This window comes from Leptolyngbya sp. KIOST-1 (genome assembly GCF_000763385.1).
Taxonomy (GTDB): Bacteria; Cyanobacteriota; Cyanobacteriia; order Phormidesmidales; family Phormidesmidaceae; genus Nodosilinea.
This window is the reverse complement of sequence record NZ_JQFA01000005.1, coordinates 1-55,705: the sequence shown is the minus strand read 5'-3', so window position 1 is coordinate 55,705 and position 55,705 is coordinate 1. Positions and strand designations below refer to the sequence as shown.

The window sequence follows — 55,705 nt, the reverse complement described above, 5'->3', positions numbered from 1 at the left end:
GCGCGAGGTCGAGCGCGCCTTTTTTGAGGTCTACGAGGGGCTTTTGGGCCGTCCCATACCCACCCCGCGCGGGACCTCGGGAGAACTGGCGCGGGATGCGTTTTTCTACCTGCTGGCCTTTGTCACCCTGGGCATCTGGATTCAGGCCCTGGGGGAGATGGGATTTATCTTCATCAACCACCTGATCCCCGACAGTTTAAACACCTACTACGGCGACCCCTCCTGGCAGATGGCCTTTGCCCTGGCGCGGCTGATCGTGGCCTACCCGGTGTACCTGGGCCTGATGCGACAGATCAACCGGGACCTGGCGACCTACCGCGAGAAGCACTTTTCGGGGGTGCGCAAGTGGCTGACCTACCTGACGCTGCTGGTGGCAGCGCTGATCGCCATTGGCGGGGTAATTGCGTTTTTGACCTCGTTTCTGCGGGGCGAACTGACGCCGCGCTTTTTGCTCAAGGTGCTGGTGGTGCTGGTGCTGGATGGCGGGGTGCTGTGGTACTACTTCGACTGGATTCGCCGCAAGCCGGGGTCGAAGGGGTTGAGGGTGACGGTGGATGGGTGACTTGAGGCCAGAGAGACAGTATGGCTAGTGTTTCAGAGAGTCGGGCGTTTGATCAAGCCTTTGCCGGAGCGGCAACGGTGGCGGTGGCGGCGGCGATCGCAGCAGGCTTTTGGGTGCTGGGCACGCCGGGGCGGCAGCGCGACATTGCCGCCGATCGCCAGCGGGTGCGCGATGTGGCCACGATTGCCCAGCGGCTCCACGAGCGCTACACGGCGGCAGACGACTTTGAGCTGCCCGATACCCTGAGCGCGATCGATGCCCCCAGCGACCCGCTGACCCGCCAGCCCTACGAGTACGCGCGGATCGGCGATCGCACTTTTGAGCTGTGCGCCACCTTCGCCACCGACAGCAGCACCCACCGCCTCAGCGATCGGACCCGCAACCCCGAGGCAGCCCGATGGCAGCACCCCCAGGGGCGACACTGCTTTGAGTTTGATGTGGCGCAGTTTCCGATCACGGTGTACTGAGCAGCGGGCCAGCCAGCGAAGGGGGGCAATCAGGCTAAGGCAGAGACCCCTTGCAGCTCCGGCAGCTCCGCCATGACGGCCTTGGGATCGGGCAGCGTGTCTGGATCGCCCACGTATATGCCAAGGGACCGGGCCACTTTGACCATGGTGCTGTCGGTTTCCACCGGGCTGGGGCAGACGCCGCGCTGGTGGCAGTCGCGCACGGTGGCAATCACGTGGTGTAGGTCTTTGGAGCGCACCCGCCCCGCCTCCCATACCACCATGCGGTTGTAGCGCCCCTCAGCGATCAGGTCTACGGCTTTGCGGCCAAAGGCGGAGGCCAGCAGGCGATCGCTGGCGGTGGGAATGCCGCTGCGCTGGATGTGGCCCAGCACCATGGCGCGGGTTTCCACCTGGTCCATATCGCAGTAGGCGCTGTCGCCGGTTTGGCAGAGGGTGCGGCTGCGATCGGAGATGGCGGTGGCCAGGGATTCGCCGATCAGGTGCATGGGTTGACCGCCTTCGCCGTGGACGCCTTCGGCCACCACTACCAGGGCAAACTTGCGGCCCCGCTGACGCAGCTCAGCGATGTGTTGGCAAATTTGCGTCACCACCAGGGGGTTGAGGTCGGGCACCAGTTCGGGAATAAGAATGACATCGGCCCCACCCGCAATGCCGCCGTGGAGGGCCAGGTGGCCGGCATCGCGGCCCATGACTTCGACCACCATGACGCGATCGTGGCTGGCGGCGGTGAATGTCAGGTCGTAGAGGGCGCTGTTGACGGTCTGCACGGCGGTGTTAAAGCCGATGGACTTTTCGGTGAAGGGCACATCGTTGTCGATGGTTTTGGGAATGCCGATCAGGTTCCAGCCGCCGCGCTGGGCCAGGTCGTAGATGATGTCGAGGCTGCCGTCGCCACCGATCGCGATCAGCGCGTCGAGGTTGAGCTTTTCGTAGCCCTGCAGAATCTTGGCGACCTTTTCGGGCCCCTCGGGATGGCCTTTGTTGAGGGAGCCGAGGATGGTGCCGCTGAGAAATTGCAGCACGTCGAGCCCCTGCAATATGCCGGGAATATCGTAGCCGTGGTCGGTGAGGCGCAGGTGGTCGGGCTCATATTTGCCATCGACCACCTGCAGAAAGCCGTCGGTGCTGTAGGGAATGCCGATTACATCCCACCCGCGTCGGTTGGCGCATTTGACAACCGCGCGAATGACAGCGTTGAGGCCGGGGCAATCGCCGCCGCTGGTAAGAATGCCAATGCGTTGAATGGGGGTCATAGAACGGTTCACAAAGGCTGACACCCCTATCCTCAGGCCGATGGAGCCTGGGGGAACCCCGTGCTTCAACAGTCTTTAACAGTCTTAACGGAGAATAATCTTCGACCCGAGTTTGCTTAACTGCACAGGTCGGTCGACCACTCTTCGGAGCCGCGACCCGGCTGGCAGCGCACCTGCTGACCAGCCCAGTCGAGCCGCCACTGGTCGCCCTCGGGCACAAACTCCAGGCGGTAGCGCATGCCGTTGACGGAGTCGTCGGCAAGACCCGTTTGGGTCAGGACCACCAGCGCGGCATCGTCGGTTTGCTCCACCACCTCAACCTCTTCTTCAAAGTTGCCTTCGCCGGGATCGGGGCTGCCAAAGGCATCCAGGGCCACTGCCTCTGGGTCATCCCCCACAGCATTGTCGGGAACGTCTACCTCGTTGAATTCAGTGCGATCGCCTATGGCCCCAGTATCGGGGGGTGGGGCCGGGGCTTCGGTGGCGGGTGGGGTGGGTTCTGGTCCCGTAGCGGTAAACTCGCAGGCGGTCAGGGAGACCGCCATTGCGCCAGCGGTTAGGGCCGAAAGTAGGTACTTGCTAAACATGGGTTTTTCTAGATAAATGTCGATAAATGTATTCTGCACAACAAAATCCGGAGATGTTGGCAGAATACACGACGACCTCTCCCTTTAGCTACCGCCCGGTTTATCAATCGAAACCTTTGGCGAACGGAAAATGGTGGTTGGAGGGAACGGTGGGCCTGCCCCTAGTCGGGGTTGGGGCGGTTGGCGGTGGGCAAATCGCTGGCCTCGGGGCTGGATTCAGAGGGAACGTGATCCTCGGCGGTGCTGGGGGTTTCGCCGCCAGCGGCGTTGGGGCTTTCGCCAGCGGTGGCGTTGCGGGCCTCCTCCTGGCCAATGGCGGGGTTGGTTTTGGTGGCGGCTTTTCTGGCCCCAGGGTTTTGGGCCACAGAGTCGGGGAGATTGCTCTCTTGGCGATTGTCGCGGTTAGCCATGGTGTGTCCTGTCGGTGACGGTGGATTTTTAGTCTAGGCAGGGGCCGCGCTGGCCACCTCGCCAGCAGGGAGGACATTGACGCCGAAGTGCCCCGATCGCTCAGGCTGGATGGGCAGTCTCTACGGTGGTGGGGGTGAGCAGACCCCGATAGATGTCGCAGTGGCGATCGGCGATCGCATCCCAGCTAAAGGACTGCACAAAGCGGTGCCCTGCCGCAGCCAGCCGTTGCTGGGTGGCGGGGTTCTGCAGCAGGGCGGCGATCGCCTCCCCCAGGGCCGCACTATCGCGGGGGGGCACCGGGGCGATCACCCCTTGCTCGCTGAGCACGGCGTCGGTTTCGGCAGTGCAGGTGGCGATGGTGGGCAGGCGGTGGGCCAGCAGGGCCAGCAGGGAGCCGCTCTTGAGCGAAATGCCGGGGTTGAAGGGCAGCACCCCCAGGTCTGACCCCGAAAGGTAGCGGGAGGCGCGATCGGCGTCGATGTAGCCGGTGCAGTGGACATGGTCGGTGAGACTCAGGTCGCGGATTTGGGTCTGGATCTTTTGCCAGTACTGTTCGGCGTCTTTGCCGCGCAGGGCCAGGGTCTCGACCCCGCCCATCAGCAGCAGGCGGGCCTGGGGCTGCGCCTCAACCACCGATTGAAAGCCCTGCACCAGGGGTTCTATCCCTTTGACCGGGTGCAGAAAGCCAAAGAAGGTAACAATTTGAGCATCCTCGGGCCAGCCGCAGGCGTGGCGCAGCTGCTGGCGGGCAGAGGCGCGATCGATGGGGGTGACAGCCAGGTTGGCGGCGATGGGGATAGTGACCATACGATCGCGCCGACTGGGCAACCGCTCCTGCATAATCCGGGTGATGTTCTCGTTGGTGGTGAGGATGGCATCGCTGCCGGTGAGCAAGAAGCCGTCCTCGCGGTCCCACCAGGTGCGGGCCTGGCCCCAGGTTTTCAGCCGCTCCAGCCAGGGAGCCGGAAACCAGCGGGGCTGCCACTCCCACCAGCCGTACTCGTGGGCGGTGGTGACAATGGGCCGACGGTAGCCCGCCAACTTCAGCAGCAGCGGCAGCAGGAATACCGATCGCTCAAAACGGTAGCTGCCCGCCGCATGCTGAATGTGCAGCAGGTCGGTGGGGGTAACCAGAATGCGCTGCACCAGCGGCACCAGCTGGGGCACCTGCCACTGAGAAATCGCCCCCTGCACCGTGGGGTCGGCCATGGCGCGGGCCGAGTCGTGGGTAGTGAGCACGGTGGAGGTGATGTCGCGGCGGTGGAGGTGCGATCGCAGGTTTGCCAGGTAGTCGGCGACGCCGTCTTGATCGGGACGGTAGCTGCCGGTGAGGTAGGTGATGTGCATGGAGGGGAGTGGGAAGGTAGGCGGGTGGGCGGGTGGATGGGTAGGGGGTGGATGGGAAGGGGCAGACGGTGTCTGCCCATGGGAGGCGGGGGGTGTGAAAGTGGTGAGGACGGCAAGAAAAGTAAAGGTGTAGCGTGGGTTAGGCGGTCGGGGTTGGGGGCTATGGTCAGTTACTCAAGGGCCGCCGTAACCCACAGATGGGGAGATGGAATGGTCGGGCAGATCAAGGAGGGAGAGCGCCGCAGTGACGACTTCGGTGGGGGGGATGTCGAGGCATTCCATGTGGTAGGGGCAGGTGAAGGCGTAGCAGGGGCTGCAGGGGGTGGGGCGGCGCAGCAGGCGGGCGCGGGTTTGGCGGGGCTGCCACTGGCGCTCTAGCTCGGTACCGGCAAAGAGAATCACGCTGGGGGTTTGGGTGGCATCGGCAATGTGCATGGTCGAGGTGTTGGTGGAGAGCATCAGCTGGGCTTTGGCGACCAGGGCGACGAGGTCGGGGAGGGTGGTTTTGCCGACTAAATCCATGGCGTGGAGGCCGAGGATGTCCAGCAGGGGCGCGGCGGCGGCGCGGTGTTTGTCGGTGCCGGTGACGACGACGGGCCAGTTGGTGGTTTCAGCCAAGGTGCGGGCGGCGATCGCAAACCGCTCCAGGTCATACATGCGCGAGGGGCAGCTGGCCCAGGGGTTGAGCAGCAGGTAGGGCTGAGCGGGAAGGTGGGGCGAAGGGGGGATAGTGAGGGAGAGGTGGCGATCGCGCACTTGATACCCTGCCGCCTTCACCAGCCGCAGGTTGCGCTCCACCTGGTGCAGGTCGTCGGGCAGGTCGCTCACCCGGTGGGTGAGGCATTCCCCGGTTTCTTTGGAGGCCCCCAGCCGCAGGGGAATGCCCGCCAGTTGGCAAATCAGGGCGGCGGGGTGGGGGCTTTGTTTAAAGCTGGTGAGGGCGATCGCCCCGTCGAACTGGCGAGCCTTGAGGGTTTCAATCAGCTGCCACTCCTGCTCCGGGTCACCGGGGGGGCGATCGAGCGCCTGCCAGAGGGTACGGTGGGTGATCACCTCATCCACCCAGGGCAGCACCGCCGCTGCCAGGGAGCCCGCCGGGCTGGCCAGTAGGGTCAGTCGGGTGTCAGGCTGGGTTTCCTTAATGGCCCGCAGGGCCGGAGCCGTCATCAGCACGTCGCCGATATTGTCGGGGCGGAGGATGAGGAGATTGCGGCAGGGGGAGAAGGGTGGATGGGAGAAGGGTGGATGGGTGGATGGGTGGATGGGTGGGTGGGTAGGCGGGTAGGCGGGTGGGCGGGTAGGCGGGTGGGGGTAAAGTTCGTCTGTCTCGCGATCATCTACCCATCCACTCCCCCACCCATCCACTCTCCCACTCTCCCACCCTCCCACTGCCTCAGCCACCACCTCAGGACTCAGCAAATTGACGCAGGTATCCCAGGCAAAGGGGCAGGTGCCGCTGTACCAGCAGGCTTGCTCGGTGAAGTTGGCGATGTTGCGCTCGGGGCAGGGGGGGTAGCCCTGGAGGTTGCGGTGGGGGGCGGGCTGGCCGTAGCGACCAGCCCAGGAGGGGCCAAACAGGGTAATGGTGGGGGTGCCGACGGCGGCGGCAATGCGGGCGGGGCCGGTGTCGGCAGCAACGACGACATCGAGTTGGGCAAACAGGGCAGCCAGTTCGCGCAGGGGACCTCGGGGCCAGAGGGTGGCGGTTTCGAGCTGTTCGACAATGGTTTGGGCCTGCTGAGGGTCGGCCCCGGTGGGGACGATCAGGTGGGCACCGTGGCGCTGCTGAAGTAGCTTACCCAGGGCCACAAACCGATCGGGAGCCCACTGTTTGATCGCCATTCCGGCATCGGTGTATAGCCCAATGCGGGGGCGGGGTAGAGATTTGAGCCGGGTTTGCACACCGGTTTGCTCGGCCTGGCTCAGGTAGAGGCGGGGGTGGCGGTGAGTCTGCGCGGCCTCGGGGGTGATGAGAGATTCGGATTGGAGGATCTGCACCATGCGATCGCTCACCAGCTGATCCCCAGGGGGGCTGCGCCACAGATTGGTCACCGTGCGCCCGGCACCGGATTGCTCCACCAAATCGGCGATCCCATCGTAGGTCGTATCGGTAACGATCAGGTCAAAGGAGGTCTGGAGGGCAGGCTCTACCGCCCGTCGAGCCTGCCCTGGGGCTGCCCGCCAAACCTGTTGTACTAAGGGATGGTGGGCCAGTAATTCGTCGCCCGGTGCAAAGGTCAGTACGGTTGTGTGCGCAGGGGCGTGGGAGGCGGCCAGGGCCTGAATGGCGGGTAGGGCAATCAAAACATCCCCCAGGCCGCCGAGGAGTTCAATGAAGAGAATTCTGGTCACAACGGGAAAAGATGTCTAGGGCGTGTCATCAAAACCGGCCAAAAACCCTTTAGCTTCAGCGTTTCCACGCCCGACTCAAAAAATGAATGACCGCCCTGAGCTGAGAGCCAGCTGTAAGAAGAACGGTGCTTCAAGAAAGGTTTGAGTTTCAAACGGCGCTCATCCTCGCCGGTCCGCAACTTGAGCTAATTGCAAACCGCTCTGAGAAACTTTGACACCCGCCTGAAACTCAAAACCACGCTCTCGAACTTCTCTACTCAAGCTATCGAGCGAATGGTCAGACAGCCTCTTCCTGAGGGTAGGGGTTAAATGACCATCATGCAGAAGACGCATGCAGAAGACGGGTTAGCAGGGTCCGCGGTTTACGGTACAGGGTCTAGGGCAGGCCTTGAACTGTAAACCGTGGACCCTGTACCCCAGGCCGCAAACCTCGGCACGATCAGGTTGCCTGAGTCCTAAACCGGCAGCAGGTTGGGGGCGTTGACGGTGCGATCGCCAATGGTTGTCGGCAGTTCCTGGTGGTAAGCCCCCGAGGGCAGCACGCCGCAGCCGCCGTAGTGCTTCATCACCCGCTGCTGTACCAGCACGTCCTCGCCGCAGCTTTCGAGGGGCAGTTCGTGCCAGAAGTTAAACCCCCCAACAGCTAACAATTTGGCGCGATCGAACAGCACACAGCCGGCTACCCAGGCGACATGGTAGGTGCAGGGTTGCTCTGGCGTAAAGCCAAATTTCTCCTGCAGGTGCAGCGGGTTGGCCGCATTGTGAAGCCGCCACCGCTCCCACTCAGGAGTCCCCTTCGTAAGAATTTCCGGCTGCACACGGCCCTGCCAGGGGGTAAACGGCTGGTGCTCGTCGGGGCGCACATCGTCGCTGTAGCTCAACCCCATCAGCGGGTTGCCGACAAAGCCGCACCCTTCTCGCTGGATGGTCTCCAGCAGCAGCGCCAGCACCCAGGGCTCTAGCAGCACGTCGTCATCGAGAAACAGCACGTAGGGGGCCTTGGCCTGCTCCAGCAAAAACTGTCGCTGCTCAGCAATGCCGCGCCGAGGTAGATGCTTGAGAATCTGCGGCGCGGTGCCGTGGGCCTCCAGCACCCGCAGCACCGCCTGAATTGAGCTGACGTTCTCCAGGTCGAGATCATCGCTCTGGTCAGATACCGTGACACGAAAATCCTGGCAAGTCTGAGCACAGAGGCTGGTGAGGGTGACGGCGAGGGCCTGGGGGCGGTTATAGGTGGGGATGAGGAGGTCAATCGCGGGCATGGTTGGCTATGTAAGTGGATGGGTAGGTGGGCGGATGGGTGGGTGGATGGATGCTTTCGCGGCATTGAGGTCGTTGTGTTTGTTGCAAATCCACATGGTTTAGCCGCAATGCACCGCTAGCTGGCCCCTTCTTATGCGTAACGGCAGAGCACCTCTTCAGGATTCCGAGCAATGGCTGCAGCGACCTCTGCTACAAGTGAGAAGTTAGGAGATGGTTTTCTCTGGCCAAAGAAAATGCTGTCAGGCATTGCTAGCCACAGGTTATGAATCAAATTATGAATCAAATATTGAGGCCCCTCGTCGGGGCAAACGCCGTTTGCCTCTAACCAAATTTTCATGCCTCAACTCGGCAACGTCGCTATCCATACTCCTTTCCACTTATCCCACTATCCCCTCCCCAAGAGAGAGCCAAACGGCGATCGAAGTGGTTCTCCTGGCAGACGAATTGAGGTAGCAGGCTCGGTAAGCTCCTGGAAGACTGCGGCTTTACTTCAGGAGACGTTTCCATGGCACCTCCCATTGGCCAGACCTGCTGGGCGATCGCTGAGGGCTACATTCCCCCCGATGACACCGACCGACCGCCCGAGTTCGTCAGCCACGAAACAGTCTGTCTGCTGAATACCTCAGACCAGGACGCCCATGTGGAGATTGTGCTGTACTTCAGCGATCGCGACCCCGTCGGCCCCTACCAGGTCACCGTTCCGGCCCGCCGCACCCACCACGTGAAGTTCAACGACTTGGAAGATCCCGAGCCCGTACCCCGTGGCACCGACTACGCCAGCGTAATCACCGCCGACGTACCAATTGTGGTGCAGCACACCCGACTGGACTCTCGCCAAGCAGAGCTGGCCCTGCTCAGCACGATGGCCTACGCGGGGTAAAGGGTGGATGGGTAGGCGGGTAGATGGGTGGATGGGTGGATGGGTGGATGGGTAGATGGGTGAATGGGTATGAATTTTGAATAATGTTGTTCCTTCGTTTCGGTTGCTCATCTATCCTCCCACTCCCCCACCCTCCCACTCATCCACTCTCCCACTCATCCACTCTCCCACTCCCCCACCCTCCCACTCTCCCACTCATCCACCCTCCCACTCTCCCACTCCCCCACCCTCCCACTCATCCACTCCCCTGTTCCCCCACTACCCCACCTACGGCTATGGTTCATCTCGGCTACCACGCCTCCCACGAACAGTTCAAACCGAGCCAGCTGCTCGAATGGGTGCAGCGGGCCGAGCAGGCTGGTTTTACCCACGCCCTGTCGTCGGATCACTTTCTGCCCTGGAGCGAGGACCAGGGCCAGAGCGGCTTTGCCTGGTCGTGGCTGGGGGCGGCAATGCAGGCGACTAACCTGCACTTTCGAATTGTGAACGCGCCGGGGCAGCGGTACCACCCGGCCATCATTGCCCAGGCGGCGGGAACGCTGATGGAGATGTTTCCTCACCGCTTTTGGCTGACGGTGGGCAGCGGGCAGGCCGTCAACGAGCACATCACTGGGGCTCACTGGCCGAGCAAGGGCGATCGCAATTGCCGCCTGAAGGAATGCATCGATATCATGCGTGCTCTCTGGGCCGGAGAAACCGTCAACCACCACGGCCTGGTCACGGTGGAAGACGCCCAACTCTACACCCGGCCCGACTACCAGCCGAAGATTATTGGGGCCGCGATTACTCCCAAAACCGCTGAGTGGCTAGGAGGCTGGGCCGATGGGCTGATCACCACCTCGCGCCCGCCCGAGCAGCTAAAGCCCTTGGTCGAGGCCTTTCGGCGCGGCGGCGGTGAGGGCAAACCGATGATTCTCAAGGTGCAGCTCTCCTACGATCGCACCCAGGAGGCCGCCCTGGCCGGGGCGCACCAGCAGTGGCGCAACAATGTCTTCGAGAGCGTGATGCTGAGCGACACCCGCACCGTCGAGCAGTTCGACGTCGCTGGAGCCTTTGTCACCCCCGCCGATATGGAGGGGCAGGTGCGGATTTCCGCTGACCCCCAGCAGCACCTCGACTGGCTCAAGACCGACATTGAACTGGGCTTTGACGAGCTGATTTTGCACAATGTCAACACGGCCCAGGCCCAGTTTATCGACACCTTTGGCGAAACGGTGATTCCGGCCTTGACCAAGAAATAAGATTGTAGATTGTAGGTTGGGTGGCGCGCTAGCAAAACCCAACAAGGTTGACTGCTGTTGGGTTACGCTCCGCTTCACTCAACCTACGGAATTCTAATTTTTAGCTTTGACACTGCACTAGAGCGTCGGTACGGTATTTGTCTGTAGCGAGACTAGGGGCCTGTGAGCCACAACTGCGTCGGTAAGCCCAAGGTGCTACTGGGGCCATGTCGCTGGCCCCAGCCCCCCGTCGACCAGGGGCGTTCCGCCGCCCTGGACCCGACGGAAAGGAGCGATCGATCATCGGTTTAAACCTTTGTTCTGCCAAGAAATCGGTAGGGATCTGTAGACCCTGCAATGGCAGATTTGAGATCGCAGCCACACTGAACCGGTGCTCTAGGGACAGATCTTGCCTGTTGAGTGAGAAACTGGGTTTTTATCGATCGATTTTTTGGCGGCAATGTACTGATGCTCTAGCTTAAACTGCTCTAAAAACAACAGTTCCTGTACCGCCGCCACCACCCTCTGGGGCTCGACTCGGCGCAGGCAGGCGTGGTGCCCCTCGGGGCAAACGCTCTTGTAGCAGAGGCGGCAGGGCACGTCGTGGAACAGTACCTGGTGGGGCACCTGCCAGGGGGTGTGCTGCATGTTTGTAAGGGCGTAGAGATCGACGACGGGGGTGCCGACGGCGGCGGCGATGTGCACCGGGCCAGTGTTGTTGGAAAGCAGCAGCGGGGCGGCGGCCAGCAGGGCCGACAGGTCGGCCAGATCGAGCAGCCCCACCAGGGAATAGGAGGGCGCGTCCATCTCGGTGCGAATGTGTTCGACCAGGTCGCGCTCGGGTGGGGTGCCGGTGAAGAGGACGGTGAGGCCGGATTCGACCAGCGATCGCGCCACCTGGGCAAAGTGCTCAGGCGGGTAGCGGCGGGAGGGGGCGGAGGCGCCGGGGTGAATTGCGATCCAGGGTGGTCGGGGCGAGGCCAAGCTGGGCGTCCGTACGGAAAGATTGGGTTGGGGCGCACTGCTGTGCGCCCGTACGGGGGTGAGGCCGAGTTGGGTGAGGAGGGTGTTGATGCGTTGCTGGGCGGTCGGGGGGACGGTCAGTTGCAGGCGCTGATCGGAGGTGTGGTAGCCGACGCTGGCGACCAGGTCGAGCTGGCGCTGGGCTTCGTGGCGGGCCAGTTCGGGTTCCGGGTCGGGGATGTGGTCGGTGAGCAGCTGGTAGGGGTTTTCGCGGCAGTGGGCCAGGCGCAGGGGAATGTCGGCCAGATAGGCCATGGTGGCGGTGGGCAGGGGGTTTTGGCTGTAGACGGTGAAGATGATGGCGGCGTCGAAGCGCCGCCGCCGCAGTTCCTCCAACATGTCATGCTCGGGCTGGCTACTGGTGCGTGGGGCGGTGGCCTTGAGCCAGGGGGCGTCGTAGACCCAGACGTCATCGACCATGGGCAATTGGGGGGCGATCGCGGCCCCCGCCGCCGAGGTCATTAGGGTGAGGTGGCACCCCGGTCGGCTGGCCTTGATTGCCGCCAGGGCGGGGGTGGTCATCAGCACATCCCCCAGGCTGTCGAGGCGAACGCAGAGAATGCGCTCGGCGGTGCTCCAGTCCATTACGAGTCTCCGGCGCGAATTTGCTGAATCAGTTGGGTAGTGGAGCGATCGCCCACGTAGGGCACAATCACCACTTCGCCGCCCAGTTCTTCAATTAGCGGCGTTTCGGGTAGGGTCTGGCGGGTGTAGTCGCCCCCCTTGGCGTAGACATCGGGGCGAATCAGCCGAATCAGCTCGCGGGGGGCCAGGTCGCCGAAGGGCACTACGTAGTCCACACAGCCCAGGGCAGCCAACACCGTGAGGCGATCGGCTAAAGCATTTACCGGACGAGTCGGCCCCTTGAGCTGACGAATGCTGTCGTCGGTGTTGACCCCGACAATTAGCACGTCGCCCAGGGCTTTGGCCTGCTCCAGGCAAGTAATGTGTCCCGAGTGCAGAATGTCGAAGCAGCCGTTGGTAAACACAATCCGCTGACCGCGATGCCGCTGCTGCGCCACGATCGACACCAGCTCAGTCTGATCGGTAATGCGCTTGTTGCCTGCCATCAGCGATCGCCGCAGCGCTAGCGGGTGACAGCGGGTGGTGCCGGGTTCGGTCACCACCACTCCAGTCGCTGTCGCCGCCAGGGAAGCCGCCCCGTGGGGATCGGCCTCGGCGGCCAGGGCCAGGGCCAGGGTGGCGACGTAGGTATCGCCCGCCCCGGTGGCGTGGGTGTTGGGGGCCGGATTGGCCAGGGTGCGGGTGGGCTCAGCCACCGTGCCCTCACCATCTTCTAAAAAGATCAAAACGCCGTCGCGATCGAGGGTGATGGTGGCCATCCAGGCCCCGGTTTCGCTGAGCACCCGCTGGCCGTGGCGGGTCATCTGCTCTACCCTGGCCGCCCCCGACAGGCGCGGTAGCCCCAGCAGGGCAATGGCTTCGTCGTAGTTGGGCTTCACCGCTGTCACATCCAACCGTTTGTAAACCTCCAATCGCTTCGAGTCGGCCACCAGAATGCGGGGGTGCAGTGACTGTAGCCGCTGGAGCGTCAGCGTTATGCGGGAGGTCATAACGCCGTAGGCATAGTCTGAAATGATTACCGCATCGCAGAGGGGAAAGTAGCGCTCTAGCTGGGTGATTAGCTGGTCTTCATCGGCGGTCGAGAGGTCGGCGGTGCTGCCCTGGTCGAAGCGCAGCAGCAGCTGGTTTTCGGCCAGCAGCCGCTGTTTGACCAGGGTGGCGCGATCGCGCGATCGCACCACCCCCGCCAGGTTCACCCCGCCCTCTGCCAGCGCGGCCTCCAGCTGCTGCCCGGCCCCATCGTCGCCGATCACCGTCAGCAGGTAGGCCTCGGCTCCCAGTGTGGCCACGTTGGCGGCGGTATTTGCGGCCCCGCCCGGCACGTGGCTAGTTTCGCCCACATCGACAATGGGCACAGGTGCTTCTCGACACAGGCGCGTGGCCGCCCCCTGCAGATAGCTGTCGAGCATGGCGTCGCCAATCACCAGCACCCGCAGGTGAGGAAAGCTGGCGGTGATTTCCAGTAACCGTTTGGTTTGAGCGTCTAGGGTGTGCATGGTAGGGCTGAAGAGCAGTGCTGAAGAATAACGTCGGCGGCCTGGTCAAAGGTGGCTACGGTTTGGTGTGGCTCCCGGCTGGGGGCCAGGAGCCACTCGGTCTCGTTGCCGTTGTCGAGCAGGACGGTGCGGCACCCGGCCCGCCGCCCCGCCTCCACATCGTTGAGAATGTCACCCACCAGCCAGGAGCGCTCCAGATCCAGGTTCAGATCCGCCGCCGCCCGCCGCAGCATCCCCGGCTCGGGCTTGCGACAGCGACAGCGAAAGGCGTAGCGCGCCACGGTGCCCGCCGGGTGGTGGGGGCAGTAGTAGAAGCCCGCCAGGGGCACCCCCAGCAGGTGGCGAAGCCGTTGTTCTATCGGGGCGATCGCACTCTCAGCAAAATACCCCCGCGCCACCCCCGACTGGTTGGTCACCACCACCAGGGCAAACCCCGCCTCGTGCAGCCGCCGTACTCCGGTAGCCACCCCATCGCCCAGCCGAATCAGTGCGGGATCGACGTTGTAGGGGACGTCTTCGATCAGGGTGCCGTCTTTGTCGAGGAAAATGGCGGGGAGCATGGGAGGGGAGTGGGAGGGTGGATGAGTGGGAGGGTGGATGAGTGGGAGGGTGGATGAGTGGGAGAGTGGATGAGTGGGAGGGTGGATGAGTGGGAGAGTGGATGAGTGGGAGAGTGGATGAGTGGGAGGGTGGGAGAGTAGATAGATGAGCAACTGAAACGAGAGGACAACATTCAAAGTTCATACCCATCCACCCATCCACCCATCCACCCATCCACCCATCCACCCACCTACCCATCCACCCCCTACGGCCAAGACGTCTCCTTCATCGGCAGCACCATCATTTCGGAGATCACCGTGTCCCTGGGCTGCATCAGCAGGTAGCGGATGGTTTCGGCGACGTTGGCGGGGTCTTGCAGGGTGCTCTGGTCGATGTCGGGGAAGCGATCGAGCAGGAACGGGGTGCGCATGCCGCCAGCTATTAATGAGGTGACTTTGATGTTGTGGGGTCGGCCTTCTACGTGGAGGGCCTGGGAGAAGCCCAGCAGGCCCCACTTGCTGGCGTGGTAGGCGGAGGCGTTGGCCCAGGCGCGTTTGGCGGCGGTGGAGACGATGTTGATGATGTGGCCGCCGCCGTTTTGGCGCATTTCGGGAAAGACGGCCTTCGACATGAAGAAGGGGCCGCTGAGGTTGACGCCGATCACCTGCTGCCACTGGTCGGTGGTGAGGTCTTCGATCGATTCGGTGATGTCGATACCGGCGTTGTTGATCAGCACGTCGATGCGACCGTAGCGATCGCGCACCCGATCCAGTAAGGCCATGGCGCTGGTGGGGTTGGTGACGTCCAGGTCCAGGGCGATCGCCTGTCCGCTCTGGCCGGTGGCTGCATCAATTTCTTGAGCCAATTCGCTGGCCAGTTCGTGGCGCAGGTCGGCGACCACGACCTTGAGACCCGCTTCGGCCAGGCAGCGGCAGGTGGCGGCACCCAGGCCGCGCGCGCCGCCCGTGACGATAGCTACTTTGTTAGCGAGGGTGGGAATTTGGCTGGAGGGTTTGGAGAGAGTTTGCATGGGGTTTCCTTTAATGATTGGGTGGACAAAGGGAGGGGTGAATGATTTGCGGTTCACGGTTCACGGTTTACGGTTCACGGCTTGGGGTTTTACCTTGCACCTTGCACCTTGCACCTTGCATCCCTCCTACGAACTCTGGCTGGCAGGCAGCGAGGCAGCGGGGCTGAGGGGCCTGGGGTGGAGGGGCGTGGCTTCCTCCTGCGATCGCGGCGGGGTGGGCGAGTCCGAGCGCTCCAGGTCGGCCTCCACCCACTCGCAGATCAGGTGCAGGGCCAGCAGCTGCACTTCCTGAATCCGCTGGGGGTCGGGGCTGGGCACGCAGATCGCCTGATCCACCAGGGGCAGCAGGTCGCCGCCGCTGCCGCCCAGCAGACCAACGGTGCCCACGTTGCAGGCCTTGGCCGCCGCCACCGCCTGCACCAGGTTTTCGGACCTGCCGCTGGTGCTGATCACCAGCAGCAGGTCCTCGGGCTGGGCAAAGGTGTGCACCTGGCGGGCAAAGATATCGCTGTAGCCGACATCGTTGGCCCAGGCGGTGAGCAGGGCCACGTCGGCGGTGAGGGCCATCACCGGCAGCCCGGTGCGGTGGGGGGAGCAAAACCGCCCCACCAGTTCGGCGGCAAAGTGCTGCGATTCGGCGGCACTGCCCCCATTGCCGCAGACCAGCACCTTGCCGCCCCGGTTGAAGCACTCGCTAATCTGCCGCGACACCGCCAGAATGTCGGCGCTGACCAGGCGGCGGGCCTGCCGCATGGCCAGAATGGAGGCGTCGAACCGGGCCTCGATCTGGGCCAGGTCGTTGATGGTAGTTTCGGCGCTGGCGCTGAGGCTGGTGCTGAGCACCGACTCGTAGATGCCCGCCAGGGCGCTGGCCACCTTGGCCCAGGTGAACTGCCGCGCCACGTGGCGCTGGGCCTGGCGACCAAACAGGTTGAGCACCGACGGGTTCTGGTACAAGAAGGCAATGCGATCGCACACCTCCCGCGCATTCTTGGGCGCAACCAGGTAGCCCGTTTCGCCATCGCGCACCGTGAATTTAATGCCGCCCACGTTGGAGCCAATCACGGGGGTGCCGCAGGCCATTGCCTCCAGCGGGGTAATGCCAAAGGGCTCGTACCAGGGGGTGGTGACAAACACATCGGCGGCGCTGTAGAAATACTTCAGCACCTCGCGGCCCCGCTGGCCGACGAAGGAGACGCGATCGCCAATGCCCAGATCCCGGGCGATCGCCTGAAGCCGCCCGATCTCCGGTGTCACCTCCGGGTCGGGTGTGACGGATTCGCCGCCGACTACCACCAGCCGGGTCGGCAGCCGCTGCCGGTTCAGGAGCGCGATCGCCTCCAGCACCGTATCCACCCCCTTGCGCGGCACCATGCGGCCCAGCTGCAAGACCACCCGCTCGGCGGCAGGCAGCCCCAGGGTGGCCCTGGCCTGCCGCTTGGGAATAGGCCAAAACTCGCTCAGATCCACCCCGCAGGGCACGATGTGGATTTTGCTGGCGTCGGCCCCGTAGAGCTGAATCAGGTCGTCGCGATCCTGGGGGCACTCGGCGATAATGCCGTCTGCCGCCTGCACCACCTGCTCCTCAATCGCAAAGCGATCGTCCGGGAAGCCATCGGCCTCGCCCTGGTGCCGCCGCCGCACTTTGCCCAGGGCGTGAAACGTGACCACAAAGGGAAGGCCAACGTACTGCTTGATCTGGCAAGCCACCTGGGCCGACATCCAGAAATTGGCGTGCACCAGGTCATAGCCGCCCTCCTGCTGCTGCTCGCGGCGCTTCTGTTCGCGCCGAATGAAGCCCACCACAAAGTGGGTAAACGCTTTCATGTGGGGCAGCAGCTGCTCCTTGGGCACGGGCGCAGCAGGCCCCGCCGGCACATGGATAACTCGCACCCCCTGGTGCCACAGCACCGCCTCCGGCAGGTCGGGGGCATCGCGCCGGGTAAACACGTCAACGCTGTAGCCCAGGGCGGCAAGCTGCTTTGCCGTCTGGCCCACATAGACATTCTGGCCGCCGCTGTCGGTACCGCCAAAGCTGCCCAGGGGCGAGGCGTGTTCGCTGATGATGGCGATTCGTTTGGTCATGGCTGTGAGGGGGGGTGAAGGGTGAGGGGTAGGAGGGTGGATGGGTGGATGAGTAGACGGGTAGGTGGGTGGTGGAGAGGGGGAGGTAGGGTGCATAACGCTGAGGCGAGGCTCCGCCAACGCACAGTCGTAGCGTGGGTTAGGCGGTTGGGTGGGGTCAGGCGCAAAGGCCAACTCCTCATGGCCCGCCGTAACCCACGGCGGGGGAAACAGGGACAGGGTTGAGGGCGATCGCGTCGGCGAAGGCGGCGTTCCAGTCCTGCACAAAGCGGTAGAGGTTAAATCGGGCCTGGGCGACAGCCTGGGCACCCTGGCTGAGGTGGCGGGCCAAGTCAGGGTGATCGATTAGCTGCTGCATCTGCTTGACGAGCGCCACCGGGTCGGTGTGAATGAAGCCAGACACATCGTTTTCAACCACGGTGGGCAGTTCCGTGGTGGCCAGTCCGACGACGGGCAGGCCCAGGTACAGGGCTTCGCAGACGGCCAGCCCCAGGCTGGTATAGCGCACGGGGTGAAAGAAAAATCGGTAGCGGGCCATCAGGGCGGGTAGCTCGCTATGCGAGATGTTGCCCAATCCGCCCAGGCTTTCGGAATCCATGCCGACCAGGTCGAGGGGGATCTCCTGGCGCACCTGTTCAAACAGGTCGGCCCCCAGGCGGCGACCGCGCGATCGCAGCCCATTCACCACCACAATTCCCCTGGGAATCTCGCCCGTGTAGCGCACCTCCTTCGGCACCGTCACCCCGTGCTCAACCACCCGCGTGGGGGTGCGGCCACAGTCCCACATCAGCCGGTTAAAGGCGGTGACATGCACCAGCAGCACCTCAGGGTCGTCAACCCCGTGGCGGGTGTCGGTGGGGTGCTCGCGGGGCGGGTCGTGCTCCAGAAAGATCCTCGGCAGCCGCCGCTGCTCGGGGCTGAGAATTTCGTGCTGGTCGTGCTGGTAGTTGCGGCTCGACTGATACAAAATGCAGTCGAATTCTTGATGGCGCACCTCTTCAGCGGCAATGTCGTGGACATTGTGGCCCCAGTCGAACCCGGACAGCCGCCCGCCGTAGCCCTCGGGATGCCCCGGCTTGGTGGGCAGGTAAAAGTCGTGGGGGCACTGGGTCAGGTAGTAGAGGTAGCTGCCGTGGACGTGCCAGGTGAGGATGCGGAGACGTTGCATAGGGTAGTTGGGTAGGCGGGTAGGCGGGTGGATGGGTAGGGGGTAGGCGGGTAGGCGGGTGGATGGGTAGGGGGTAGGCGGGTAGGCGGGTGGATGGGTAGGGGGTGGATGGGTAGGGGGTGGATGGGTAGGGGGGTGGAGTGAGCAGTTGTGCGAAGGGGTGGGATCGATAGGAGTAGTTCAGAGAGCTTTTGGTTAAGACTCATCCACCCATCCACCCATCTACCCATCCACCCATCCACCCATCCACTCCCTCACTCCCCCACTCCCCCACTCCCCCACTCCCTCAACAGGTCGAGCAAATGCCCACAATCCCCATCCCCCGGCGGGGGTGAGCAGTGGCTGAGCACTTGGCCGCCGAATTCGTGGGATTGGCCGATGCGGATGGGGATACCGGCCAGGTAGCAGAGGTAGCCGAGGGTGTAGGGCGACTGGCCGGGGGCGGTGAGAATGACGGCGGCGTCGAACTGCTGGTGGCGCAGCCAGGCGATCGCCTGCTGCCAATCCACCGGGTCACCCGTTTGGGAGTGCAGCAGCCAGGCGGTCTGGGCGGGGTTGACGACGGTCAGATGGGCTTGGGGACAGAGACCCTGTAGCTCGGCCAGGGACTGGGACTGGGTGAAGACGAGAACTCGCTGGAGGTCAGCGCTGGTTTTAATGGCCATAGCAAGCCTCGACTAAGGAATCGGGGCGCGAGGGGGTAGAGCGGAGCGAGTAGAGCAAATCCTGGGCATGAACCAGCACCTGGGCTGGGGTTTCCGAGGCGGCCTGCCGACTGTCAACGCGGCGGTGACAGGTTTGGTCTTGAGGAGCCCAGCGCTGTATGTCAGAATCGCTAAACACCACCACGCTGGGGGTTTGCAGCGCCGCCCCCAGGTGGGAAATGCCGGTGTCGTTACAGACCAGCAGGGCGGCGTGGCGCAGCAGCACCGCCAGGGAACCCAGGCAGGTGCGGCCGGCCAGGTTAACGGGCAGGGGCGTGCCGGGCTGGTTGATGGCCGCCGCGATCGGGGTGGTGAGATAGCGTTCGGCGGCGGTGCCGGTGAGCACAATGCGATGCCCCTGGCTGGCCAACCGCTGGGCCACCTCAATGAACCCATCGATCGACCAGCGGCGTGACTCGATGCTGGCCCCCGGATGCAGGCAGACATACTGCCCAGGCACCAGGGAGTGCGCCTCCAGCAGCCGTAGCCCAGCCCGGTACTCCACTTCAGTGATGGGAAAATCAAGGGCTTGACTGACCTCGGGGAGCCCCAGAAACAGCATCAGATCTAGCAGGCGATCGACTTCCGAGCCCCGCTGGGGATAGGGCAAAAAGTAGTTCGGATCGGGGCAGTACTGCCCCGGCAGGTAAAACCCGGCCTGGTAGCGCCCTCCCAACAGCATAAGAAAGGGGTTGATGTAACTGCCGCTGCCGTGGATTTGCAGAGTCAGGTCGTAGCGCTGGGCCTGGACCCGCTGGCAAAATTCCACGGTGGCCTGGGGTCCCTGCCAGCCTTCGGGAATGCCGGGAGCCCCAGGAAAGGGCAACCAGTCGTCGATTAGCTCGGGAAACCGCTGCCCAAACCACTCGGTGCCCGGCAGTCCCAACCAGGTGATGGTGGCCTGGGGGTAGGCCTGCCGCAGCGATCGCAGGGCCGGAACGCTACACAGCAGGTCTCCCAGGCCCGGCAGTGCCCGCACCACTAAAATTCGCGCGATCGCGGGTATCGGAAGGCGGCTGGCCATAGCCGAATGCCCTACTAATAACTACAGAAGTCATGCTAGGTAGTTTTCCAGATAACTTCATTGGACATTTGACAAGATATTTTGCTGATTTGTTGATCCTGTTTGTACATTTTGCACAGTCAAATTTTTTGGTATTTTTTATCTTTTGAGGGATACTTCTTTTGGTCAAATAGAACTCCTTCTTTTGGTAGGTGTCAAAAATAATTGGAGCTACGACTCTAGATCGTTAAAGGCAGCTAAAAGTCTTTACATTTGTTGATAGCTTCGAAAAAAGCCTTGTCTGCAATACCTACAGTCTGCTTTCGCCGTGACCCAATCCTTCGATCAAATCGCTGAAGTCGTAGCCAAACAGATGTCTTCGTTGCTACAAACCGCCGTTCTGATCAGCAATGCAGATGAAACCATAGTGGCCAGTCAGAGGGGCGACAACGGTCTTGTCTCAACCGAAAGAGTCGCTAAAAATGAGAGCAATGGTAACGGTGCTGGCGGCTATTTAAAGCTTCCCTTTCACGTCTACGATCAGGTGGGAGTAGTTTGTATTGAGCAGTGGGTCGATGGCGAAAAGCTATCACCAAAACTGGCTCAGGCCTGTATTGACTTGATGATTAGTCAAATTGTCTATCCCACCCCTCCCACCCAGCAGATCTTCAAAAATCAGGTTATTTATAATCTTTTGCAGGGGCAATTCAAAGACGAGTCGGTTGCGCTACAGCAGGCTGCGCTGCTCGGCATAGACTTTGCGCCTCCCAGGGCGGTCATTTTGATTGACGCGACAGAGGCCATTTTTTCGAGTAGCTATGGTGGCGAAGGCTCAAGCTATGACCAGCAGCGCTGTGCTCAGGCCATCATTGCCAGCACGGTGACCTTTTTCAACCTGCCCGATGACACCATCTGTGCCGACCTCGGCGGCGGGCAGTTTGCGGTGCTGAAGGCCAGCGACACCAAAAACCTTCGACCCTGGGCCACCCACAGCACTACCCCAACTGATGAACTCAGCTCTTCCTGGACCAACCTGGAGGCCCTCAAGCGCGCCGCGAGGGCGCTGCTAGAGCAGTTGCGCGAAGCCACGGGGACGGCGGTGAGCATTGGCATTGGCCGTTATCATCCCGGTATTTTGGGGGTGTCGCGGTCGTATCAGGATGCGCGAGTGGCGCTGCGGCTGGGCCGACAGTTTAGCGGTCAAGCCCGGGTCTACTGTCTCGATGACTTGGGCATGGCCGCCTTTGCCTGCGTGGCCGATGAGCGCACCAAAGTAGACCTGGCGCTGCATTTGCTCAGTCCCCTGGACAATGAGCCTGACTTGATCAACACGCTGAAGGTCTTTTTCGCAGCGGATTGTGCCCTCTCCTCTGCGGCCAAACAGCTCTGCATCCACCGCAATACGCTGACCTACCGCCTGGAAAAAATCACGTCCCTGACCGGCCTTGATCCCCGTCGCTTTGACGAAGCGGTGCAGATTCGCCTGGCGCTACTGCTGCAAGAGTTTCAGGGGTTTTAACCTGGGCATTGTTCTGACGAACCTGGTCCTGACTCAGCATTAGAATGCTGACAATCACCAGCAAAATGCCAAAAATTTGTCGTCCCTGGAGGTTTTCTTGCAGCACCAGCCAGGCAATGGTGACGGTAAACACGGGGTTGCTGACCGCCACTATCGACATCGAAGCGGCGCGCACCAGGTGAATGCCGATGTTGTAGCACAGCTGTCCCAGGAGGGTTAACCCGGCGGTAACCAGGCTGAGCAGCCACAGCACCTGCCACTGGCCGGGCGGCACCTCGACCTGGACCAGCAGCAAGCTCAGGGTTGAGAGCACAGCCATTACGCCAAAGTTGATCAGCGTGTAGGGCACCGGGTGAATTTGGCGAAAGCAGATTTGGGCCTGAATGCCCTGAATAGCGTAGGCCACGCTAGCCCCCAGGGCACTGCCGACCCCCAGCCAAACCGCCCCCTCGCCGGTGCCAACAAAGCTAGGCACCACCAACACGCTGCCGAGCAGCACCCCCACCGTTACCCCTAGGCGCAGGCGGCTGGGGCGGTTGCCAAACACCTTCCAGGCCAGCATGCCCGTGATCACGGGGTGCATGAAAAACAGCACGGTGGCCACACCGGCCGGGATGCTGGCGATCGCCACGAACAGCAGCGCCATGGCCAAATACAGAAAGCTGCTGCCGATTAACGCCAGCCTGAGCGTGGGGCGGTGCTGAGGCTGGAGCAACTGCCTTAGCGCATGGGACGTATCTGGGTACAGCCGGTACGAAAGGGCCGCCACCGCCGGTAGGATGAGCACCGTCCGCATCTGCAGGACCAGCAACGAGTTGGCCAGCGAGGGTGGGATGAACCCGCCCCAGCTGCCCTGCCCCAGGACAACACTTTCAGAAAAAATAACCCGGACCACCACGTTCTGCAACGCCAGACAAAGTGACCCAACAATAACGATTAAAAATCCCTGCACAGCCTGCTCCTGGACGAGTCACCATAACCAGAATAGTCAACCCCTGGCCGGTAAAGCCGCTTCTCTGGGGCGTGTCATCAAACCTGGTCAAACGCCTGGCGGTGTCGTCGCTGCCCAGGTTGCCAGTCGATGGCGCACCTTGGAGGACGTTGCGCCTGCCCCCGCCCCACCAATTTTGGGCGGTTCTTTAAGTTGTGTCATGGGTAAGATGTCGCGGTGGCCCTGGTCTGGTTTAGTTGAGTCAGACCCTGGGAGGTGCCTGATGATTCCAGCCTGGTTGGTGATTGCGTTGGTGGGGGTTGCGATCGCATCTGCGTCCAGCCTGCTCAGTTCCCGCGACATTAAGTGGTTTAAGCAGCAGCGTCGGCCCGACTGGCTGACCTTTGAGTTTGCTATTCCAGCGGTATGGACGGTGGTCTTCATCTGCGGCGGTTGGTCGGCCTACATTGTCTGGACCCAAACCCAGAGCTGGTGGTTGATGGCGGGGTACGTGCTGCTGGAGCTGCTGATTGTTAGCTACACCCCGGTGATGTGCAAACTGCAGAGTTTGCGCGTGGGTACGGCGATCGGAGCCGCAGGGTTTGTGTTCGGGCTGCTGCTGGCCTGGCCGGTGGCGCAGGTGGACACAACCGCATTGCTGCTGCTGCTCCCCTACCTGCTGTGGAGCCCGGTGGGCACGCTAATCACCTGGCAGATGATGCAGCTCAACCCAGGGCAGTAGGGGACCTCCCTAGCCATACCCGATGAAATTGACTGTCCAGACGTTCCCTATTGCGAACGTTTTCTATAGTGAAGACATCCCCTACAGCCAAAACGCTATGGCCGGTCTGCCTCCGGGTTTGCTAATTCGCAGTGCCAAGCTGGTCTGGACCACCCTGTGGCAGACCATGATGGGGCAGATGGCCCCCAGCAGCAAAGCAGGCGACTACCAGCGACCCGAGAGCGCGTTTCGCCAGTGGATCAAGCCCGAGGGTGCCTATCCCCCGGCACCCAATCGCTACCGGCTGATCGTGGGCATGGGCTGCCCCTGGGCGCACCGAACCCTGGTGACCAGGGCGCTGAAGGGTCTAGACGACGCGATCTCGATCCTCACGGTCAACCCTTCCCCCGACGAGGGCTGCTGGGTGTTTGACACTCCCTTTCGCGGCTGCCGCACCCTGCCGGAGCTGTACCGCCAGGCCAAACCCGGCTACAAGGGGCGAGCGACAGTGCCGGTGCTGTGGGATAGCCAGACGGCTACCATCGTCAACAACGAGAGCGCCGACATCATCGTGATCTTGAATGAAGCGTTTGACGAGTGGGCCGCTCGGTCCGAGGTTGACCTCTACCCAGATGCCTTAAAAACTGAGATTGATACCTGGAACGATCGCACCTACCAGGCCGTGAACAATGGCGTCTACCGCTGCGGCTTTGCCCAGAGTCAGGCCGCCTACGATCGCGCCGTTGCCGAGCTATTTGACGCGCTGGATGCGATCGATCAAACCCTGGCCCAGCACCTCTACCTCTGCGGCGACACCGTCACCCTGGCGGATGTGCGGCTGTTTACCACGCTGTTTCGCTTCGACGCGGTCTACTACAGCCTGTTTAAGTGCAACCGCCGCCGCATCCAGGACTACGCCCACCTCGGCCCCTATCTGCGGCGGCTGTACCAGCTGCCGGGGGTGACCCAAACCTGCGACCTTGAGGCGGTCAAGCGCGACTACTACGGCAACCTGTTCCCGCTCAACCCCGGTGGCATCATTCCCGCTGGGCCAGATCTAGCCTACCTGAAGGCAGCAATCACTGCGAAATAAACCCTGTCGCCAGCAGGGGCAGCAGAATCAGCACGCTCAAAATCACCATCAGGGTGGGCACGTCGATGTTGAGCACGTTTTTCTCTGAGGCCGAGGGTTTGCGGTTGGGCGAGTTGGGGTCAGTCATAGCGGTTACACCACTCCGGTTAATGTGCCTGAGTTTAGCTCCAGAGTATCACCCACAACCTCGCCCGTGTGGTAGGCCGCGATCAGCACCTCGCTGGTTTTGCCCCAGGCGATTTCTCCTCGCTGACTGAGGGCGATCGCGCCAAAGTCTCGCCCATGCTCCGTCGCCTCCGCAAAGGATTTCTCCAATGCCGTTGCCATGGCCATACCGTCGGTCACTCGCACCACAATGCGGGCCGCCAGGCACTCATCGATAATGTCTTCGCCAATGCCGGTGCAGCTCACCGCCGCAACGCTATTGGCGTAATTGCCCGCCACGGTGGCCGAGTCGCTCACCCGGCCCAGCCGCTCCAGCCCTTTGCCCCCGGTGGAGGTGCCCGCCGCCAGGTGCCCGTTCGTATCCAGCACCACCACCCCAATGGTGCCCCGCCGACTCTCTGAACCCGCCGGCACCTCCACGGCCTCGGCCACCACCCCGGCCATGGTGCTTTGAAAGTTGTTGGCCCGCTCTGCCATCCACTCCTTCAGGCGCAGGTCGGTGATCGGGTCGAAGGGGGGCAGGCCCATCTCCCGCGCCAGTTCCGCTGCGCCCAGATCAGACAGCACGCGATCGGGGAAGGGTTGCAAGTAAGCCGCCAGGTCGATCGGGTGCCGCACCCGCGACACATTGATAATGCCGCTAAACCGCTGGGCCTCTCCGTCCATCAGCCCCGCACTCATCCGCACCTGGCCGTCGGACTGCAGCACCGACCCGTAGCCCGCATTGTACTGGGGCGAATCCTCCATCAGCTGACAGCCCAGCACCACACAGTCACGGGCGCTGGCCCCGGCGGCGGCCTTGCTGTAGACCTGCATGACGATGCTGTGCAGGTCCTCTCGCAGCGCCACCAGCCGATCCTTGTGGCCGTGGGAGCTACCGGCTCCCCCGTGGATAATCACCTTGGGTAACGCCTGGGTCATGGTGGTTCCCTAAGAATTCTTTTTAATCTTAAGGGGTCGATCGCGGTGGAACTGTAGCGTGAGCGATCGCACCATCAGTCTAGCGGCGGCGGCGGCAGCGATCGCTACAGTACTTCACCTCGTCCCAGCAGTCGGCCCACTTTTTGCGCCAGGTGAAGGGGCGCTGGCAGACGGGACAGATTTTAGTCGGCAGGTCGGCCTTGGCGCGTTGTTTGGGCACCTACCCCTCCACAGTCCAGGCCGGGTGCGCCAGCAGCGAGGCCATCATCCGCACGCCCCGCAGCTGGTTCGACAGCGGTAAATGGCCATCGGGAGCGCTCAGGTCCCACACAAAGCCGCTGGGATAACGGGTCCAAATGTTGTCGTCTTTCCAGGCCAGCCTGGGCCAGAGCTTGTCCCAGTTTTGGCCCAGGCTGAGCCAGATGCGGCGCTGCACCGAAAAGCCAAACTTGCCCTCGGAGTAGGTCAGCCAGAGGCGATCGATGGTCTGCAGATCGACCGCCGGGAACTGCTCCACCTCCGTGAAATACACCCACTTGCGCTTCACCGCCGTGGGTCCGGCCAGTTCGCACAGCTTCGTCAGCGTCAGGCGATCGGCCTGCTCAAACGCCTGGGCTACCAGCAAATCTTGCAGCGGTTTGTAGTCAATGTCCATGGCCGACGGCATGGCCAGCCGCCCCTGGGGCCAGTACTGGGCCAGCAGCCCGCCCAGCGTCTCCGGCTCCGTCGCGTAGAGCACCTGAACGATTTTCCCGTCCAGCGTCGTCGCTGGCTGGTCTTTGCGCTCTACCAGCGTCCGGGTCAGGACTTCAATTCCCCCCTGCCCCAGAGCCAGCAGCTCGTGTACTGCCGAAAGCTGCTGCTTGGGCGAATCGGCCTGCAACCGATCGCGCAAATCCGCCAGTGTGTCACTGTCCGAAACCATAGATACCGCATGAGACTGCCCTGTTTTCATCATAGGGCTTGTTGGGTAGCGGGGTGAAGTGGATGGGGGATGAGGGGATGAGGGGATGAGGGGATGAGGGGATGAGGGGATGAGGGGATGAGGGAGTTGCATTTACCCATCTAACCGCCTACCCATCTACCCATCTACCCATCTACCCATCTACCCATCTACCCATCTACCCGCCCACCCATCCACCCGCCTACCCATCTATCCCCGCTCCGACTCCTCCGGCATCCGATAGCCGTGCTCGAAGGCGAAGCGCACGATCTGGGAGCGATTCTCCAGGTTGAGCTTGGTCAGCATGTTGCTGAGGTGGGTCTGCACCGTGCGGGGGCTGAGAAAGAGATGTTCGCCGATCTGCTTGTTGGTGTAGCCCTGCACCACCTGCCAGAAGACGCGCTCCTCGGCGGGGGTGAGGGGGAGGGGAGCGGGCTGGGCGGTGGCCTGTTCGACCATGCGTTCCAGAGCGCTGTGGAAGCGCTGGGATCGCGCGATCGCTCCTTTGACTTTGGCGATCAGCTCCTGGGCGGAGAATGGCTTGACCAGGTAGTCGTCGGCGCCCAGCAGGTGGCCCTGCACCCGATTGGTCAACTCGCCCAGGCTGGAGAGAAAGATGAAGGGGACCATTTCGCCTTCGGGGCGCGATCGCAGTCGGTGGCAAAACTCAAACCCGGTCATCCCCGGCATCATCACATCCGAGACGACGACATCGGCGGTTTGAGTCCTCAGCAGCTCCAGCGCCTCTTCCCCCGAGGCGGCGTTCACGACTGCAAAGCCCTGTTCCTGCAGTCGCCGGGTCAGGGCCAGCTGCATTGCCGTATCATCGTCAACAACTAGAACAGTGCTCATGGATCCAGAACTCCAAGGTACACGCGATAGCAACAGTAGACTGGGCCTAGACAACCCTTACGAGAGCGGCTCCCCCAGGGGCGTCACGGCAACCCCAGACCAGAGCATCGCCATTGGCGGCCCACCGACCACCGTTTGGCGCGGCCCCCAAACCTGCCCCGATGGGGAGCCGCAAGACCCAGATCTAAATCGTTGTTAAACGAGCAAAATTGTGGGTTAAAGCGCATTAGACTATGGGATGTTTTGTCGTTTGCGGGCATTTAGCGATGTACGAACGGATCACTCCCCCGACGGTAGGCGAACGGATCACCTTCAAAGATGGCGAACCTGTCGTACCCGATACGCCTATCATTCCCTACATCCGTGGCGATGGAACGGGGGTAGATATTTGGCCGGCAGCTCAGCGGGTGTTCGATGCGGCGGTGGCGGCGGCCTACGGGGGCCAGCGCGAGATCGTCTGGTTTAAGGTCTACGCCGGCGACGAAGCCTGCGAGCAGTACGGCACCTACCAGTACCTGCCCGAGGACACCCTCAAGGCGATTCAGGAATTTGGCGTCGCCATCAAAGGCCCACTGACAACGCCCGTGGGCGGCGGCATTCGCTCGCTGAACGTGGCTCTCAGGCAGATCAACGACCTCTACGCCTGCGTGCGCCCCTGCAAGTACTACGCCGGTACCCCCTCGCCCCACCGCAGCCCCGAAAAGCTCGACGTCATTATTTATAGAGAAAATACCGAAGACATCTACCTGGGCATTGAGTGGAAGCAGGGCGACCCCACCTGCGACCAGCTGATCAAAATTCTCAATACCGAGCTGATCCCCGGTACCCCGGAGCACGGCAAAAAGCAGATTCCCCTGGATTCGGGCATCGGCATCAAGCCGATCAGCAAGACCGGCAGCCAGCGGCTGGTGCGCCGAGCCATGAAGCACGCCCTGCGCCTGCCCAAGGACAAGCAGCAGGTCACCCTGGTGCACAAGGGCAACATCATGAAGTACACCGAGGGGGCCTTCCGCGACTGGGGTTACGAGCTGGCCACCAGCGAGTTCCGCGACGAGTGCGTTACCGAGCGCGAGTCCTGGGTGCTGGGGAATAAGGAGGCCAACCCCGATATCTCTACCGAAGACAACGCCCGCCAGATCGAGCCCGGCTACGACGCCCTGACGGCAGAAAAAAAAGCGGCCATCTGCGCCGAAGTGGAGGGCATTCTGGCCACCATCTGGGACAGCCACGGCAACGGCCAGTGGAAGGACAAGGTGATGGTCAACGATCGCATCGCCGACAGCATCTTCCAGCAGATTCAGACCCGGCCCGACGAGTACTCGATTCTGGCCACCATGAACCTGAACGGGGATTACCTGTCCGATGCGGCGGCGGCGATCGTCGGCGGCCTGGGCATGGGCCCCGGAGCCAACATCGGCGACACCTGCGCCATTTTTGAGGCCACCCACGGCACCGCCCCCAAGCACGCCGGGCTAGACCGCATTAACCCCGGCTCGGTGATTCTCTCTGGGGTGATGATGCTGGAGTATATGGGCTGGCAAGAGGCGGCGGATCTGATCAAAAAGGGCATGGGGGCGGCGATCGCCTCCCGCGAAGTTACCTATGACCTGGCCCGGATGATGGAGCCGCCGGTCAACCCGCCCCTGAAGTGCTCGGAGTTTGCCGAGGCGATCATCCGTCACTTCGACGATTAGAGGGGGTACGGTCAGCGGTATACGGTTGGCGGTATACGGTTGAAGGCAAGGCCCTGCACCGCTGACCGCTGACCTTGAACCTTAAACCTTCTCCACCACCACCACCAATCCCGCCCCTAGCGCCTCCGCCAACGTGCCCACCAGTCGGTACAGCGCCACCGCGCTGAGCACAACGCCAGCGGAGAGCATGTCCTGTAGCAGGGTGACGGCGATCGCCTCAAACACTCCCAGTCCCCCCGGCGCGCCAGGGATCACCAGCCCCGCCAGCCAGGCCAGGCTAAACAGGCTCACCACCGGCAGCCAGAGGGGTACCGGCAGGGGGCTGACGGCGCTGATCACCAGGGCAAACCCGACCCCCTTGAGCAGCACAAAGCCCAGTTCCCCCAGCAGGGGTTTCAGGGGGTAGCGGTGCAGGGCGGCGGGGGGCAGCGGTTCGTCGCGATCTGACTTAGCCTTGGCCTGCCCCAGGCGGTTCATCACCGGGTTGAGCCAGCGGGGATGAACCGCCCCCAGCGCCAGCGCCAGCCCGGCAATCTGTGCCGGCCAGTAGCGCGTTGGGCTGGCCAGCCCCAGCAGCAGGGCCGCATTGGCCATCAGCAAGGGTTCCAGCACTACCCCCACAATCGCAGGTCCCTGAGCAATCCCGAGATCCCCCAGGGCTCGCACCCGGCCAAAGAAGTGCCAGACATTGCCGGGCAGATACTTCAGCAGGTTGGTTTTGAGGTAGACAGGCGTGCTCCAGGTGCCTTTCACCGGCTGCTGCAGCGCCTGCAAAATCCAGCTCCACACCCAGCCCGCCCAACCGTGGGCCAGCAGGCTGACCCCCAGCGCCAGCCCCAGCCAGCCCAGACCCCGAGGCCGCAGCCGCATCGCCGCGACCTCCGCCCAGTGGTTGACCAGGGTGTGCCCTAGAAAGGCGATCGCCGCCGCAACGATCAGCCAGCGCAGGTAACGTTTCAGCAAAGCTACAACCAGGCTCCCACTGTGATACCCTAGTAAAGTTGTCAAAATCGCACATTCGAATTTTCGGGTCTTTCCCTCCGGGAAAGCACGTTCGAATGGAGGATTAACCCGAAAGGAGTCAAAACAAAATGCCCGTTATTACTCTACCCGAGCTACTCGAGTCCGGGGTTCACTTTGGCCACCAGACTCGCCGCTGGAACCCAAAGATGGACCAGTACATCTTCACCGCCCGCAACGGGGTCCACATCATTGATCTGGTGCAGACCGCCAAACTGATGGAGGAGGCCTACGCCTTTGTCCGCAGCGCCGCCGAGCAGGGCCAGAAGTTTTTGTTTATTGGTACCAAGCGCCAGGCAGCGGGCATTGTGGCCCAGGAGTCTAGCCGCTGCGGTTCCCACTACGTCAACCAGCGCTGGCTGGGCGGCATGCTCACCAACTGGGAGACGATCAAGTCCCGCGCCAACCGCCTCAAAGAGCTGGAGCGGATGGAAGAAACTGGAGCCATCGACCTGCGCCCTAAAAAAGAAGCCGCCGTGCTGCGCCGCGAACTGGAGAAGCTCCAGAAGTACCTGGGCGGAATCAAAACCATGCGCAAGGTGCCCGATGTCGCCATCATTGTCGACATCAAGCGGGAGTATAACGCCGTGTCCGAGTGCCACAAGCTCGGCATTCCCATCATTTCGCTGTTGGACACCAACTGTGACCCCGATCTGGTGGATGTGCCCATCCCCGGCAACGACGACGCCATTCGCTCGATCAAGCTGATTCTCGGCAAGCTGGCCGACGCCATTTACGAGGGGTCCCACGGGGCCAAGGCCAGCGGCGATGATGATGACTACGATTACGACGGGGCCGAGGACGACGAGTACGGCTATGATGCTCCCGCCGCCGACGGCGACGACGAGTAACTGTTGCCCTGGGCACTATGCCTTAAAAAAGGCCTGGTGCTTAGTTTAGACGGCCCCAGGCCATACCTGATCCCCGACCTGGGGGTTCGGGATTAGCCTGGGGCGCTCCGCCGAAAGCGACCCCATGGGTTTAAGCTGAACTAAGGCTTTCCCCGTTGGCTATCTTCAGTTGTTTGTATTGAGTTCGACGACAGCGCGTTAGGACGTAAATTACCATGGCAGAAATTTCTGCAAAGCTCGTTAAAGACCTGCGCGACAAGACCGGCGCAGGCATGATGGACTGTAAAAAGGCCCTCAAAGAGAACGACGGCGACATTGAAAAAGCCATTGAGTGGCTCCGCCAAAAAGGCATTGCCTCCGCCTCCAAAAAAGAGGGCCGGGTGGCCGCGGAGGGGCTGGTAGATAGCTACATTCACACCGGCGGACGGGTTGGTGTGCTGGTGGAGATTAACTGCGAAACCGACTTTGTGGCCCGCCGCGACGAATTTAAGACCCTGGTGCGCGATGTGGCCATGCAGATTGCTGCCTGCCCCAACGTGGAGTATGTGCGGGTCAGCGACATCCCCGCCGACGTGGCTGAGAAAGAGAAAGCGATTGAGATGGGCCGCGACGACATCGCCAACAAGCCCGCCGCTATGCAGGAAAAGATCGTCGAAGGGCGGATTCAGAAGCGGCTGAAGGAGCTTTCCCTGATGGATCAGCCCTTCATCAAAGACCAGAACATTTCGGTGGAAGAGCTGATCAAGCAGGCGATTTCGAAGCTGGGTGAAAACATTCAGGTGCGCCGCTTCTCGCGCTTTGTGCTGGGTGAGGGCATCGAGAAGGAAGAGACCAACTTTGCCGATGAAGTGGCGGCCCAGACCGGCATGAAGAAGGAAGCTGCACCGGAGCCTGCCCCTGCGCCAGCCGCGGCGGCGGAACCGGCTAAGGAGTCTGCGAAAAAGAAGAAGAAAAAGTAGGCAAAGCCCTCGGGGGCTAGGAAACGGGGGTGCTCTTGGTGCGCCCCCGTTTTTATATATCCCTATAATTCAGGTATGACATGGGCAGAAGGGCATGGTAAGGCCGGTTGAGATTATTCGCAAAGACCTGAACGCGCTGGAGGCGGCCACCGCTACCCTGGCGGCCGAGTTTAGCGAGATCTATGCCACCTACCTGACGGTGCTGGGTCAGGCCATGCGGCGGCAGGTGATTATGGCGACCTACCACCTCTGTACCCAGGTGTATCCTGAGGAGTTTTTGGTGCTTTCGGTCAGCGATCGCGGTCGGCTGCAGCAGGCGATGCAGACCCTGGGTCGCAAAGGTCAGGGCTGGCTGCAACAGCTGCTGGAACCCAATTCAGCGGATCCTAAGGTCGATCTGACGCAGCGCCTTAACTCGGCTGATCTGGATCGCCTCGAAACGGCTCTAGCATCGCTGGTGCCGTCCCCGAAGCCGGAGGAGGGCAGGGAGGACTCCCCCGATGAGGGGACAGGGCCAGCGGATGATGCAGAGCAGGGGGCAGAGAGCGAGACGATCGCCGCGGACTTGGCCCCAGAGCCACTCTCCGCCCCCGGTGAAGATGGTGAGCCGGAAGCCCCAGGGACTACCCCCGGCATCGACCCCAAAGCGCTGGTGCAGTCTGTGATCATGGCGGCGATGGCCAACGAGGTGGAGGAGAGCTTCAGCGATCGCCCCTTTACCGGCGACCCACTGACCCCCACCCTGGTGGCTAAGCACCACCTGATGCTGGAGCAGATGATTCGGGTCGTGCTGGAGCGGGTATCCAAAAAGGCGAACAACGTGCTGCGTAAGGCTGGGGTCATTCCCGACCTGCCGGAGTCGGTGCTGGAGGTGGCTTCCGATGCCGATGCGGCGGTGGCGAAGGGCCGGGCGGTGCCCAATGTGCTCAACGTGCTGGTGGCGATGGCGGGGGATGTGGCGACGGAACTTGACCGTCCCGAGTCGGACGGCGAGGATGCCCAGGTAGAAATTGCAGACCTGTCTGAGGAGGACGAGGAAGCCTTAGAAGGCACGATGACCCACCTGGCGGCGATTAACTTGCGCCTGGGCGATATTGAGTTTGGCGATGTACAGTCGGCCCTCTGGCGCAGCAAGTTGCGAACAGCGGTGGGGCGGCTGCGGAAGTTGGGCAAGCAGTACCAGCGGGCCGAGCGCGAACTGGCGATCGCCCAGGCGGAGCAAGCCTGGCGATCCGTCTGGTACGACGACGCGTCCCGCTAGGGCCGGGGGAACCTATGACAGAGCCACAGTCCTCTCCGGTTGACTGGGTGCGGCTTCAGCGGGCGCTCTCGGTGGAGGCCGAAACGGGTTTTAACAACCTGGTGGGCAAGCAACAGACCTTTAGCGAGTTTTTGCGCGATAGTCTGCAGCAGCCCCCGACGGTGCTCCCAGGCGACCAGCGGCAGTCGTGGCAAATCCTGGCCCAGAAGTATGAGGGCTATGGTGATCTCAGCTTTGCCCAGCGGCAGCACCTGGTGGCCGAAACCCGCCGCTTTTTGCACGGGACCCAGCGACTGCTGGAAAAATTTGCCGAGACCAAAGCCCTCCGCACCCGCGAGAGCAGCTCCCCCGACCCAGAAAAAGCGGCCCCCGCCAAAGCTACCCGGTCGTCTAAGGCCCCCAAAACGACCCCCCCGGTCGAGACCGCTGGCTCTGGTGGGGGCCGCTTTGGGCTGGATCAGCCGGTCACCTACCTGAAGGGGATTGGGCCCAAAAACAGCGATCGCCTCGCCAAGCTGGGCCTGCTCACCGTGGAGGATGTGCTCTACTACTACCCCCGCGACCACATTAACTACGCCCAGCAGGTCAAAATTCGCGACCTGGAGCCGGGGGAAACCGTCACCATTGTCGGCACCGTCAAGCGGGTCAACTGTTTTACCAGCCCTCGCAACAAAAAACTCACCATCTTTGAGCTGCAGCTCTCCGACGGCAGCGGCACCCTGAAGCTCAACCGCTTCTACCCCGGCAACCGCTACGCCACCCCCAGCTGGCAGCAGCAGCAAAAGCGCCAGTACCCCCAGGGGGCGATTGTGGCCGGCTCGGGTCTGGTCAAGGCCGGTAAGTTTGGCCTCACCCTGGAGGATCCTCACCTGGAGGTGCTGGATAGTCTGGGCGATCGCATTGAGTCCCTCACCATTGGCCGTATGGTGCCAGTGTACTCGCTCACCGAAGGGGTGCCCGCGGATCTCGTTCGCAAGGCGGTGGCGGCCTCCCTACCGGCGGTGCCGGAACTTCAGGACCCCCTGCCGGTGGATGTGCGTCAGCGCTACGAGCTAATTGGGTTGGGGAATGCGATCGCCCAGATTCACTTTCCCGACGACGAAGACCACCTGGCCCAGGCCCGCCGCCGCCTGATCTTCGACGAATTTCTCTACCTCCAGCTGGGTCTGCTGCGCCGCCGCCAGCAGCAGCAGGCCCAGCAGACCGCCATCACCCTGGCCCCCACCGGAGAGCTGATCGATCGCTTTTACGGCATTATTCCCTTCGACCTGACGGGGGCTCAGCGGCGGGTGGTCAACGATATTCTCTCCGACCTGCAAAAGCCCGTGCCCATGAACCGCCTGGTGCAGGGGGACGTGGGGTCGGGCAAAACCGTGGTCGCCGTGGTGGCGATCCTGGCCGCCATTCAGTCGGGCTACCAGGCCGCCCTGATGGCTCCCACCGAGGTGCTGGCCGAGCAGCACTACCGCAAGCTGGTGGAGTGGTTTAACCAGCTATACCTGCCGGTGGAACTGCTCACCGGCTCCACCCGCGCCGCCAAGCGCCGCCAGATGCTGGGCGAGCTGGCCACCGCCGAACTCAAAGTGCTGGTCGGCACCCACGCCCTGATCGAAGACCCGGTCCAGTTTCGCGACCTGGGCCTGGTGGTGATCGACGAGCAGCATCGCTTCGGCGTGCAGCAGCGGGCGCGGCTGATGCAGAAGGGGGCCAACCCCCATGTTCTCACCCTCACCGCTACCCCCATTCCCCGCACCCTGTCGCTGACCATGCACGGCGATCTCGACGTCAGCCAGATCGACGAGCTGCCGCCCGGACGTAAGGCCATTCAGACCACGCTACTGACCAGCAAAGAGCGCCCCCACGCCTACGACCTGATCCGGCGCGAGATCGCCCAGGGTCGCCAGGTCTACGTGGTGCTGCCCCTGGTGGAAGAGTCCGAAAAGCTGGACCTCAAATCTGCCGTTGAGGAGCATCAGCGGCTGGCGGAGGTGATCTTTCCTGAGTTCACCGTAGGCTTGCTCCACGGTCGCATGTCTTCGGCAGAGAAGGATGCGGCGATCACCGCTTTTCGCCAGCAGGAGGCGCACATTCTGGTTTCGACAACGGTGGTGGAAGTGGGGGTCGATGTGCCCAATGCTTCGGTCATGCTGATCGAGCACGCCGAGCGGTTTGGCCTCTCCCAGTTGCACCAGCTCCGGGGCCGGGTGGGGCGCGGGGCGGCCCAATCCTTCTGCCTGCTGCTCAGCGGCAGCCGCAGCGAAACCGCCTTGCAGCGGCTCAAGGTGCTGGAGCAGTCCCAGGATGGCTTTTTTATCGCCGAAATGGATCTGCGGTTTCGCGGCCCTGGGGAGGTGCTGGGCACCCGCCAGTCGGGTCTGCCGGACTTTGCCCTAGCCAGCCTGATCGATGACCAGGACGTGCTGATGGTGGCCCGCCAAGCTGCCGAAGCGTTGCTGAAGGAAGACCCGGAGCTGACCCGCTGGCCCCGGCTGGCCCGGGAACTTCAGCGCCGCTACGAAAAGCTGATGGGCGGGGCGATTATGACCTAGGGCGGGATGTATGAAACCACCTCCCTGGTTCGCGATCATTGCTGAACTCAGCGTCTAAAGGCACAGCGCCGCGTATGCTTGAAGGCTAGGCGGTCTCGACGCTGCGGCTGATTGGGCTCAAGCAGCCCTATCGCCAAAACGCCTGGCCCATCACTCTTACTCACCTACCTTCATCCTCCATCCCATGAGCGACATTCTCATCCTCTCCCTCGTCGGCATAGCGGCAGGCATCCTGGGCGGCATTCTCGGTATTGGCGGCGGTACGATCATGGTGCCGGTGATGGTAGCCCTGGGGTTGCCGGGGGTGGAGGCGGTGGGCACCAGTACCCTGGCCATTCTGGTGATTTCTCTAGTGGGCAGCCTGCAAAATTGGCGCATGGGCTTCCTCAAGCTGAAAAACCTGCTGCTGTTGGGGCTGCCAGCGGTACTGACGGCCTTTGTGGGCACGCGGTTGGCAACGGCGTTTCCAGAGTACGTGTTGCTGGCGGTGTTTGGCCTGTTTTTGCTGCTGAATATCTACCTGGTCAACCTGAAGAAGCAGATCGTAGCCCGGGCCAAGCAGCGGGAAGTCTTGGCCCAGCAAGGGTTGGGCCAAGACACGCCTCCCGCCAAGGAGATTGACCCGGTGCTGGCCCGCACGGGTATCGGCGGGGTAGCGGGATTTTTGGCGGGGTTATTTGGGGTAGGCGGCGGCGTGGTGATGGTGCCGCTGCAAATTTTGCTGCTGCACGAAGATATTAAAACGGCGATCCAGACCAGCCTGGGGGCGATCGTGATTACGGGGCTGTCGGCCTTTACCTGGCACAGCCTGGCGGGCAATGTGCAGACGTTGACGGGGGTGATTCTGGGCCTGGGGGGTGTGGTAGGCGTGCAGCTCGGCACCCGCGCCCTGCCGCGCCTGCCCGATCGCATCGTCACCTTTCTGTTTTGCCTGCTGCTGGCGCTGCTGTCGGTCTATTTCTTTTACAAAGCCTGGGGCAGCTACCTGGGCACGGCTCCGTAGCCTACAGAACCCCGCCGCCATCCCCCGCTTACCCACGCACAGGCCCTAAGCCTCAGCCCGTCCGTAGATGCGGGCGGCCTGCTCAGGGCTAAGGCGGTTGGCACCGGGCCAGTGGGGCTGCACTGGCTCGGAAAATGTGGGCAGCGCTACGGCGGGGGCACCGGCACCGGGCTTGTGGCTGTTGTCAACGCTGAGGGAGAGGCCGCCGGGTTTGAGGCTTTTAGCCTGCTCCAGGTCAGCGTAAATTTTGCTGTGGGGCGGGACAAAGGTGCGGGTTTCTTCGTCGTAGGCCAGCAGTTGGGCGCTTTCGATTTCGTAGATCCAGCCGTGGATGGCCAGGTCGCCGGTGTGCAGCTTCGATCGCACCGAGGGGTAGGTTTGCAGATTGTCGATCTGGGTGAGCACGTTCTGGGCCACCAGCAGGTTGAGCTTTTCTTTTTTGTCCAGGTGGCTGTAGTGGTCTTCCACCAGCTTGCGAGTGGCTTCGGTGTGATGCAGCCAATGGTAAACCAGGGGCATTTTTTCCTCCAGTTCACCAATCTGCAATAGCCCCTTCATGGCCCCGCACTGGGTGTGCCCGCAGACAATCACCTGGCGAATGTCCAGCGCCTCCATGGCGTACTCGATGGTGGCCCCTTCGCCGCCGTTGGTGGCCTCGTAGGGAGGAATGATATTGCCCGCGTTGCGAATAATGAACAGATCGCCGATCTCGGCCTGGGTGATAATGGTGGGGTCCACCCGCGAGTCGGAGCAGCCAATAAACAAAACCCTCGGATGCTGCCCCTTGGCCAACTGCCGAATCAGCTCCTGGCGATCGGGAAGGTAGTTTTCCTGAAACTCACGCAGACCTTGCAGCAGCTTTTCCATGGGGCAACCAAGCAGTGGGATAGAGCAGGCGCAGATCATGTCTGCCCCCGCATCTATTGTTATCCCATATCTATGGCTATGGCACGGCAAAGATTTACTTATTACAGCAATCACCCCTGCTTTTGAGCGCCTCCGGCCCCGCCCCAAATCCCACCTTCGGCGCAATAATGGGCGTAACGTTCCCAACTCAACCATGCGCAATCCCTTTTCGCGGCTGAAATCTTTGCCCTGGGTTATTTTGCTCCAGGTAGCCCTGGCGGCGGTGGCGATCGCCACCCTGGCTGACCTGCTGCTGGCCCAGGCGCTGGCCCTGCTGCTGGCCAACGTCGGTAGTGGCCTGATGCCCCTGCTGCGGCTGGTGTTTATGGTGCTGCCCATTGCCGCCGGATTTGCGATCGGGTTCCTCGCCCTAACCGTTTTGGAACGCTGGTTCAACCGACAGGTCTATATCGACACGGGGGTGCTGTGGGCGCTGGTGCCCTGCATCGCCCTGGTACTTTTTATTAAAGGATTCTTACCCATCCCCGCTGCCCTGGTGACGATGTCTTACCCCCTGATTGTGGGGGTACTGCTGGGCATTTTCGTGATAGGCAAACGCTACTGGCGGCGCTGGTAGCGCCAGAATCGACCGGGGCAACCTGAGCCAACAGCGTAATAAGTAATGTGCTTGAAATTCCGGAACCGTTGATGAAAACCATTCTGAAAAGCCTGTTAATCGGTAGCCTGGTTAGCCTGGGGCTGCCCGCCCTGGCCGATAACCCTCGCATAGAGGTGGACTACGAAACTGGAGCCCTGGACAACCGAGCGATCGCACAGGGCCCGGTTCGCGTCGTGGCCAGCTACACCCCCATCGACTACAGGGCCGAGGAGGTGGGCAACAACCTGAACTACCAGCTTTTCTACAACAACGAACTTAAGCTGACGGTCACGGAGACCGCCGCCATGTTCGCAGGCATTGACCTGATGGATCTCGATAGCGACGGCTTCCCTGAGGTGGTTGTGCAAACCTTTACCGGCGGGGCCCACTGCTGTATGGCTTACACCACCTACACCTGGCAGGACGGGCAGTTTAACCCCATCTACTTCGCCTACCTCGACGGTGGCGGCGGTCAGTTTCTCGACCTCAACGGCGACGGATTGATGGAGTTTGTCACCCTCGACAACAGCTTTTTCTACAGCTTTAGCTCCTATGCTGGGTCGTACCCGCCCAGCGTTATCCTCACCTATCAGAACGGTGAGTACCGCGACACCACGCCCCAGTTCACCGACTACCTCCAGGATGTCAGTTCGGACATGCGCTTCACGGCAGAGGATCCGGATCTGGCGGGTGGAGGCTTTCAAAATGGCATTCTGGCCAGCTATGTGGCCCAGCAGATTCGCCTGGGCCAGTACCGAGAGGCCTGGCAGTACATGCTGGCCCACTACAATCGCGACGACGAGTGGGGGCTGCAAGTCTACGATGACAGCGGCGAGGTGGTGAGCCAATACCCGGACTTTCCCACCGCGCTTTACGCCTTTTTGCAAGACCTAGGCTATCTCGACGCCAGCGGTAGGCCCCAGCCCCAGGTCGATCGCTCCCCTGTGGTTCCCGATCGCGACCAGTTCTAGTTTGAGGTATGCCCAAGCCGCCTGGTTTACCCCCAGTTGGGTTGAGAAAGCATCGTTTGCCCCGATGTTAGGGATGTCCTAACCCAAGGAACGTTTGCAATAGCCGTCCGGGCTATCCTGTAAAAAATTAAAAAAGGGTAGGCCGCTGCGACCTACCCTATAAGGCTTTAAAAGCCTTCCAATGAACTTAGAACTAGAACGACTTAGAAGCCGGTGCGGCGGTAGTTGCCGTTGTTGCCGCCGCCAGTGCCGCCGCCGCTGCGGGCGTCGTCGCGGGGGCGAGCCTTGTTGACTCGCATTTCGCGACCCATCCATTCGGCCCCATCCAGGGACTCGATGATGGTGTCTTCCTGGGCCTCAGCGGCCATATCCACAAAAGCAAACCCCCGGGGACGACCGGTTTCGCGATCGGTGGGCAGGCTGACGCGCTTCACGTCGCCGTATTCTGCAAACACCCGCTCCAGGTCTTCACGGGTGACGTCGTAGGACAAGTTACCAACATAGAGTGACATCAGATTGTCTCCTTTACTGTGTAAGTGCAGCGAGTAAACGGAGACAAAGCTGTATCGGAAATCAGAGTGAAATGAAACAAGCGAAATCTACCGAAAACTAACCTCGCCCATCTTAACATTGCCCTTTGCCTGGCGGCGCAGATTTGGGTAATGCTCCCCATATTTTGGTGGTCCCCTCCTTAAAGGGGCAAGGGGAGAGCCTACCCCCTAAAACGTAGCGCCCCCTGCATTGTTCAGGGAGCGCCGAGTAGCGTAGGTATGGGGGTATCAATGCCTAGTACGGGTTGTCAGAGATAGGGCAACCGTTGCTGAGGGTTTCAGGTGCTGGGTTTCAGGTTTCAGGAACCGTTGGCTGACTTGTGCCGCAGGGTACTAGGGGTTAGGTGTCGTACATGAGGCCTTCGGGGGCTTCGGGATTTTCTTCTAGATACTGATCAAAGCCAGTTTTCTTGGGCTTTTGGTGCTGGTGCGACACTTCGGCCCGCATCTCTTCGACCACGTCCCAGGCGGCGGCCGCTTCGGGGGAGGTTTCGCCCTTCTCCGCGGTGATCTGGTGGGCGTAGTCAATCGCTTTTTGCAGTTCGTCCTGGAAGTCTTTGCTGTCAACGCTCATGGTGGTTATCCTCGTAGTCCATCATTGAGAGGGATAGGCCTATCTTACCCGGCTGTCGCCCGTAGGGAGGCTTCAAAGCGCCCTGCCAAACGCTGAATGCCCGACTCCACTGGGGGGAAGGCCAGGCATCAATGCTCGAACACCCCCTGATACTGGAGCAGATCGAGGGCAACGAAGGTGGGCAAACAGCGAAAACAGTCCTGGGCCAGCTCCCAGCGACCCTCACGCTTCAGCATACTGGTCAAGGTCTGCTGGATGCTGTGCAGGTAGCGGACATCGTTGGCGGCGTAGCGGAGCTGTTCCTCAGAGAGCTGCATGGCGTTGCCCCAGTCGGAACTCTGGGCCGTCTTGTCGAGTTCAATGCCCTCCAGCTCCTTGACCAGTTCCTTTAGGCCGTGGCGGGGGCTGTAGGTGCGAGCCAGTTTGCTGGCAATTTTGCTGCAAAACACTGGGGCGGTGGTAATGCCCAGGTTGTGCTGTAGGGTGGCTAGATCAAAGCGGGCAAAGTGGAACAGCTTGAGAATGCCGGGGGCCTCCAGGAGTTCTTTCAGCAGGGGCGCTTCCCGCTGCCCCAGCTCGATGCGGACCACCGCCACGTAGCCCTCAGGGTCGGAGAGCTGCACCAGGCAGAGGCGATCGCGCCAGGGCAAGAGGCCCATGGTCTCGGTGTCGCAGGCGATCGCGCTGGCCTGCTTGTAGCGGTCCAGCAGGTTGGGGGTGAGGTCGCGATCGCAAATTTCAAAACCGTCGGCCATGGGTCTCCTAATTGTCAAGGTTGTCTGAGTCAGGCTGCCAGGGCAACCAGTCGGGGTCTAGCACCTGCTCTAGGGTGAACCAGGGCTGTTCAGGGATTGTTTCTTTTCTGAAATGGCTAGCCTTAAGAAAAATTCTACGGGCACTGGCGTAATCCGCTAGAAAGTTCTCTTCCAGATATCTTTTCAAGCTTGGGCTATTTCTCAGAATGAGGTTTATTCTGACGCGGAAGTTGGAAATTTCCAAATCCCAGCCGCGAAAGCGGCGATCGCGATCGGCCTCCCAGTAACACAGCTTGAAAAAGTGTTCGCAGAGCCGCATGAGATAACTGCTCAGCGATGGGAGCATGTCACCTTTGTAACCCAATGGCTCCATTGAGATAAGCACAACGATGGGCCAGCACCTGGGGAACATTGTCCTCATTCCACTGGGCCCCTGAGATTTTGACTCTGCGGCTGATTTGCTTGATAGCCGATTCAACCGCCCCTGAGCCAATCGAGCAGATTTGCTCGCGTTGATAATAGTCATAATTGACAATGCGGTGGCGATGCTTGCGGAGGTAATTACAAAAGGCCTGGGCCTGCTTTTTGCTCAAGGGTCCAAAGAGGGCTAGGGTTTCATCGACCTTGCCCCTGACCGACGTGCTGCCCTCGGACTGGGCCTTCCAAGCGCTGCAAAGCCTAGTGGAGAACTATGGCTGCATCCAGGGTTATCCCGATCGCACCTTCCGGGGTCAGCGTGCCCTGACCCGCTTTGAGTTTGCTGCCGGTCTGAACGCCTGCCTGGATGTGATCGCTACCCTGATTGCCCAATCGGGCATTGACCCCGAAGATTTGGCTGCCATCCGCCGCCTACAGCAAGAGTTCCAAGCCGAATTGGCCACCCTGCGCGGTCGTGTCGATGCTCTGGAAGCCGAAACCGCGACCCTGCGGGCTCAGCAGTTCTCGACTACCACCAAACTGCGCGGTGAGGCGGTATTCAACTTAATCACGCCCTTTGACACCCTGGCTCCCGAAACCAGCACCAGTGTTGCCTCTCGGGCTCGTCTGAACTTTGACACGAGTTTTTCCGGTCGCGATCGCCTGCGCATTCGTCTACAGGCCGGGGATGGTAACGCTATCACGGGTGGCCCCGGCAACCCTCTGGGCGGTCTAGCTACCGCTGCTGGCGGTGGCTTTAACGTCGATGTCACCACCTTCGCCTACAGCTTTCCCCTCGGCAACCGCATCAATGCTACTGTTTCTGCGCGAGGCAACGCTGGCAGGGACTGGGTAAACCCCGCTACCCGCCCCTTCGATGGCCCTTCCGTGGCCAACGCGGGTCGCGTTCAGTTCTATGACACCTTTGGCAGCACGTCTAACGGTGCTGGCGTTGGCCTGAACATCGCCTTCACCGACAACCTGATTCTGGACTTGGGCTACACCGCTTCGAATCCTGGCGGTGCTACCAACCCTGCCGTTGGTATTGCCGCTGCCCGAAACCAGAGCTACATCGCTCAGCTTAATCTGGTCAACGCTGGAATTCTCAATTTAGCGGCGGCCTATCTGCACAGTGATGGTGCGGCCGCTGGCTTTGCGGTTCCCACCGCCACCGATACCTTTGCAGGGCTGGTGAACCTCAACTTTGGCGGGTTCTTTATCGCTGGCCACGGGGCGTTTACCTCGTTCACCGGGGGAGACGACTTTAGCTGGACGGCGGGTCTCGGGATCAACAACTTCCTGGTGGAAGGCGCAAGATTTGGCGTGTACGGTGGTCAACTACCCACTGCCAGTCGTCCGCAATGTGCTGATTCCAGAGTCGCTGCCCGCCCTGGTGCTGGGCCTCACCCTGATGGTGATCAGCCTGATTGGCAACTCAGCCATGGCGGGGGTAGTCGGCGGCGGCGGGCTGGGCGATCTGGCCATTCGCTACGGCTTTCAGCGCTTTGATACGCGGGTGATGCTGTTCACCGTGGTGATTTCTAGAGTCTGCATGTCAGCCGGATCGCTCTCCTCGTAGAGCAATTGAGCGATTGCTGCGAGATGAGTTTTGAGTTGGGTGGCTTTCTCAGGGGTCATCAGTTAGGCCTTTAGGTCAACACTTGCATCCTCACCTGTTTCAGCCGACCTTGCAAACCTGACATGCTCCCCTCAGCGATCGCTTATCACTTCCGCCCAAGCTCTCACTTTCCTCAATCAGATTCTCTAAATCAAGCGCATCAAAGTTACGGGACTTTAGATGGGTGGCTGTATCATCCAACCAAAGGTGGTAATCCTGGCCGTACAGAGACGTCGGCTTGACGTTGGCATCTGCGCTCATCCGCAATTCCTCCTACCCGATTGACGCTGTAGCTTGAATGCCCCAGCCCAGTAAGCCACCTACTCCAGCCCGCCCAACGCCTTGGCCACCGTATTCACATCCTTGTCCCCCCGACCCGAGGAGTTGATTACAATGCGAGGATTGCCCGTCAGCTGAGGACATAGCGTTTCCAGGTAGGCAAAAGCGTGGGCCGTCTCCAGGGCGGGGATGATACCCTCCAGCCGCGACACCCGCTGGAAGGCATCCAGGGCCTCCTGGTCGGTGACGCTATAGTACTCAGCTCGGCCCAGATCCTTCAAAAAGCTGTGCTCGGGACCCACACCGGGGTAGTCGAGCCCCGCGCTAATAGAATGAGCTTCGATCACCTGGCCGTCGCCGTCCTGCAGCAGGTAGCTCATGGCGCCGTGGAGCACGCCCACGCGCCCCGCCGTCAGCGTCGCCGCGTGCTTGCCGGTGTCTACACCGCTGCCCGCCGCCTCAATGCCGATCATCCGCACCGATGGCTCATTCACAAACTCGTGGAACAGCCCCATGGCGTTGGAGCCGCCGCCGACGCAGGCCATCAGAATATCGGGAAGACCGCCAAATTTCTCCTGGCACTGGGCCCGGGTCTCTTCGCCGATAATGGCGTGGAAGTCGCGCACCATCATCGGGTAGGGGTGAGGCCCCGCCACGGACCCAAGGATGTAGTGAGTGGTTTCCACATTCGTCACCCAGTCGCGGATCGCCTCGGAGGTGGCGTCCTTGAGGGTGCCGGTGCCCGCCGTCACACCGCGCACCTCGGCCCCCATCAGCCGCATGCGAAACACGTTCAGCGACTGGCGCTCCATATCCTGCACGCCCATGTAGATCACGCACTGGAGGCCAAAGCGGGCACACACCGTGGCGGTGGCCACCCCGTGCTGGCCTGCTCCAGTCTCAGCGATGATCCGCTGCTTGCCCATGCGCTTGGCCAACAGCACCTGGCCCAGGGCGTTGTTGATTTTGTGGGCTCCGGTGTGGTTGAGGTCTTCGCGCTTGAGGTAAATCTCAGGGCCGCTACCGTCGGGGCGGCGGTAGTGGGCGGTGAGCCGCTCGGCAAAGTAAAGGGGCGTGGCCCGGCCCACATAGTCTTTTAGCAACCCAGTCAACTCGGCCTGGAAGCCGGCCTCGTCGCGGTACTGGTAAAACGCTTGCTCCAGCTCAAACAGGGCGGGCATCAGCGTTTCGGGCACGTACTTGCCGCCGAACTGGCCAAAGCGGCCCAGGGCATCGGGGCGAGCATCGGTGACGGCGGGGCGAGGTGAAAGCGGCGTTTGGGTCACAGGCTTGACGGGGGTGAAGGGTTAGAATGTGCCCCCATTATAGGGAATGGCCTGACCCGTTGCTAGGCAACTCCGCTGCTACGCAGACCGCCGCAGGGTAGCTACGGTCTGCTGCCGCTGGAGGGAGTGAATGTGGTGGAACAGACTCCAGCAGTATTCCTCCGGTAGCCCGCAGGTGGCGGCTCCGCGCAGCACCACGTTGGTATACCACTCATTGGGAGCGATTTCGGCGTAGGTTTTCTCCACCACAGAATACGTGCGAGTGCCTGAGTAGGCCCGTCCCTGGTGGGTGACGGTAACCAGTTCGTGGCGGTAGCCCTCTTCGCGCAGGTCGAGGGCGGGACTCAGCCGCCAGGGCAGGCTGTAGAGCACTCCCTGCACGGTGGAGCCGGGGTGAGGCACCACATCGAGGACGCCGCAGTTGCGCAGCCGCGATCGCCGAAAGAAGCCCAACCGATACCCGGTCAGGGTCGCTGGCCCCACCACAAAACTGTGGGTGCTCTCCCCCAGGGATCGTTTCAGGTCTACCGGGCACATGCAGGAGCCGTAGGCAAAGTAGTAGAAGTAATCGTCGGGGCCGGGGAGGGGTGTGAGGCTTGTCATGGGCGATCGTTGAGAGCGAGGGTTGAGAGCCACGGGAGTTGAGTTAACCCACCCCTGACCCCTCCCAGGAGGAGATGGGGCTGACGACAAAGAGAATCTACGCTTTTCCGGTAGGAATACCGAGGATTAGTGCTGTTACTTTCGTTTATATCACTCTATTTCCCAAGGAGAAAGATGTCTTAATGAAGCCTTGACAAGTCTTTAAGGTTCGAGGGACGGGTGATTGCAAAACTTAACCTGAGCCTAAATTAGAGCAAGCAGGTTTGTGAGAGATACGGTGACGGCAAGCGGATCTGCCATGCCTAGTCGCCCAATATGTTTGCGTACCAAAGCGTGGTCAAGGGTGAACAGCTTCACCCGAACGATAGAAGGACTTGGCTGTCCAGCCAGTGCTAAGTCGGTAATCGCTATCAACAGACCAAAAGAATTGGCTCAGAATTTGAGGCTTCAACCCCCTCGTCGATGTAATTGAAGGAGTCCCGTTCAAAAATGGATGCTGGGCTGATGACAACACCAATGTGAACCAGATATTAAGGATGCTGCCTAGCGTCTAGCCATGCACTAGATTTGACAGTATCTCCAGACACCCTAAGCGCGACCAACGCTATAAAAAGCGAAACCTCGCCATTTGGCGAGGTTTCAATCAATCGGAGCGGCGGGATTTGAACCCACGACCCCCACTACCCCAAAGTGGTGCGCTACCAAGCTGCGCTACGCCCCGGTCTATTCGAATCGTGCTTAACTAGAGTACCACAGAAGAGGCGCAATCATGTGCAATTGTCAGTGGATTTTTTGCAGTGACTAGAACAGGGTTAAATGCCCAATGGCCTGGATTAACTGTTGAGTTGACTCCGCCTCCCACATCCCCTCGCAGCGGCGACCTGAGTTAAGGATAAACCGCAGGCTATAGGCTTCAGGAACCCCCTCCGCTTCTAGCCACAGGGCTTCGGCTTCGGCTTCGGCACTTACCCGCTCTTCTGACATCAGTTCGGCGGCGATCGCGATCATGGTTTCCCTGAGTTCAAGGGCCAGTCGGCAAAAGGCTTGAAACTCCTCTTGGGTCAGTTCAATGGCCCATCCCTGGCCAGCCAGCAAGCCACAATAGGGAATGGCGGCCGGGTCCCAACCCAACCGCCATCCCTGTCCTTCCTTAATGAACCGCTCACCCATGGCTCCAGGCCAGATAAGCGAGGTTCCAGCTACTCACCAATAATTTCAGGCTGGGTAAGCTCGTCAGACATTTCGATGATTGCCCGCAGCACCGGCTTCATCTTGGGGTCCTCGTAGTTTTCAAAGTCCTCAAAGCGCCGTCGCTGAGCTCGGTTGGCCACCTGGACCGTAATCCGGTAGCGGTTTGAAGCAGCCCGAATCAGATCTTCGGTGCGCCGCATAACCTGGGTGCTGTCAAAGGGAGAACGCTTAACCATAACAACCTGAGTAAAAGGCTCGACTCCTAATACTAGCAAGAATTCCAGGGACTACCCAATGGCTGAGCTCAAACCCTAGGGCAAACGCATACTCAGGAGGAGAGTAGCCGAATTAGGTAGTCATTATCCCATCCTGCTTGCAAGCGTTTAGCCTTGATACCCCCTTTGGCAAAAGCGTCCTGACGCAGCAGATTGAGGGCGATGTGACGGACGACGGCCAGATTAGCGGGGGCGTGGTCTTTACGAATTCGAGAGGCATCTTCGTGGAAGGCGACATCGAGCACCCAGTGGAGCTGGTTTTCAATACCCCAGTGGCTGCGCACCCCTTGGGCAAAGCGTTGGACATCGCCGTCAAAACTAACGAGATAGTAGCGCTGCTCAATGGTCGGGGGTTGACCGAGGATACGGCGTTCAGCCTCCACGAGGCCAACGCGTTTTAAGCCAACCCAGCGCTCAGCGTTGATGAGGTGCTCGACCCCATCGAGCAACCAGTGGCGGCGGATGAAAGCGGTATGGGGCAGTGGCGATCGCCTTTTACCAGGACCTGTTTGCCTTCCTCTGCCTGCTGCTGGTCACCCCCCTGGCCAGCCTGGCCCTGACACCCCAGGACCTGGGCCTGCTGCTGGTGCTGGGGGTGCTGTGTACCGCCGTCGCCCACACATTATTTATTGAGAGTTTGGCGGTGCTGCGAGCCCAGACCGCTAGCGTGATCAGCGGCCTGGAGCCGGTCTACGGCATTGCCCTGGCGGCCCTGCTGCTGGGGGAAGTGCCCGTCCCCCGCACCCTGGTCGGCGGCGCGATTATTTTGGGCACCACCCTCTGGGCCAGCCTGCCCGACAAGAGCCTGGAGGCCCCGCCCTAGGTCTGGGCCGCAAAGTCGTGGATAAAGGTCCGCTGGGCGACTACGCCAAGGGCCCCGGCGTGGACGCTCTGCACCGTGGCGATCGCCGCCTCAGCGCTGTAGCCCAGCCGCACCAGACAGGCCGCCACCACCGTCCCCGTACAGTCGACTGACTTCTGCTGCAGAGTAATAACCGTTAGGACAGGATACTGCTCAATATATCAATTTTTATTGATGTATACTGGCCCTAGAATCATTAGCTTCAAACCTCTATGTCCACCAGACAGCCTGCCGCTGCCCCAGTCGCCGGGGGACAGCTCAACATTTTCGAGCGCTACCTCACCCTGTGGGTGCTGCTGTGCATTGCGGCTGGCATTGCCCTGGGGCGGCTGCTGCCCGGGGTGGCGATCGCCCTGGATGCCATGAGCATCTACCAGGTGTCGGTACCGATCGCCATCTGTCTCTTTTTCATGATGTACCCGATCATGGTGAAGATCGACTTTGCCCAGGCCAAGCGGGCGGCCCAAACCCCCCGGCCCGTGCTACTCACCCTGGCGGTGAACTGGCTGATCAAACCCTTCACTATGGTGCTGTTTGCCCAGGTCTTTCTGGGCGGGCTGTTTCGGCCCCTGCTGGCGGGCACCGAGATTCTGCGCGGCGGCGAGATTGCCCTGGCCGATTCGTACATTGCCGGGACCATTCTGCTGGGCATTGCCCCCTGCACCGCCATGGTGCTGATGTGGGGCTACCTGTCCTTCAGCAACCAGGGGCTGACCCTGGTGATGGTGGCAATCAACTCCCTGGCCATGCTATTTCTGTACGCCCCCCTGGGTCGGTGGCTGCTGGCGGCCAACAATCTGGTGGTGCCCTGGCAAACCATTGTGCTGTCGGTGCTGGTCTACGTAGGTCTGCCCCTGCTGGCGGGGGCGATCTCCCGCAGCTGGATCTTGCGCCACAGGGGCAGGGCCTGGTTTGATCAGGTGTTTCTCAAGTACCTCAGCCCGGTGGCGGTGGTGGCCCTACTGACCACCCTGGTGCTGCTGTTTGCCCTCAAGGGCGACCTGATCGTGCGCAATCCGCTGCACATCCTGCTGATTGCGGTGCCCCTGTTCCTGCAGACCAACTTTAGAAAATGCTCGATTAACGGCGATAGGGGCTGGGCAGAACACATAACTCACTTCCTAGAAATGAGTCTTAATATTCTCATCTCGAGTATGCGTTTGCCCTAGCTCAAACCCCTGCTGCACAGCCTGTGGTCACCCCCGAGGTTCAAGGTTGGTCAGGACTGATTTTGCAAACGATGTTTGAGCCGCTGAGGTTCTCCTTCGTCCAGCACTTGTCCTGCCTCCAGCAGGAAAGCTCGATCGCAGTAGTCAAGCTCGATCAATCGATGGGTGACCCACAGCGCCGTTAACCCCCGAGCTTTGACTAAGTCTCGCACTCGCTTGACCAGGTCAATTTGGCTGTCGGGGTCGAGCAGGGCCGTCGGTTCATCGAGCAGCAGTACGTGACAGTGGCGGGCGATCGCCCCTGCGATCGCCACCCGCTGCTTCTGCCCGCCGCTGAGGGCGTAGATGGGCCGCCGCCTCAGTTCCAGTAAGTTGATGGCGGCCAGGGCATCGTCCACTCGATTGCGAATCTCGGCTATGGGCAGATGCTCATCCACCAGCCCAAAGGCCACATCGGCACCTACAGTAGGCATTACTAGCTGATGGTCGGGGTTCTGGAACACAAAACCTACAGGTTTTTCAATCGACCATTCACCGGCCTGGGGCTTGAGTAGCCCTCCCAAAACTTTGAGCAGCGTTGACTTTCCGCTGCCGTTGTTGCCCAGCAACATACAAAACTCACCAGGTTGAACGCTCAGCGAGCAACCCTGCAGCACGACCTGTCCCGACGGCCACTGAAACTGTAAGTTATTAACTTCAATAGCCCCAGGGCGTGTCATCAATAAATTTGGCTAAAACCCTTTGATATCAGCGGTGCCACGCCCGACCCCAATAAAAAGGTTAGGGGCTGTGACTATTAACTCTTGGGCCTTAGCGGCTAACTCATGACAGCCCCTAGGGCATATCGTAAGTTCAGGCCAAAAACCCTTCAATATTGGCGGTGCCACGCCCGACCAAGAAAAAGGCTAGGAGGCTGTAACAGTTGCTGCTTGAGCCACTTACAGCAGCTTGTGTAGACAGCCCTCAGCCTGCTTAGCCGACACAACCTCGCTTTTAAGCGCGTTACTGATTACCGCTGAGCGCGAAGAACCCAGGGGGACGGCCTGACGCAGTGGCGGTACCGCTCTTCTCAAAGATTTGAACCGCCGCTATCTCGCTGCCCAGAACTGAGACGCGCTTATGGGGCTGCTGATCGCAAGTCAGCTCAACCAGTTGAGTGCTACCGCTACGCAACCCTTCCGTCAGAGTGCCGTAGAGTGCCTCGGCATCCCCCTGCTCCTTCTTTTGCACCGAGAGGGGCATAGCCGTGTGCTTTAGTGTCAGTTCAATCGTGAACATAGTCGATCCGCTACTCAGTAATGTGTCGAACTAGACGGCTTTCTCCAAGCTCGCCCTTCTATATATAAGCTTAAAGGGTTAGTGGTTTGATCTACAGTTCTGGTTCTACTACTTAGAATTAGAGCAGTTCCTCTCCCTGCGAAGGCCAAAGTAGCTTAACCTCAAGCGTGGTCAAGGCAACAGCTGCTTAACAGTTGACTCAAGTTCAGTCTCAGGTAATAAGTAAAACTGCTTACCGAAAGCGCCGAAACCTAAAGATTATTTAGCTCTTCGGCTGACCTCTCCCAAAAATACCCCCTATAATGATAGCAACGGTAAAGAATAGTAAACATTACTCATAATTTAGATTGGCTAGCTAGCCACTGGTTGGGTGGCTGTCTCTAGGTTTGGGTAAGCGCCATTATCTTCCGTGTACATACCTTGTTGTTAGATAGTTACGGAGACTCGCGTATGACCATAGCAATGGGACGCGCGCAAGCCCAGCGAGGATGGTTCGACGTCCTTGACGACTGGCTAAAGCGCGATCGCTTTGTGTTTATCGGGTGGTCAGGCCTGCTCTTGTTTCCCTGCGCCTTTCTGGCGGTAGGGGGCTGGCTGACTGGGACCACCTTTGTGACCTCCTGGTACACCCACGGCCTGGCGTCGTCGTACCTGGAAGGGGCCAACTTTTTGACCGTGGCGGTATCGACTCCGGCCAACAGCCTGGGGCATTCGCTGCTACTGCTGTGGGGTCCCGAGGCCCAGGGCGACTTTGTGCGCTGGTGCCAGCTGGGCGGGCTGTGGACGTTCGTGGCGCTGCACGGTGCCTTCGGACTGATTGGCTTCATGCTGCGCCAGTTTGAAGTAGCCCGGCTAGTGGGTCTGCGGCCCTACAACGCCATCGCCTTCTCGGCCCCGATTGCGGTGTTTGTCAGCGTCTTTCTGATGTACCCGCTGGGCCAGTCGAGCTGGTTCTTTGCGCCCAGCTTCGGCGTAGCGGCGATTTTCCGCTTTCTGCTGTTCTTCCAGGGCTTCCACAACTGGACCTTGAACCCCTTCCACATGATGGGGGTAGCGGGTGTGCTGGGTGGAGCGCTGCTGTGCGCCATCCACGGTGCCACCGTGGAGAACACGCTGTTCAAAGATGGCGAGAACGCCAACACCTTCCGTGCGTTTGAGCCCACTCAGGCTGAAGAGACCTACTCGATGGTGACCGCGAACCGATTCTGGTCACAGATTTTCGGGATTGCGTTTTCCAACAAGCGCTGGCTGCACTTTTTCATGCTGTTTGTGCCGGTGACCGGCCTGTGGATGAGTGCGGTAGGTGTTGTGGGCCTGGGCCTGAACCTGCGGGCCTACGACTTCGTGTCGCAGGAGATTCGGGCGGCGGAAGACCCCGAGTTTGAGACCTTCTACACCAAGAACATCTTGCTGAACGAAGGCATCCGGGCCTGGATGGCACCCACCGACCAGCCCCATGAGAAGTTTGTATTCCCCGAAGAGGTCCTGCCCCGCGGCAACGCTCTGTGATGGGTTTACAAATGGCTTGAATCAGTCGATTCAGAAATTTCACGTAGAGAGGTGCTCCGGCACCTCTTTTTTTTGCTTGGCCTCAGGATGATTCAAATGGTTTCAAGCGCTGCCCCAATTGGTGGGTAACCTAAACCATGGGTTCCTGATTTTGACCACCAGTTTAGCTACAGGTGTGCCGCTACCGCTTCACTCCGGCTAAACAAAACCTCAGGAGATTTCGGTATGACCGTCGTTTGTGAGCAGGTTGAGTCAGGAACCTGGCCTCAGGCCATTTTGGACTTGCCCCGGCATGGTGGGATCACCCCTAGCCTCTTCGCGTTTGACTTGAGCGATCGCGGCGTTGAAAGCGCTGGCAGCCTTCTTCCACAGTCTTTAGACCTCGTCCCTTTAGAAGCCTCAGAACCTGTAACCATTGCCAATGACAGTGTATTTGCCCAGAGTGCCTGGCCCTGGATTGGCAGCATGTCAACCCAAGGCAGCGAGCCTGATCTGCCAATAGCCGATGGTTTAGTCAATGGATCATTGCAAGATGGGCTACACGCAACTATTCATGCTGGTCTAGATCAACTCCACCAATTCCGTCAGACTGCCACCTGGCAACGCGATCTAACCCTTGCCTTTGGCGATGCCTGGACCTTGACCAGGGGCGAGGGGCTGCTGGATCAGCTTATCGATTCGCAGCACTGGCCCACCATTACACCGGTGCCAATGCTATCTCTGGGTGCCTATGGCGCCTATGCTGAAGCACTAGAGCAAATTTTTATCGCGCAGGAACTGCTGCTCAATCCCCATCTGCGCCCCCTGGCGGTCGATATCCTGCTCGAAGAACTCGGCCACTGGCTCGATGCCCAGCTCAATGAAGTCGATTCGCCTGGGGATGAAGGGGCTATTTTCAGCGCCCTAGTTCAGCAACGGCCTCTCTCTGCCGCTGATATCGCTTCGCTCAAAGCCGAGAGCGACTGGGCCGAGTGGACCTGGCAAGGTCAGGCGCTTGCCGTACAGCAAGCGGCTGCGCCTGGGCTGTTTACCGTCGACTCCAGCGGGCAGGTGCGAGTAGAATTCCTGTTCGATAGCGGTGCCTACAGCGGACAAGTTGGTCTTTTCAGCACCGCGGGTATGGACGCTCTGGTGCCCGGTTCCCTCGACTTTATTCAAGAGTCAGCGCGCAGGGCCCTGAGCCAGTCAACTCAAGGCTATCTCGTCATCTCCACCCCCGACGAAGGCGCTAGCTTCAGCGGTGAGCTGGGCGAGCGCAACTATAACGCCGGCTCTCCCCTGGGCAACAAGGCGTTTACCTTCCAGCCCAACGATACCCTTGCTCTCATGCTGGTACCCAACGGCTCAATTCAGCAGTTGTTAGATAATCCTGGTCTCGACGGTGCCCTTCGTCCCCTCTATTCCCTGGCCGTGGCCAACCCCCTCGGCCGTGTCCACTACGGGGCCATGACCACCAATTTCAATGGCGTGGTTATGGGCATCGAAGATGTTCGGTTTGATGCGGGCTCTGATGGGGACTTTAACGACCTCGTGCTGAAGTTGGAAGGGGTGACCGGTCAACTGGTGCCCTTAGCCGATCTGGTGCAGAGTCGTCGGGTCTGGCTCGACAGCGCCCTGGGCCAAACCCTGTTTGCGATCGCCCCCCAAGCCGTTCCTGGCAGTAGCCCCGTGGCACCCTTACCCCTACCGGGCGGAGTGCTGGTTGGCCTCAACAGCTCGGTCGTTAAATTTGACGCCACTGTTACCGAAGCCCAACTCATCGCCAGCGGCGCGGCGCGTGTCACCCTCGGCAGTCAAACCATCTACATCGGTACTGACCAGGTCTCAGCCCTCAATCAAAATCCCATTCTGGCCAGCTTTGATCCTCTGAACCCTGCCAATAACTGGATTCGCGCCGACTACGAAACCACTGGTGCCGATGGCCGTGGCACCGGTATTGCCATTACCCCTACCGGCGATATCTACGCCTTTTTCTCCGTAGACGGCACTCAGGGCAATCCAACTCAAGACTTTCGGCGTGTGAGTAGCGCTGCCGAACAAGCCTGGTTACGCAGCTACGGCCAGGGAGGTGGCCCAAAAGTGGCTGTAATTGGCAAAATAGACCCCGCCACCGGGGAACTGGTCGCTGCCGCCTATTTGTCGGCTGTGCTGAGCAACGGCAACAGCAATACGCTCACGATCAACGGCCTGGGGGTGCAGCCCAACGGTAACTTACTGATTAGCGCTGATTCTTTCTTCGCACCCCGGCAGCCCAACGGTCAACCCATGACCCTAGATAGCGATCCCAGTACCCCCAACACCTCCCCCTTTGCTTACTTCATTGAGATCACCCCCGACCTCAGACGGGTAGAAAGTACCGCTGCGATCGGGTGGGTTTGACCTGCTTAGAACCGCAATTTCCTGGCTCTGCTGTGCTGAGCTGGTGGGTTAGCACGCTATCCGTGCCGCCATTCTGGGATGACTTCCCCCTAGATACGGTGTCAGCCCGAGCAATTTTCCAAAAAAAAGTTTGACAATTTCGTGGTGAAGAAACTCTCGAAATCGCCAAAACGCTTATAGGGCAAGGCATTTAAGCCTTAGAAAAAATAATCACTGAGGGGTTGACGCTACCCAGCATTCGGTTTACATTAGTAAAGCGCCTGAGGGGAGCGGTTCAAGCGACTGTTTCACCGAGGGTTAGCGGAGAACCTCGACAACTACATAGTCTAGAAACAAAGCCAAGGTTCCTGTCAAGGATTAAATTGGTCTAATGGTAGCAGGAATGCTGAATTAGGTCAAGCAAGACAGAACGGATACTGAGGTATCCGGGATTCGAACATCTGACTCTAATCTCATGGAGTCGATTGTTGTTAGCTCTTTAGGGAGTTGATAACTAACATGGAGAGTTTGATCCTGGCTCAGGATGAACGCTGGCGGCGTGCTTAACACATGCAAGTCGAACGGGATCTTCGGATCTAGTGGCGGACGGGTGAGTAACGCGTGAGGATCTGCCCTTAGGATGGGGACAACCACTGGAAACGGTGGCTAATACCCAATGTGCCGAGAGGTGAAACATTAATGGCCTGAGGATGAACTCGCGTCTGATTAGCTAGTTGGTGAGGTAAGGGCTCACCAAGGCGACGATCAGTAGCTGGTCTAAGAGGATGATCAGCCACACTGGGACTGAGACACGGCCCAGACTCCTACGGGAGGCAGCAGTGGGGAATTTTCCGCAATGGGCGCAAGCCTGACGGAGCAACGCCGCGTGAGGGAGGAAGGCCTTAGGGTTGTAAACCTCTTTTCTCTGGGAAGAAGACCTGACGGTACCAGAGGAATAAGCCTCGGCTAACTCCGTGCCAGCAGCCGCGGTAAGACGGAGGAGGCAAGCGTTATCCGGAATTATTGGGCGTAAAGCGTCCGCAGGCGGTTTTTTAAGTCTGTTGTCAAAGGTCACAGCTCAACTGTGGATCGGCAATGGAAACTGGGGAACTTGAGTGTGGTAGGGGTAGAGGGAATTCCCGGTGTAGCGGTGAAATGCGTAGATATCGGGAAGAACACCAGTGGCGAAGGCGCTCTACTGGGCCACAACTGACGCTGAGGGACGAAAGCTAGGGGAGCGAAAGGGATTAGATACCCCTGTAGTCCTAGCTGTAAACGATGGATACTAGGTGTTGGACGTATCGACCCGTGCAGTACCGTAGCTAACGCGTTAAGTATCCCGCCTGGGGAGTACGCACGCAAGTGTGAAACTCAAAGGAATTGACGGGGGCCCGCACAAGCGGTGGAGGATGTGGTTTAATTCGATGCAACGCGAAGAACCTTACCAAGGCTTGACATGTCGCGAATCTCTGAGAGATCAGAGAGTGCCTTCGGGAGCGCGAACACAGGTGGTGCATGGCTGTCGTCAGCTCGTGTCGTGAGATGTTGGGTTAAGTCCCGCAACGAGCGCAACCCACGTTTTTAGTTGCCAGCATTCAGTTGGGCACTCTAAAGAGACTGCCGGGGACAACTCGGAGAAAGGTGTGGACGACGTCAAGTCATCATGCCCCTTACGTCTTGGGCTACACACGTCCTACAATGCTACAGACAGAGGGCAGCGAGCGCGCGAGTGCAAGCAAATCCCATAAACTGTGGCTCAGTTCAGATTGCAGGCTGCAACTCGCCTGCATTACTGTACGGGGCACTCAAGTTTTTAGAAGACGAAAATGCCATAGACGGCTACTGGAAAAAGGTGGAAGGTCGGGGTCGCCCCCGTCGTATGTACCGCCTCAACCCCGACTGGCGGTTACAAGCCGAAGAACTGGCCGAGTTCTGGAAAACCTATATGGGCGATCCTGTCCGGCCCACCACGTCCCAAAGCCCTGCTTACTCATCACCCGGGCGCTGACGGTGTTCGAATGGCCTAACCCGCCTATGGCTCGGC

At 60.7% G+C, this 55,705-nt stretch carries 56 protein-coding genes, 1 tRNA gene, 1 rRNA gene and 1 pseudogene (1 of these 59 cut by a window edge); 21 read left to right on the top strand and 38 right to left on the bottom strand.

What is annotated here, in order from left to right; translation table 11 throughout:
• Together NF78_RS26490 and NF78_RS26485 are read left to right on the top strand one after the other, a co-directional pair.
• On the top strand, window positions 1–562 hold the 3' portion of the coding sequence (locus NF78_RS26490; protein WP_072016283.1) for a DUF5671 domain-containing protein. 128 nt of this gene lie to the left of the window's left edge; the window shows 562 of its 690 coding nt (coding positions 129–690); its start codon lies beyond the left edge, outside the window; it ends in the stop codon at window positions 560–562.
• A gap of 20 nt (window positions 563–582) precedes the next feature.
• The gene (locus tag NF78_RS26485; RefSeq protein WP_035994358.1) at window positions 583–1,029 is read left to right on the top strand and encodes a hypothetical protein; all 447 of its coding nucleotides are present in this window, start codon (window positions 583–585) and stop codon (window positions 1,027–1,029) included.
• A 29-nt stretch (window positions 1,030–1,058) separates the two neighbouring features.
• On the opposite strand, the gene NF78_RS26480 is transcribed toward NF78_RS26485, so the two are convergent.
• From NF78_RS26480 to NF78_RS26455, 6 genes are all read right to left on the bottom strand, one after another.
• Window positions 1,059–2,285, bottom strand: coding sequence for an ATP-dependent 6-phosphofructokinase (locus NF78_RS26480; protein WP_035994356.1), 1,227 nt, complete (start codon window positions 2,283–2,285; stop codon window positions 1,059–1,061).
• A 116-nt stretch (window positions 2,286–2,401) separates the two neighbouring features.
• A complete protein-coding gene (locus NF78_RS26475; protein WP_156119992.1) occupies window positions 2,402–2,872 on the bottom strand; it encodes a hypothetical protein in 471 nt (156 codons plus the stop codon).
• Window positions 2,873–3,033: 161 nt separating this feature from the next.
• Window positions 3,034–3,282 carry a hypothetical protein gene (locus tag NF78_RS26470; protein ID WP_035994354.1) on the bottom strand — a complete coding sequence of 83 codons (249 nt, stop codon included), beginning with the start codon at window positions 3,280–3,282 and terminating at the stop codon, window positions 3,034–3,036.
• Between the two features lie 100 nt (window positions 3,283–3,382).
• Entirely contained in the window at window positions 3,383–4,630 is a 1,248-nt protein-coding gene (locus NF78_RS26465; RefSeq protein WP_035994350.1) for a glycosyltransferase family 4 protein, read from the bottom strand.
• Window positions 4,631–4,804: 174 nt separating this feature from the next.
• Window positions 4,805–6,982 (bottom strand): glycosyltransferase family 9 protein, encoded by a 2,178-nt coding sequence (locus NF78_RS33170; protein WP_035994347.1) that lies wholly within the window; start codon window positions 6,980–6,982, stop codon window positions 4,805–4,807.
• Between the two features lie 455 nt (window positions 6,983–7,437).
• A complete protein-coding gene (locus NF78_RS26455) occupies window positions 7,438–8,244 on the bottom strand; it encodes a glycosyltransferase family 2 protein (RefSeq protein ID WP_035994345.1) in 807 nt (268 codons plus the stop codon).
• 506 nt (window positions 8,245–8,750) lie between these two features.
• On the opposite strand from NF78_RS26455, the gene NF78_RS26450 reads away from it, so the two are divergent.
• Window positions 8,751–9,125: a sensory rhodopsin transducer gene (locus NF78_RS26450; RefSeq protein WP_035994342.1), complete on the top strand. Its 375-nt coding sequence runs from the start codon at window positions 8,751–8,753 to the stop codon at window positions 9,123–9,125.
• 275 nt (window positions 9,126–9,400) lie between these two features.
• Window positions 9,401–10,366, top strand: a complete 966-nt coding sequence (locus tag NF78_RS26445) for a TIGR03885 family FMN-dependent LLM class oxidoreductase (RefSeq protein WP_035994334.1) — start codon at window positions 9,401–9,403, stop codon at window positions 10,364–10,366.
• 375 nt (window positions 10,367–10,741) lie between these two features.
• Here the strand turns inward: NF78_RS26445 and NF78_RS26440 are convergent, their stop codons facing one another.
• From NF78_RS26440 to NF78_RS26405, 8 genes are all read right to left on the bottom strand, one after another.
• Window positions 10,742–11,953 carry a glycosyltransferase family 9 protein gene (locus NF78_RS26440; protein ID WP_035994332.1) on the bottom strand — a complete coding sequence of 404 codons (1,212 nt, stop codon included), beginning with the start codon at window positions 11,951–11,953 and terminating at the stop codon, window positions 10,742–10,744.
• A complete protein-coding gene (rfaE2, locus tag NF78_RS26435; protein ID WP_052051044.1) occupies window positions 11,953–13,449 on the bottom strand; it encodes a D-glycero-beta-D-manno-heptose 1-phosphate adenylyltransferase in 1,497 nt (498 codons plus the stop codon). The genes NF78_RS26440 and rfaE2 overlap by 1 nt, the downstream gene beginning before the upstream one ends.
• The gene (locus tag NF78_RS26430; RefSeq protein WP_035994330.1) at window positions 13,437–14,009 is read right to left on the bottom strand and encodes a D-glycero-alpha-D-manno-heptose-1,7-bisphosphate 7-phosphatase; all 573 of its coding nucleotides are present in this window, start codon (window positions 14,007–14,009) and stop codon (window positions 13,437–13,439) included. Before NF78_RS26430 ends, rfaE2 begins: the two co-directional genes overlap by 13 nt.
• A gap of 245 nt (window positions 14,010–14,254) precedes the next feature.
• The gene (locus NF78_RS26425) at window positions 14,255–15,019 is read right to left on the bottom strand and encodes an SDR family oxidoreductase (RefSeq protein ID WP_052051043.1); all 765 of its coding nucleotides are present in this window, start codon (window positions 15,017–15,019) and stop codon (window positions 14,255–14,257) included.
• A 126-nt stretch (window positions 15,020–15,145) separates the two neighbouring features.
• A complete protein-coding gene (locus NF78_RS26420) occupies window positions 15,146–17,104 on the bottom strand; it encodes a glycosyltransferase (protein ID WP_072016282.1) in 1,959 nt (652 codons plus the stop codon).
• A gap of 178 nt (window positions 17,105–17,282) precedes the next feature.
• Entirely contained in the window at window positions 17,283–18,272 is a 990-nt protein-coding gene (locus NF78_RS26415) for a glycosyltransferase (protein ID WP_035994328.1), read from the bottom strand.
• Between the two features lie 254 nt (window positions 18,273–18,526).
• A complete protein-coding gene (locus tag NF78_RS26410; protein ID WP_035994327.1) occupies window positions 18,527–18,937 on the bottom strand; it encodes a glycosyltransferase family 9 protein in 411 nt (136 codons plus the stop codon).
• On the bottom strand, window positions 18,927–20,000 hold the full coding sequence (locus NF78_RS26405; protein WP_052051042.1) for a glycosyltransferase family 9 protein: 1,074 nt from the start codon (window positions 19,998–20,000) through the stop codon (window positions 18,927–18,929). Before NF78_RS26405 ends, NF78_RS26410 begins: the two co-directional genes overlap by 11 nt.
• Before the next feature lie 307 nt (window positions 20,001–20,307).
• Between NF78_RS26405 and NF78_RS26400 the strand changes: the two genes are divergently transcribed.
• Window positions 20,308–21,498: a PucR family transcriptional regulator gene (locus NF78_RS26400; RefSeq protein ID WP_035994324.1), complete on the top strand. Its 1,191-nt coding sequence runs from the start codon at window positions 20,308–20,310 to the stop codon at window positions 21,496–21,498.
• On the opposite strand, the gene NF78_RS26395 is transcribed toward NF78_RS26400, so the two are convergent.
• Window positions 21,407–22,450 (bottom strand): DMT family transporter, encoded by a 1,044-nt coding sequence (locus tag NF78_RS26395; protein ID WP_156119991.1) that lies wholly within the window; start codon window positions 22,448–22,450, stop codon window positions 21,407–21,409. The two genes, NF78_RS26400 and NF78_RS26395, sit on opposite strands and share 92 nt — an antisense overlap.
• 262 nt (window positions 22,451–22,712) lie before the next feature.
• Between NF78_RS26395 and NF78_RS26390 the strand changes: the two genes are divergently transcribed.
• Both NF78_RS26390 and NF78_RS26385 read left to right on the top strand, forming a co-directional pair.
• Entirely contained in the window at window positions 22,713–23,171 is a 459-nt protein-coding gene (locus NF78_RS26390) for a TspO/MBR family protein (protein ID WP_035994322.1), read from the top strand.
• Window positions 23,172–23,193: 22 nt separating this feature from the next.
• Window positions 23,194–24,243 carry a glutathione S-transferase family protein gene (locus NF78_RS26385; RefSeq protein ID WP_318655518.1) on the top strand — a complete coding sequence of 350 codons (1,050 nt, stop codon included), beginning with the start codon at window positions 23,194–23,196 and terminating at the stop codon, window positions 24,241–24,243.
• Here the strand turns inward: NF78_RS26385 and NF78_RS32040 are convergent.
• The 5 genes from NF78_RS32040 to NF78_RS26370 all read right to left on the bottom strand — a co-directional run bounded on the left by NF78_RS32040 (window position 24,230) and on the right by NF78_RS26370 (window position 27,124).
• Entirely contained in the window at window positions 24,230–24,370 is a 141-nt protein-coding gene (locus tag NF78_RS32040) for a hypothetical protein (RefSeq protein ID WP_197065008.1), read from the bottom strand. The genes NF78_RS26385 and NF78_RS32040 overlap by 14 nt on opposite strands.
• Before the next feature lie 5 nt (window positions 24,371–24,375).
• A complete protein-coding gene (locus NF78_RS26380; protein ID WP_035994320.1) occupies window positions 24,376–25,329 on the bottom strand; it encodes an isoaspartyl peptidase/L-asparaginase in 954 nt (317 codons plus the stop codon).
• Between the two features lie 79 nt (window positions 25,330–25,408).
• Window positions 25,409–25,549, bottom strand: a complete 141-nt coding sequence (locus tag NF78_RS30120; RefSeq protein ID WP_072016281.1) for a DUF2256 domain-containing protein — start codon at window positions 25,547–25,549, stop codon at window positions 25,409–25,411.
• Window positions 25,550–26,254, bottom strand: a complete 705-nt coding sequence (locus tag NF78_RS26375) for a GUN4 domain-containing protein (RefSeq protein ID WP_035994318.1) — start codon at window positions 26,252–26,254, stop codon at window positions 25,550–25,552. It abuts the gene before it with no gap.
• 228 nt (window positions 26,255–26,482) lie between these two features.
• The gene (locus NF78_RS26370; protein WP_035994316.1) at window positions 26,483–27,124 is read right to left on the bottom strand and encodes a response regulator transcription factor; all 642 of its coding nucleotides are present in this window, start codon (window positions 27,122–27,124) and stop codon (window positions 26,483–26,485) included.
• 266 nt (window positions 27,125–27,390) lie between these two features.
• On the opposite strand from NF78_RS26370, the gene NF78_RS26365 reads away from it, so the two are divergent.
• Window positions 27,391–28,818 (top strand): NADP-dependent isocitrate dehydrogenase, encoded by a 1,428-nt coding sequence (locus NF78_RS26365; RefSeq protein ID WP_035994313.1) that lies wholly within the window; start codon window positions 27,391–27,393, stop codon window positions 28,816–28,818.
• Window positions 28,819–28,899: 81 nt separating this feature from the next.
• On the opposite strand, the gene NF78_RS26360 is transcribed toward NF78_RS26365, so the two are convergent.
• A complete protein-coding gene (locus tag NF78_RS26360; protein WP_035994311.1) occupies window positions 28,900–29,781 on the bottom strand; it encodes a hypothetical protein in 882 nt (293 codons plus the stop codon).
• Window positions 29,782–29,909: 128 nt separating this feature from the next.
• On the opposite strand from NF78_RS26360, the gene rpsB reads away from it, so the two are divergent.
• The 5 genes from rpsB (at window position 29,910) to NF78_RS26335 (ending at window position 36,461) form a co-directional block, all read left to right on the top strand.
• A complete protein-coding gene (gene rpsB / locus NF78_RS26355; RefSeq protein ID WP_035994309.1) occupies window positions 29,910–30,689 on the top strand; it encodes a 30S ribosomal protein S2 in 780 nt (259 codons plus the stop codon).
• 215 nt (window positions 30,690–30,904) lie between these two features.
• Entirely contained in the window at window positions 30,905–31,648 is a 744-nt protein-coding gene (gene tsf / locus NF78_RS26350; RefSeq protein ID WP_035994307.1) for a translation elongation factor Ts, read from the top strand.
• Window positions 31,649–31,742: 94 nt separating this feature from the next.
• Window positions 31,743–32,909, top strand: a complete 1,167-nt coding sequence (locus NF78_RS26345; RefSeq protein ID WP_035994292.1) for a hypothetical protein — start codon at window positions 31,743–31,745, stop codon at window positions 32,907–32,909.
• Between the two features lie 14 nt (window positions 32,910–32,923).
• The gene (recG, locus tag NF78_RS26340) at window positions 32,924–35,458 is read left to right on the top strand and encodes an ATP-dependent DNA helicase RecG (RefSeq protein WP_035994290.1); all 2,535 of its coding nucleotides are present in this window, start codon (window positions 32,924–32,926) and stop codon (window positions 35,456–35,458) included.
• 184 nt (window positions 35,459–35,642) lie between these two features.
• Window positions 35,643–36,461: a sulfite exporter TauE/SafE family protein gene (locus NF78_RS26335; RefSeq protein WP_035994287.1), complete on the top strand. Its 819-nt coding sequence runs from the start codon at window positions 35,643–35,645 to the stop codon at window positions 36,459–36,461.
• A gap of 45 nt (window positions 36,462–36,506) precedes the next feature.
• On the opposite strand, the gene NF78_RS26330 is transcribed toward NF78_RS26335, so the two are convergent.
• Window positions 36,507–37,328: a carbonic anhydrase gene (locus tag NF78_RS26330; protein ID WP_035994285.1), complete on the bottom strand. Its 822-nt coding sequence runs from the start codon at window positions 37,326–37,328 to the stop codon at window positions 36,507–36,509.
• Between the two features lie 193 nt (window positions 37,329–37,521).
• Here NF78_RS26330 and NF78_RS26325 point away from each other — a divergent pair, with 193 nt between their 5' ends.
• Complete coding sequence (locus tag NF78_RS26325) at window positions 37,522–37,944, top strand: hypothetical protein (RefSeq protein ID WP_035994282.1); 423 nt, start codon at window positions 37,522–37,524, stop codon at window positions 37,942–37,944.
• 71 nt (window positions 37,945–38,015) lie between these two features.
• On the top strand, window positions 38,016–38,936 hold the full coding sequence (locus NF78_RS26320) for a hypothetical protein (protein ID WP_052051038.1): 921 nt from the start codon (window positions 38,016–38,018) through the stop codon (window positions 38,934–38,936).
• A 203-nt stretch (window positions 38,937–39,139) separates the two neighbouring features.
• Here NF78_RS26320 and NF78_RS26315 read toward each other — a convergent pair whose 3' ends face one another.
• From NF78_RS26315 to NF78_RS31615, 5 genes and pseudogenes are all read right to left on the bottom strand, one after another.
• Complete coding sequence (locus NF78_RS26315) at window positions 39,140–39,448, bottom strand: RNA recognition motif domain-containing protein (protein WP_035994279.1); 309 nt, start codon at window positions 39,446–39,448, stop codon at window positions 39,140–39,142.
• Between the two features lie 379 nt (window positions 39,449–39,827).
• The gene (locus NF78_RS26310) at window positions 39,828–40,061 is read right to left on the bottom strand and encodes a Calvin cycle protein CP12 (protein WP_035994278.1); all 234 of its coding nucleotides are present in this window, start codon (window positions 40,059–40,061) and stop codon (window positions 39,828–39,830) included.
• Between the two features lie 128 nt (window positions 40,062–40,189).
• On the bottom strand, window positions 40,190–40,816 hold the full coding sequence (locus NF78_RS26305; protein WP_035994275.1) for a ribonuclease D: 627 nt from the start codon (window positions 40,814–40,816) through the stop codon (window positions 40,190–40,192).
• Between the two features lie 7 nt (window positions 40,817–40,823).
• Window positions 40,824–41,162: a DUF29 domain-containing protein gene (locus NF78_RS32035; protein WP_072016280.1), complete on the bottom strand. Its 339-nt coding sequence runs from the start codon at window positions 41,160–41,162 to the stop codon at window positions 40,824–40,826.
• Between the two features lies 1 nt (window position 41,163).
• Window positions 41,164–41,448 (bottom strand): annotated as a pseudogene (locus NF78_RS31615) (ISKra4 family transposase); the annotation flags it as partial.
• A 7-nt stretch (window positions 41,449–41,455) separates the two neighbouring features.
• Between NF78_RS31615 and NF78_RS26295 the strand changes: the two are divergent.
• Window positions 41,456–42,742, top strand: coding sequence for an iron uptake porin (locus NF78_RS26295; RefSeq protein ID WP_263970722.1), 1,287 nt, complete (start codon window positions 41,456–41,458; stop codon window positions 42,740–42,742).
• Here the strand turns inward: NF78_RS26295 and NF78_RS33165 are convergent.
• The 8 genes from NF78_RS33165 to NF78_RS32670 form a co-directional block, all read right to left on the bottom strand.
• On the bottom strand, window positions 42,731–42,871 hold the full coding sequence (locus NF78_RS33165; protein ID WP_156119961.1) for a hypothetical protein: 141 nt from the start codon (window positions 42,869–42,871) through the stop codon (window positions 42,731–42,733). The two genes, NF78_RS26295 and NF78_RS33165, sit on opposite strands and share 12 nt — an antisense overlap.
• 40 nt (window positions 42,872–42,911) lie before the next feature.
• Window positions 42,912–43,112 carry a DUF29 family protein gene (locus tag NF78_RS26290; protein ID WP_035994274.1) on the bottom strand — a complete coding sequence of 67 codons (201 nt, stop codon included), beginning with the start codon at window positions 43,110–43,112 and terminating at the stop codon, window positions 42,912–42,914.
• Window positions 43,113–43,171: 59 nt separating this feature from the next.
• Entirely contained in the window at window positions 43,172–44,416 is a 1,245-nt protein-coding gene (gene trpB, locus NF78_RS26285) for a tryptophan synthase subunit beta (RefSeq protein WP_035994273.1), read from the bottom strand.
• A 78-nt stretch (window positions 44,417–44,494) separates the two neighbouring features.
• On the bottom strand, window positions 44,495–45,019 hold the full coding sequence (locus tag NF78_RS26280) for a gamma-glutamylcyclotransferase family protein (RefSeq protein ID WP_035994271.1): 525 nt from the start codon (window positions 45,017–45,019) through the stop codon (window positions 44,495–44,497).
• A gap of 647 nt (window positions 45,020–45,666) precedes the next feature.
• Window positions 45,667–45,740 (bottom strand) — tRNA-Pro (locus NF78_RS26275).
• Window positions 45,741–45,820: 80 nt separating this feature from the next.
• Window positions 45,821–46,189, bottom strand: a complete 369-nt coding sequence (locus NF78_RS26270; protein ID WP_035994269.1) for a DUF1818 family protein — start codon at window positions 46,187–46,189, stop codon at window positions 45,821–45,823.
• 29 nt (window positions 46,190–46,218) lie between these two features.
• Window positions 46,219–46,446, bottom strand: a complete 228-nt coding sequence (locus NF78_RS26265) for a DNA-directed RNA polymerase subunit omega (RefSeq protein ID WP_026072917.1) — start codon at window positions 46,444–46,446, stop codon at window positions 46,219–46,221.
• Between the two features lie 92 nt (window positions 46,447–46,538).
• Window positions 46,539–46,949, bottom strand: a complete 411-nt coding sequence (locus NF78_RS32670; RefSeq protein ID WP_263970628.1) for an ISAs1 family transposase — start codon at window positions 46,947–46,949, stop codon at window positions 46,539–46,541.
• Between the two features lie 17 nt (window positions 46,950–46,966).
• On the opposite strand from NF78_RS32670, the gene NF78_RS26255 reads away from it, so the two are divergent.
• Window positions 46,967–47,308 (top strand): DMT family transporter, encoded by a 342-nt coding sequence (locus NF78_RS26255; RefSeq protein ID WP_052049740.1) that lies wholly within the window; start codon window positions 46,967–46,969, stop codon window positions 47,306–47,308.
• Here NF78_RS26255 and NF78_RS33160 read toward each other — a convergent pair.
• Window positions 47,305–47,439, bottom strand: a complete 135-nt coding sequence (locus NF78_RS33160) for a hypothetical protein (RefSeq protein ID WP_263970540.1) — start codon at window positions 47,437–47,439, stop codon at window positions 47,305–47,307. The genes NF78_RS26255 and NF78_RS33160 overlap by 4 nt on opposite strands.
• 120 nt (window positions 47,440–47,559) lie before the next feature.
• On the opposite strand from NF78_RS33160, the gene arsB reads away from it, so the two are divergent.
• Entirely contained in the window at window positions 47,560–48,516 is a 957-nt protein-coding gene (gene arsB / locus NF78_RS26250) for an ACR3 family arsenite efflux transporter (protein ID WP_318655517.1), read from the top strand.
• Window positions 48,517–48,566: 50 nt separating this feature from the next.
• Here arsB and NF78_RS26245 read toward each other — a convergent pair whose 3' ends face one another.
• Entirely contained in the window at window positions 48,567–49,235 is a 669-nt protein-coding gene (locus NF78_RS26245; RefSeq protein ID WP_035994267.1) for an energy-coupling factor ABC transporter ATP-binding protein, read from the bottom strand.
• 283 nt (window positions 49,236–49,518) lie between these two features.
• Complete coding sequence (locus NF78_RS26240) at window positions 49,519–49,794, bottom strand: hypothetical protein (protein WP_035994264.1); 276 nt, start codon at window positions 49,792–49,794, stop codon at window positions 49,519–49,521.
• A gap of 450 nt (window positions 49,795–50,244) precedes the next feature.
• On the opposite strand from NF78_RS26240, the gene psbD reads away from it, so the two are divergent.
• The 3 genes from psbD to NF78_RS26225 all read left to right on the top strand — a co-directional run bounded on the left by psbD (window position 50,245) and on the right by NF78_RS26225 (window position 55,609).
• Window positions 50,245–51,303, top strand: a complete 1,059-nt coding sequence (psbD, locus tag NF78_RS26235; RefSeq protein WP_035994262.1) for a photosystem II D2 protein (photosystem q(a) protein) — start codon at window positions 50,245–50,247, stop codon at window positions 51,301–51,303.
• 711 nt (window positions 51,304–52,014) lie between these two features.
• Window positions 52,015–53,682, top strand: coding sequence for a DUF4114 domain-containing protein (locus NF78_RS28665; RefSeq protein ID WP_197065006.1), 1,668 nt, complete (start codon window positions 52,015–52,017; stop codon window positions 53,680–53,682).
• Window positions 53,683–54,177: 495 nt separating this feature from the next.
• Window positions 54,178–55,609 (top strand): 16S ribosomal RNA (locus NF78_RS26225).
• The last annotated feature ends 96 nt before the right edge of the window (window positions 55,610–55,705 follow it).

What these genes read in the sequence shown, in the direction of transcription:
- NF78_RS26380 (WP_035994320.1), bottom strand. Translation starts at nt 25,329, where the DNA reads ATGACCCAGGCGTTACCCAAGGTGATTATCCACGGGGGAGCCGGTAGC.
- NF78_RS26315 (WP_035994279.1), bottom strand. Translation starts at nt 39,448, where the DNA reads ATGTCACTCTATGTTGGTAACTTGTCCTACGACGTCACCCGTGAAGAC.
- NF78_RS26335 (WP_035994287.1), top strand. Translation starts at nt 35,643, where the DNA reads ATGAGCGACATTCTCATCCTCTCCCTCGTCGGCATAGCGGCAGGCATC.
- NF78_RS26405 (WP_052051042.1), bottom strand. Translation starts at nt 20,000, where the DNA reads ATGGCCAGCCGCCTTCCGATACCCGCGATCGCGCGAATTTTAGTGGTG.
- NF78_RS26370 (WP_035994316.1), bottom strand. Translation starts at nt 27,124, where the DNA reads ATGAGCACTGTTCTAGTTGTTGACGATGATACGGCAATGCAGCTGGCC.
- NF78_RS26430 (WP_035994330.1), bottom strand. Translation starts at nt 14,009, where the DNA reads ATGCTCCCCGCCATTTTCCTCGACAAAGACGGCACCCTGATCGAAGAC.
- NF78_RS26390 (WP_035994322.1), top strand. Translation starts at nt 22,713, where the DNA reads ATGATTCCAGCCTGGTTGGTGATTGCGTTGGTGGGGGTTGCGATCGCA.
- NF78_RS26240 (WP_035994264.1), bottom strand. Translation starts at nt 49,794, where the DNA reads ATGTTCACGATTGAACTGACACTAAAGCACACGGCTATGCCCCTCTCG.
- NF78_RS26480 (WP_035994356.1), bottom strand. Translation starts at nt 2,285, where the DNA reads ATGACCCCCATTCAACGCATTGGCATTCTTACCAGCGGCGGCGATTGC.
- NF78_RS26375 (WP_035994318.1), bottom strand. Translation starts at nt 26,254, where the DNA reads ATGGTTTCGGACAGTGACACACTGGCGGATTTGCGCGATCGGTTGCAG.
- NF78_RS33165 (WP_156119961.1), bottom strand. Translation starts at nt 42,871, where the DNA reads ATGACCCCTGAGAAAGCCACCCAACTCAAAACTCATCTCGCAGCAATC.
- NF78_RS26385 (WP_318655518.1), top strand. Translation starts at nt 23,194, where the DNA reads ATGAAATTGACTGTCCAGACGTTCCCTATTGCGAACGTTTTCTATAGT.
- NF78_RS26450 (WP_035994342.1), top strand. Translation starts at nt 8,751, where the DNA reads ATGGCACCTCCCATTGGCCAGACCTGCTGGGCGATCGCTGAGGGCTAC.
- NF78_RS26465 (WP_035994350.1), bottom strand. Translation starts at nt 4,630, where the DNA reads ATGCACATCACCTACCTCACCGGCAGCTACCGTCCCGATCAAGACGGC.
- arsB (WP_318655517.1), top strand. Translation starts at nt 47,560, where the DNA reads ATGTCCACCAGACAGCCTGCCGCTGCCCCAGTCGCCGGGGGACAGCTC.
- NF78_RS26365 (WP_035994313.1), top strand. Translation starts at nt 27,391, where the DNA reads ATGTACGAACGGATCACTCCCCCGACGGTAGGCGAACGGATCACCTTC.
- NF78_RS28665 (WP_197065006.1), top strand. Translation starts at nt 52,015, where the DNA reads ATGCTATCTCTGGGTGCCTATGGCGCCTATGCTGAAGCACTAGAGCAA.
- NF78_RS26245 (WP_035994267.1), bottom strand. Translation starts at nt 49,235, where the DNA reads ATGACACGCCCTGGGGCTATTGAAGTTAATAACTTACAGTTTCAGTGG.
- NF78_RS26310 (WP_035994278.1), bottom strand. Translation starts at nt 40,061, where the DNA reads ATGAGCGTTGACAGCAAAGACTTCCAGGACGAACTGCAAAAAGCGATT.
- NF78_RS32040 (WP_197065008.1), bottom strand. Translation starts at nt 24,370, where the DNA reads ATGACTGACCCCAACTCGCCCAACCGCAAACCCTCGGCCTCAGAGAAA.
- NF78_RS26470 (WP_035994354.1), bottom strand. Translation starts at nt 3,282, where the DNA reads ATGGCTAACCGCGACAATCGCCAAGAGAGCAATCTCCCCGACTCTGTG.
- NF78_RS26485 (WP_035994358.1), top strand. Translation starts at nt 583, where the DNA reads ATGGCTAGTGTTTCAGAGAGTCGGGCGTTTGATCAAGCCTTTGCCGGA.
- NF78_RS26280 (WP_035994271.1), bottom strand. Translation starts at nt 45,019, where the DNA reads ATGACAAGCCTCACACCCCTCCCCGGCCCCGACGATTACTTCTACTAC.
- tsf (WP_035994307.1), top strand. Translation starts at nt 30,905, where the DNA reads ATGGCAGAAATTTCTGCAAAGCTCGTTAAAGACCTGCGCGACAAGACC.
- NF78_RS26425 (WP_052051043.1), bottom strand. Translation starts at nt 15,019, where the DNA reads ATGCAAACTCTCTCCAAACCCTCCAGCCAAATTCCCACCCTCGCTAAC.
- NF78_RS26445 (WP_035994334.1), top strand. Translation starts at nt 9,401, where the DNA reads ATGGTTCATCTCGGCTACCACGCCTCCCACGAACAGTTCAAACCGAGC.
- NF78_RS26345 (WP_035994292.1), top strand. Translation starts at nt 31,743, where the DNA reads ATGGTAAGGCCGGTTGAGATTATTCGCAAAGACCTGAACGCGCTGGAG.
- psbD (WP_035994262.1), top strand. Translation starts at nt 50,245, where the DNA reads ATGACCATAGCAATGGGACGCGCGCAAGCCCAGCGAGGATGGTTCGAC.
- NF78_RS26270 (WP_035994269.1), bottom strand. Translation starts at nt 46,189, where the DNA reads ATGGGTGAGCGGTTCATTAAGGAAGGACAGGGATGGCGGTTGGGTTGG.
- NF78_RS26475 (WP_156119992.1), bottom strand. Translation starts at nt 2,872, where the DNA reads ATGTTTAGCAAGTACCTACTTTCGGCCCTAACCGCTGGCGCAATGGCG.
- NF78_RS26265 (WP_026072917.1), bottom strand. Translation starts at nt 46,446, where the DNA reads ATGGTTAAGCGTTCTCCCTTTGACAGCACCCAGGTTATGCGGCGCACC.
- NF78_RS26290 (WP_035994274.1), bottom strand. Translation starts at nt 43,112, where the DNA reads ATGAGCGCAGATGCCAACGTCAAGCCGACGTCTCTGTACGGCCAGGAT.
- NF78_RS26415 (WP_035994328.1), bottom strand. Translation starts at nt 18,272, where the DNA reads ATGCAACGTCTCCGCATCCTCACCTGGCACGTCCACGGCAGCTACCTC.
- rfaE2 (WP_052051044.1), bottom strand. Translation starts at nt 13,449, where the DNA reads ATGCACACCCTAGACGCTCAAACCAAACGGTTACTGGAAATCACCGCC.
- NF78_RS26325 (WP_035994282.1), top strand. Translation starts at nt 37,522, where the DNA reads ATGCGCAATCCCTTTTCGCGGCTGAAATCTTTGCCCTGGGTTATTTTG.
- rpsB (WP_035994309.1), top strand. Translation starts at nt 29,910, where the DNA reads ATGCCCGTTATTACTCTACCCGAGCTACTCGAGTCCGGGGTTCACTTT.
- recG (WP_035994290.1), top strand. Translation starts at nt 32,924, where the DNA reads ATGACAGAGCCACAGTCCTCTCCGGTTGACTGGGTGCGGCTTCAGCGG.
- NF78_RS26330 (WP_035994285.1), bottom strand. Translation starts at nt 37,328, where the DNA reads ATGGAAAAGCTGCTGCAAGGTCTGCGTGAGTTTCAGGAAAACTACCTT.
- NF78_RS26455 (WP_035994345.1), bottom strand. Translation starts at nt 8,244, where the DNA reads ATGCCCGCGATTGACCTCCTCATCCCCACCTATAACCGCCCCCAGGCC.
- NF78_RS26410 (WP_035994327.1), bottom strand. Translation starts at nt 18,937, where the DNA reads ATGGCCATTAAAACCAGCGCTGACCTCCAGCGAGTTCTCGTCTTCACC.
- NF78_RS26320 (WP_052051038.1), top strand. Translation starts at nt 38,016, where the DNA reads ATGAAAACCATTCTGAAAAGCCTGTTAATCGGTAGCCTGGTTAGCCTG.
- NF78_RS32035 (WP_072016280.1), bottom strand. Translation starts at nt 41,162, where the DNA reads ATGCTCCCATCGCTGAGCAGTTATCTCATGCGGCTCTGCGAACACTTT.
- NF78_RS26305 (WP_035994275.1), bottom strand. Translation starts at nt 40,816, where the DNA reads ATGGCCGACGGTTTTGAAATTTGCGATCGCGACCTCACCCCCAACCTG.
- NF78_RS26420 (WP_072016282.1), bottom strand. Translation starts at nt 17,104, where the DNA reads ATGACCAAACGAATCGCCATCATCAGCGAACACGCCTCGCCCCTGGGC.
- NF78_RS26440 (WP_035994332.1), bottom strand. Translation starts at nt 11,953, where the DNA reads ATGGACTGGAGCACCGCCGAGCGCATTCTCTGCGTTCGCCTCGACAGC.